Below are 57,671 nucleotides of genomic sequence, written 5' to 3' on the forward strand. Positions count from 1 at the left end.
AGGAATTGAGGGGCTCTCGCCCCCCAGATTACATCGTCAGATCAGGATGCGGTTACCACCAGATTTCCATCTGGGCGCCGAAGGAGAACTCATCGTCATCGCCGCGGCTGGTAGAGAATCGACCGTTACCGGTGGAGTCAGAGATCGCATAACGGGTGGCATCGCCGTTACCGTTCTTCGCGTAGCCCCATTTCTCATCCCACTTCGCGTAGGTTGCGAAGACACGGATGGCCGGACGAGACCAGATGCTGTCGCCAGCCTGCCACTGTTGCGCCAGGGTGATTTTGTACTGGCTGTTGCGATCGCCGGTTTCCTGGGATTTGACGTTGTCGTAGCCCACTTCCAGCAGGGTGCTCATGATTGGCGTCCATTTGTACATCGGACGTACACCCACGGTCCACCAGTCACTCCCCTGGTTATCATCCATGTCGAGTTTCTGGTACATACCGACATACATCAGGTCCCACTTGTCGGCCAGGGTGATTGCACCGTGGTCCAGGATGCGCCAGAGGCTGCCGTTGTTGTTAATCACATCGTTGGCGTAATTGGTCGTCGTGCCATCAGGATTCGTGATGGTAAAGCTGGAAGAACCATAGGAACCCTGGCTCAGACCTTTACCCTGCGTGGTCATTGAGTCCATCGCATACTGCAGCACAAACTTGTTGTAGCCTTTCAGCATGCTCTGGGTATGTTCAGCGGTGAACATCCAGCCATCTTTCGACGCGCCGTCGGCAAGATCATAGCCGTCGGTCGTGTTCGCGCGGCCATAATCCACACCCAGTTCCAGCACGCCGTCCGGGTTAGTTTCCAGGCCCGCTAAACGCACGTCAAATACGTCGTTCGCGGTATCTTTGGTACGGTCATAGATGTTCTGGCTGCTGAAGGCATAAGAACCGCCAGCTTCCTGGGAACGCGTCGCTGCCAGAGACAGTTTACCGAAGCCCAGATCGATGTTTTCAATACCGGCACCAGGACCAGAGATATCCCAGTAGTAGAAGTCGATCATGTGTACGTCATGACGCTGATAGAAGCGCTTACCGGCCCAGATGGTAGAGCCAGGCAGCCATTCAATCAGGTTTTTACCCTGCACGTTAGCTTCACGGAACGCCGGATCGGTACCTTCCCAGTCATTCTGCTGTGCCACGGAGTACGCTACGTTGGTGTCGAAATAGAAGCTCTTGTCGCCTTCTTTCCACACTTCCTGGCCCAGTTTCAGTTCGGCGTAGGTTTCACATTCGTTACCAAGACGGTATTTACTTTGTGCGCCTGTTGCCTGGAAACATTGTTGTTCACCGCCACTACCCGTCCAGCCGATACCAGAACGAGCATAACCATGGAAATCCACTGCCAGTGCCTGAGCAGACATTACGCCCGCTGCGACGGCAACTGCCAAAGGAAGTTTGCGCAGAGTAATCATTATTCTATCTCCTGAGATCATTGCTTTTCTTTGTAATTGGAATGCTTAAACGCCTGGCTCTTTGTGCAACCGACGACATGCAGTGCCATCCTCACGGAACAGATGGCAACGCTCTGGCGGCAAACCGATAGCGAATGTGGCACCCTCTTCTACCAACACCACGTCATTCTGGCGGTAGACCAGGTTCTGACGGATGGCGGGGATCTGGATATGAATCTGTGTTTCGTGACCAAGCTGTTCGACGACCTGAACTTCACCTTCCAGCGTCACATCAGCGATGTGGCTCGGCAGTAAATGCTCAGGGCGGATACCGAGGGACATATTGGCCCCCACCTGTACGTTGGCGCTGTCGACCGGCAGCCAGACTTGCTGACGGTTTGGCAGCTCCACCTGTACCTGTTCGATTGCCGTCGCGGTCACTTTTACGGGCAGGAAGTTCATCTTTGGCGAGCCAATGAAGCCCGCAACAAAGCGGTCTGCCGGGTAGTGATACAGCTCCAGCGGTTTGCCCACCTGCGCCACGCGACCGGCGTCCAGTACCACGATTTTGTCGGCCAGCGTCATCGCTTCGACCTGATCGTGGGTGACGTAAATCATCGTGCGGCCAAGACGCTTGTGCAGACGGGAGATTTCGATACGCATCTGGACGCGCAGGGCGGCATCCAGGTTTGAGAGAGGTTCATCGAGCAGGAACACGCGCGGCTCTGCCACCAGCGTACGGCCGATTGCCACACGCTGACGCTGACCGCCGGAAAGCGCTTTCGGCTTACGCTCCAGCAGGTGAGCCAGCTGTAACACTTCAGCCACCTGCGTCACGCGCTGGTTAATGACATCTTTCTTCGCGCCAGCCAGCTTCAGGCCAAAGGACATGTTTTCCGCAACGGAAAGATGGGGATAAAGTGCATAGGACTGGAACACCATGCCGACGCCACGTTCGGCAGGCGGGATGTCGTTCATGCGGGTATCACCGATCAGCAGATCGCCGCTGGTGATGGTTTCAAGACCGGCAATCATACGCAGCAGAGTAGATTTACCACAGCCGGATGGGCCAACAAACACCACGAACTCGCCTTCAGTGATGTCCAGATTGATGTCTTTAGACACCACTACGTCGCCCCAGGCTTTCGTTACATTACGCAGCTGTACGCTCGCCATGCCCTTCTCCCTTCGTTACAACCTGTCACCGACAGAAACATTCAAGATAAGTTCACTATGGGGTATCCATTACTTTCGTGAATCCTCCACCCCCCAGCTTTTTTATGGGGGAGGAGGCGGGAGGATGAGAGAGCAGGCTCTGCGACCGCGGCTGGGGGGCTGAGGCAAAATTCGTGAAGCCACCTGCAAAATTCGGTGGGTTTTTATGTGCGCCAGCACTCATAACTTAAATTTATGCAAGCGGGATCACACAAACGGGGGGTGGGGCGTAGGGGCTGGGAGGATGGAAAGAGGATGTCAAATAAGGAGACTGAGTCACGTTGAACCACCTCAGTGTATCCACGAGCACATCACCAAAAAAGGATGGCAGATATGAAGATCAAGACTGGCGCACGCGTTTTCGCATTGTCCGCCCTGGCAGCAATGATGATTTCCGCACCGGCTCTCGCCAAAATTGAAGAAGGTAAGCTGGTTATCTGGATTAACGGCGATAAAGGCTATAACGGCCTGGCCGAAGTGGGTAAGAAATTCGAAAAAGATACGGGCATCAAAGTCACCATCGAACACCCGGACAAGCTGGAAGAGAAATTCCCGCAGGTTGCGGCGACCGGCGATGGCCCGGACATCATCTTCTGGGCGCATGACCGTTTCGGCGGCTACGCACAGTCTGGTCTGCTGGCTGAAGTGACCCCAGATAAAGCTTTCCAGGACAAGCTGTTCCCGTTCACCTGGGACGCCGTTCGCTATAACGGCAAGCTGATCGCTTACCCAATCGCGGTTGAAGCGCTGTCTCTGATTTACAACAAAGACCTGGTACCAAACCCGCCGAAGACCTGGGAAGAGATCCCTGCCCTGGATAAAGAGCTGAAGGCGAAAGGTAAATCCGCCCTGATGTTCAACCTGCAAGAGCCGTACTTCACCTGGCCGCTGATTGCTGCCGACGGCGGTTACGCGTTCAAGTTTGAAAACGGCAAATATGACGTGAAAGACGTGGGCGTGGACAATGCAGGCGCGAAAGCGGGTCTGACCTTCCTGGTTGACCTCATCAAGAACAAACACATGAACGCGGATACTGACTACTCCATCGCGGAAGCGGCGTTCAACAAAGGCGAAACCGCGATGACCATCAACGGTCCGTGGGCCTGGACCAACATCGACAAGAGCAAAATCAACTACGGCGTGACGCTGCTGCCAACCTTCAACGGCAAGCCGTCTAAACCGTTCGTGGGCGTGCTGAGCGCAGGCATCAACGCCGCCAGCCCGAACAAAGAGCTGGCGAAAGAGTTCCTGGAAAACTACCTGCTGACCGATCAGGGTCTGGATGAAGTGAACAAGGACAAACCGCTGGGTGCCGTTGCGCTGAAATCCTTCCAGGATCAGCTGGCGAAAGATCCACGCATCGCGGCCACCATGGATAACGCCCAGAAAGGCGAAATCATGCCGAACATCCCACAGATGGCCGCGTTCTGGTACGCCACCCGTACTGCGGTGATCAACGCTGCAAGCGGTCGCCAGACCGTTGATGCCGCGCTGAAAGATGCTCAGGGCCGTATTACTAAGTAAGTCTGAAAAACGGCGGGTGGCGCATGCGCTTACCCGCCCTACGACTACGGCACGATCCGTAGGTCAGGTAAGCGCAGCGCCACCTGACGATAAGTTTCCACCGTTGTAGAGGAAGAACCCCATGGATGTCATTAAAAAGAAACACTGGTGGCAAAGCGACGCGCTGAAGTGGTCAGTGATAGGTCTGCTGTGTCTGCTGGTGGGTTACCTTGTTGTTTTAATGTACGTACAAGGGGAATATCTGTTTGCCATCATGACGCTGATTTTAAGCTCTGCTGGCCTGTATATTTTCGCCAACCGTAAAGCCTACGCCTGGCGCTATGTCTACCCTGGCGTGGCCGGAATGGGGCTGTTTGTCCTCTTCCCACTGATCTGTACCATCGCCATTGCGTTCACCAACTACAGCAGCACTAACCAGCTCGCGCAAGAACGCGCAACGCAGGTGCTTCTGGACCGCTCTTATCAGGCGGGTAAAACCTTTAACTTCGGCCTGTATCCTGCGGGTGACGAGTGGAAGTTAGCACTCACTGACGGAGAGAGCGGCAAAAACTATATTTCCGACGCGTTCAAATTTGGTGGCGAGCAAAAGCTGGCCTTAAAAGAGGCTGCGGCCCTGCCGGAAGGTGAACGTGCCAACCTGCGCGTCATTACCCAGAACCGTCAGGCGCTGACCCAGCTCACCGCCGTGCTGCCAGACGACAGCAAAGTGATCATGAGCTCGCTGCGCCAGTTCTCCGGCACCCAACCGCTCTATACCCTGGGGGATGACGGCACGCTGACCAACAACCAGAGCGGCGTGAAGTACCGTCCGAATAACGACATTGGTTTCTATCAGTCCATTACTGCCGACGGCAAATGGGGTGATGACAAACTCAGCCCGGGCTATACCGTCACCATCGGCTGGGACAACTTTACCCGCGTATTTACCGACGAAGGCATTCAGAAACCGTTCTTCGCCATCTTCGTCTGGACGGTGGTCTTCTCCGTACTGACCGTGATCCTGACCGTGGCCGTGGGCATGGTGCTGGCCTGTCTGGTCCAGTGGGAATCCCTGAAGGGCAAAGCGATTTACCGCGTGCTGCTGATTCTGCCGTATGCCGTACCGTCGTTTATCTCGATTCTGATTTTCAAAGGGCTGTTTAACCAGAGCTTCGGTGAAATCAACATGATGCTGAGCGCGCTGTTTGGCATCAAACCGGCCTGGTTCAGCGACCCGACCACCGCCCGCTCGATGATCATCATCGTGAACACCTGGCTGGGCTATCCGTACATGATGATCCTGTGCATGGGGCTGCTGAAGGCCATCCCGGATGACCTGTACGAAGCTTCGGCGATGGACGGCGCGGGTCCGTTCCAGAACTTCTTTAAGATTACGCTGCCGCTGCTCATCAAGCCGCTCACCCCGCTGATGATTGCCAGCTTCGCCTTTAACTTTAACAACTTCGTGCTGATTCAGCTGTTGACCAACGGCGGCCCGGACCGTCTTGGCACCACCACGCCGGCAGGCTATACCGACCTGCTCGTGAGCTACACCTACCGTATCGCCTTCGAAGGCGGCGGCGGTCAGGACTTCGGTCTGGCGGCAGCGATTGCCACCCTGATCTTCCTGCTGGTGGGCGCCCTGGCGATTGTGAACCTGAAAGCCACACGTATGAAATTTGACTAAGGAGGGCACTGAACATGGCTATGGTACAACCCAAATCTCAGAAACTGCGCCTCCTGGCGACGCACCTGGGCCTGCTGATTTTTATCGCGGCGATCATGTTCCCGCTGCTGATGGTTATCGCCATCTCCCTGCGTTCGGGTAACTTCGCCACCGGGAGCCTGATCCCGGACGAAATCTCCTGGGAGCACTGGAAGCTCGCGCTGGGCTTCAGCGTGGAACACGCGGATGGCCGCGTCACGCCGCCGCCGTTCCCGGTGCTGCTGTGGCTGTGGAACTCGGTGAAAATCGCAGGTATTACCGCCATTGGTATCGTGGCGCTGTCCACCACCTGCGCTTACGCCTTTGCCCGCATGCGTTTCCCGGGCAAAGCGACGCTGCTGAAAGGGATGCTGATTTTCCAGATGTTCCCGGCGGTGCTGTCGCTGGTAGCGTTATATGCCCTGTTTGACCGCCTGGGCCAGTACATTCCGTTTATCGGTCTGAACACCCACGGCGGCGTGATCTTCGCCTACCTTGGCGGTATCGCACTGCATGTGTGGACCATTAAAGGCTATTTCGAAACCATCGACGGCTCGCTGGAAGAAGCGGCCGCGCTGGATGGCGCGACCCCATGGCAGGCGTTCCGCCTGGTGCTGTTGCCGCTGTCGGTGCCGATTCTGGCGGTAGTGTTTATCCTGTCGTTTATCGCTGCGATCACCGAAGTACCGGTTGCCTCACTGTTACTGCGTGATGTGAACAGCTACACCCTGGCCGTAGGTATGCAGCAATACCTCAACCCGCAAAACTACCTGTGGGGCGACTTTGCCGCGGCGGCCGTACTCTCTGCCATCCCGATTACCGTGGTGTTCCTGCTGGCGCAGCGCTGGCTGGTGAACGGCCTGACGGCGGGCGGTGTGAAAGGTTAAGTTTCATTTTGTTATGCCACTGCAACCCTCAACTTTAGACGTATTGTATTGACCCAACTTGTGACTGTTGTTAGGCGGCCTCCGGGCCGCCATTTTTTTATTCGCGTTTCAGCCGCTTCGAGTTACACAGCCAGAGGGTGATCACCAGCAGCAGGATCGCCGCCGAGTAGATCAGCACATCGAGCGGGGATTTATGATCGACGATGATCAGCCGCACAATCGCGGTGATCCCAATGTAGACAAAATAACGCAGCGGGAAGTGAAAGCCGGACTGAAAATACTTCACAATCAGGGCGATAAATTCAAAGTAGAGAAAGTAGACTACCAGGCCCTCCACCAGCGCGTATTTGCTGGTTTGCTCAGGTGCGAACAGCACATCCGCCAGATGCACCGTCTCTTTACCCAGAAACACGACCAGGATCAGGCCAAGGCTCAGCAGACCGAGGCTCAGCACGGTCTGGAGTATCGTTGAGATAAACTCAACACGCGGACGAGTCAGGGATGTCATACAGCACCTCATTCTCCAGGGCGAGGTTCCTGTATAACGCAAAAATGTGACGGGGATCTATATTTTTTGTTTATGTTTTGTCCACATGAACATTCTTGCCGGGCGGCACTGCGTTTGCCCGGCCTACAAAAATATTCTTGTAGGCCCGGTAAGCGCAGCGCCACCGGGCCTACAAGCATCAGCGGAAGTTAATGTTCTTATCGCTGGTCATATCATACAGCTGGAACTTACGTCCAAGCTGCTGACCGCCGTCGCGCGTCAGCGGCGTCCAGCCCACTGCCGCACGGCTGCGGGTTGGGCCTGACGAGAACAGATCCAGCGGAATCGACACGTACACCCCTTTGGTGAAGTCCCCTTCCCCGTACTCGTCTGGCGAAACGTTGGTGATGGTGGCATAACCGCCTACCACTACGCCGCTGTCGAAGTGTTTGGAGATATCCAGCGTGCCGCCCTTATCGCCCGCCAGGTACTGCCCGACGCTGGCTTTCACCAGCACATCCTGTGCGAACGACGGCGTCCAGTAGGCGGTCAGGTGGCCGGTTTTGACGCTGTAGTCGGTGAACTTCATCATGTCCTGCGCGCTGCGCCAGTCACGCTGTTTCACGTAGTTGGCATCAATCCCAAACGCCCAGTTACTGTCGACGGGACGATAAAGCACCTCCGCCCCCGCGCCGCCGAACATGGTTTCCAGATAGCCACCGTAAACCTGGCCGTAGAAGCCGTTACCGAAGTACTGGAAGTAGTTGGCCTGCAGGTTATTCACGTAGATATCGTTCTGCACATATTCGCGAACGCGGGTACGCACGCGCGGCAGTTTTGAATCGTTCGGCGGGTTGGTGTAGTTAAATTTGTCGTAGTTGTTGGCAAGGTTGCCGAACAGACTACCGGTGGTCAACAGGTGGTCGGTCACCCACAGATCCGCCGTCGCCATCGCGCCCAGCTGATACATGTAGAAGTTTTCCGGCCCACCCACGGACTGGTTCAGCACCGGATCGATATGGAAATCGAAGCGGGATTTATCGATATACCAGCCCTGCTCGGTGCTCTCTGGCACCACCGGCTCAACGCGTTTTTGCACCAGCTCGGTTTCATGTCCCAGCGGTTCGCCTTCAAGATGACGCTTAAGGCTGGCAACATCGGTTTCAGTGGTGACCTGCGGCAGGTTGAGACGGTTCTCCGTCACGCGGATCGTGCGGATCCCCTCCGGCAGATCGTTCATGACGATCCGGTTGGCGCGCTCGATCCCTTCGCGGGAGTCGCGGTATTTTACCTGCTCGCCGGTGACGTACAGCGTATCGCCTTTGGTCTGGATCTTCGGATCCGCCAGGCCCGCGTTATATTTCAGCAGCGTCAGCTGGTTCGCTACCACGGAGTGCTGAATGATCGCATCCTGCGGCTCCGGCTGGTATTTGGGCCGCGGGTTATCATTGTAGCGCGGCCGCATGTCGTTAAAGTTGGTGCGCAGCGTAAAGCCAAACATCAGGGTATTACCGCGCTCATAGCTGAGGTTAACGTCGGCCCAGTCGGTGACGCGGTAAATGGCGCCGACGTTAAACTTGCTCTTCTGCTCAATCTTGCCGGCAAAATCTTCGCTGTAGTTATTGCCTTCGTACTCCAGCTTCAGGCGCAGCGGCTGCCATGGCGTTTGATACTCTACGCCTCCAAACAGCGAGGCCGGGCCGTGGAACATCTGGTCGCCGTTGATGGAACCCGCTTTTTTGTAGCTGTTATCGCGGTAGCAGTATTTGTCGCTGTAGGTACAGAACGGGTTGGTTACGTTGCCGCTGGTGCCGAGGTAGCCCCAGCCAAGACCCAGCGAGAAATCAAACGGTCCCCAGGCTTTGCTGGCAACGATGTATTCCGCATCAAACAGGCCGGTCCCGCCAATGTCTTTCGCCCCGACGGAGACCTGCGGCATCCAGTAGCTCTCTTCCCACAGGCGCAGCTTCACGTCGAAGGCTTTGTCTTTATAGGTCTGATCGCCGGAGAAGGCGTCCACGCTGCTGTACTGTTTTGTACGCACGTCGGTGTAACGCAGCGTGGTCTCCAGCCAGGGGAACAGCTGCACGGACGCAGAGTAGTAACGGTACTGATCGTTATCGCGATAGTTAAGGCTGATTTCCCCCTCGCGGGCCATACGCGCGGTCGGGGTTTGCAGTAAGCCCACGCCGCCAAAATCGGACTGCGACGGGCCGATGGGTGCCGGATACGTTTCTGCATGACAGGCGGCACTCACGCACAGTGCAAGCATGCTGTAGAGATAGGTTTTTTTCATTATTCCGGTATCCGCTGTATCAGGGAGCGAAGGATATCGGCATTAAGCCCGTCATACGCTTTCGTCCAGAAATGGTCGGCAAAACCGACAAAAATGATGCTGCCTGGCATAGGTTCGATATGGCGTTTATTCCAGTAAGCCACCGGCGCTTTCTGCGTATGCCCGTCCGGATAGACCACCCAGGCATAGCTGTTATCCGCACCGCTGAGTAGACTTTGCTCGTCGAGATAGCTCGCCACGTCCCGGCCCGGCGTAAACGGCTTTTTGCCAGGGCTGCTGATAAGCCCCATCACGGTGACGGTGGAAGGCTGAGCTGGCAGCCACAGGGTATAGTCCCCTTCCAGCGACGGATTGCCGTTTTCGGCGACGCGCACCTCATCCGGATCGAGATTCACCTTCTGGCGACCCGTCACCTTAACCGCCTGAAGCTGCTGACGCAGGCTAGTAATGGCCGCGGCATCGTCAGCATCTTCCTGTTGTGCCAGCCCGCTCAGTCGGGCGAGCAGCGCCTGATGTTTTTGTTCCGCTACAATCGTCGCCTGACGCTCGCTGATAACCGCCCCGGTCCACCAGCTTTTCGCCAGCCTCGGCTGCCCCACCAGATCGAGCAGATGCCCGGCATTAGTTAAGGTTTTAGGTTTTTCGCTGTCCGGGGTGTAGACCTGTACCGTTCCCGCAGACCACGCCAGCGGCGAGGCCAGGCTGGCGAGAAGCGCAACGTGAATGAACATTTTCATGATTTCGCCGCCTTGATCAGGGTGGTCTTCACCGGGAAGAAACCGGCACCGAGATACTGTAAGGACTGGCGGATTTGCCCCTCTTCGTCCACCCAGAAGCGGTTATGCCAGGTGGCCTGATCGGTTGTCACCTCTTCATCCAGCACGCGCACCTGCGTTTCGTCGCTGCCCACTTTGACGCTGTCCGTACCATCCCAGCGGAAGGTGGAGCGGGCCGTGGCGTAGCGCACCTGTTTGTGCTCGGTCCAGCCCATTGTGCGCGTCCAGCTTGCGCCATCGACGATCTGATTCGGCTTGATGAGCGGATCTTCAGCCAGGTTGTTTACCTCAAGCAGGTTGTCGCCGCCGAGCAACGTTTTCACGAAACGGGAATGCTGAGTCACGATGGTGGCCTGATCCTGAGTCACCCATTTCTGCTGCCCGTTTTCATCGAAAGCGAGCACCACAAACAGTTGCGGACCATCGTTTAGCTGCATGTACTGGCTGGCATACGGCATGTTCTGAAGTTCGTCATCGGTCAGATGCACGCCCGGCGTGCCGAACATGCTGTCCCACAGTGAGTGGCCCAGCCCTTTGGTGGTAGCTGAGCACGCCTGCAACAGCAGGCAAATCAGGATGATTGCAGGTCGCTTCACGACTCTTCTCCGAAGGGGCGAAATAACCACACCGAAGTGTGGTTATGATTAAAACACCCGGTATTACTGGGTGCTGGTCGTCGTAGTGGTCGTGGTTCCGGTATTGGAGCCATCACCGCCACCGGTTGCCGCCAGCGCGACACCCACGGCTGAACTTACGGCGCTGGTGCTGGCTGCGGTAGAACTCCCCGCAGACGCAGACGTCGCTGCCGACCCTGCTGCTTCCCCGACCTGGACCGGAGCTGCATAGACAGACGTCGCCGCAAACGCAGATATGGCAAAAATGCCATACAGTACTTTCTTCATAACAATTTCCCTTCAATGAATGAATGGAGATTTGCCCGAAAAGAAATTCAGGCGGATTCGAGTATACACAACTAAAGCAGTGGGTTTACCGTGGGGGTAAATAGGGATGAGGTTTTCAGACTAATGGTTAAAAATGAAAAGAAAAAATAATTATTGAAATAGATAACCATTCATTATCAAACAGTTATAATATAAACCCATTAAAGTATCACTCCGTATTTTCTTAAAATAACCCTCAGCAATTAACGGGGTAACCGTGTTTTTCGGATTAAACTCAGATTCAGAATTTGAGATAACTAACAGACATCAGGAATTATCCGATAAAAAAATGCCGGCATATCGCCGGCATTGTTCATGACATATTTATTACGCACGCCATGCTTTATAACGGTTAATCAGACCATTGGTGGAGCTGTCGTGGCTGTCGATTGCTTTATCGTCACCCAGCTCTGGCAGAATGCGGTTTGCCAGCTGTTTGCCCAGCTCAACGCCCCACTGGTCAAAGGTGAAGATGTTCAGAATAGCGCCCTGAGTGAAGATCTTGTGCTCGTAGAGGGCAATCAGCGCGCCCAGGCTGAACGGTGTAATTTCACGCAGCAGAATGGAGTTAGTTGGACGGTTGCCTTCGAACACTTTGAACGGCACAACGTGTTCCAGGGTTGCCGGATCTTTACCCTGGTCACGGTACTCCTGCTCAACCACCTCGCGGGATTTACCGAACGCCAGCGCTTCGGTCTGGGCGAAGAAGTTAGACAGCAGCTTCGGATGGTGGTCGGAAAGCGGGTTGTGCGTAATCGCCGGGGCGATGAAATCGCACGGTACCATTTTGGTGCCCTGATGGATCAGCTGGTAGAACGCGTGCTGACCGTTGGTGCCCGGCTCGCCCCAGATGATTGGGCCAGTCTGATAATCCACCGCGTTACCGTTACGGTCAACGTACTTGCCGTTGGATTCCATGTTGCCCTGCTGGAAGTAGGCCGCAAAGCGATGCATATACTGGTCGTACGGCAGAATCGCTTCGGTTTCAGCGCCGAAGAAGTTGTTGTACCAGATCCCGATCAGCGCCAGCAGCACCGGCAGGTTTTTCTCAGGCGCGGTGGTGGAGAAGTGTTTGTCCATCGCGTGCGCGCCGGAGAGCAGCTCAACGAAGTTGTCGAAGCCGACGGACAGGATGATGGACAGACCGATCGCAGACCACAGTGAGTAGCGGCCACCCACCCAGTCCCAGAATTCAAACATGTTCGCAGTATCAATACCGAACTCACCCACCGCTTTACCGTTGGTGGACAGCGCCGCGAAGTGTTTCGCCACGTGCTTTTCGTCGCCCGCGGTTTTCAGGAACCAGTCGCGCGCGCTGTGGGCGTTGGTCATGGTTTCCTGAGTGGTGAAGGTTTTAGACGCCACCAGGAACAGCGTGGTTTCCGGGTTCACCTTTTTCAGCACTTCAGCGATGTGAGTCCCATCGACGTTGGACACGAAGTGCATGTTGAGATGGTTTTTGTACGGGCGCAGCGCCTCGGTCACCATAAACGGGCCGAGGTCAGAGCCGCCGATACCGATGTTTACGACGTCGGTGATCGCTTTCCCGGTGTAGCCTTTCCACTGACCTGAGATGATCGCTTCAGAGAAGGTTTTCATCTTTTCCAGCACCGCGTTCACTTCCGGCATCACATCTTTGCCGTCAACGATAATTGGAGTATTGCTACGGTTGCGCAGCGCCACGTGCAGCACGGCACGGTCTTCGGTGCGGTTGATCTTCTCACCGGAGAACATGGATTTGATGGCATCTGCCAGCTCAGTCTCTTTCGCCAGATCTTGCAGCTTCGCCAGCGTCTCTTCGGTGATACGGTTCTTAGAGAAATCCACCAGCATCAGGTCATCGAAGGTGGCGGAAAACTTGCTGAAACGATCGGCATCTTTCGCGAACAGATCCGCGATAGTGACGTCTTTCATTTCATCAAAATGTTTCTGTAGTGCCTGCCATGCAGCGGTCTGCGTTGGGTTGATGTTTTTCATAGCAATACTCTTCTGATTTGAGAATTGTGACTGCGGTCGATTGTAGCGCCTGCAAATAAAAATTGTGATGGTTTTTATGCCATTGCCCTGGTCTGCATCAAACGCAGGTGAAAAGACCCGGAAAGTATAGCTGCTGTCGCGCCCTTCCGGCGTGGCGAAATGTTGGTCAAAAAGGGGTAAAAAGGAGCATAAAATATGGGCCTGTTATAAGTCCTGTTTCTGAGGGGTACCCCCCCATGAAAAATCCGCATAATCCCAGCATTGACAGGACCTCCCCCGCATTTTATTTATAGGGCCGTATTTTGCGCCTGCACCTGTTCTCGCTTCATTCTTGTGCCAAGGTCGCTCTATTCATTCCCTGACACGAGGTTGTTATGACGAGTTTTGTGGTCGCCAAGTTTGGCGGCACCAGTGTGGCAGACTACGCTGCCATGAACCGCAGCGCCGATGTGGTGCTGGCCGATCCGAATACCCGCCTGGTGGTGCTCTCCGCCTCAGCCGGCGTGACGAACCTGCTGGTTTCTTTGTCTGAAGGACTGGAAGCGACCGAGCGTTTCGTGAAGCTGGATGCACTGCGCAAAATTCAGTTCGACATCCTTGAGCGTCTGCAAAACCCGAACGTCATTCGTGAGGAAGTGGAACGCCTGCTGGAAAATATCACTACCCTGGCAGAAGCCGCTTCACTGGCAACCTCTACCGCTCTAACCGACGAACTGGTCAGCCACGGCGAACTGATGTCCACCCTGCTGTTCGTTGAGATCATGCGCGAGCGCAATATTCAGGCGCAGTGGTTCGACGTGCGTAAAGTAATGCGCACCAGCGACCGCTTTGGCCGCGCCGAGCCGGACGTTGAAGCTTTGGCAGAGCTCACTAACCAGCAGCTTGCCCCGCGTCTTGATGAAGGCATAGTGATCACCCAGGGCTTTATCGGCAGCGAAGCCAAAGGGCGCACAACCACGCTGGGCCGTGGCGGCAGCGACTATACCGCCGCCCTGCTGGGTGAAGCCCTGCATGCCACCCGCGTGGATATCTGGACGGACGTGCCGGGCATTTACACCACCGACCCGCGCGTGGTCTCTGCGGCAAAACGCATTGACGTGATCGCCTTTGAAGAAGCGGCTGAAATGGCCACCTTCGGCGCGAAAGTGCTGCATCCAGCCACGCTGCTGCCTGCCGTGCGCAGCGACATTCCGGTCTTCGTTGGCTCCAGTAAAGATCCAAAGGCGGGCGGGACGCTGGTCTGCAAGAAAACCGAGAACCCGCCGCTTTTCCGCGCGCTGGCCCTGCGTCGTAAGCAGACGCTGGTTACCCTGCACAGCCATAATATGCTGCACTCCCGCGGATTCCTGGCGGAAGTGTTTGGCATCCTGGCGCGCCACAATATCTCCGTGGACCTGATCACCACGTCAGAAGTCAGCATTGCGCTGACGCTCGACACCACCGGTTCAACCTCAACGGGTGATACCCTGCTGACGCAGTCGCTGCTGATTGAGCTTTCCGAGCTGTGCCGCGTGGAGGTGGAAGAAGATCTGGCGCTGGTTGCCATCATCGGTAATAAGCTGTCGCGCGCGTGCGGCGTGGGCAAAGAGGTGTTCGGCGTGCTCGACCCGTTCAGCATCCGCATGATTTGCTACGGCGCGTCCAGCTACAACCTCTGCTTCCTGGTCCCTGCCGATCAGGCCGAGCAGGTTGTGCAGAAACTTCATCAGAATTTATTTGAATAAAATTCGTTAGCACGATAAACATTATCCATAAGCCGGGCACAGACCCGGCTTTTTTATAACAAAACAACACGACAATACTGCAAGGAATTCACTATGCTCTCCGCTATCACCCGGCTGTTCCCGTTATGGGCGCTGCTGCTCTCCGTACTCGCGTATTACACTCCCACCACGTTCACGGGCATTGGTCCGTGGGTCACCACGCTACTGATGCTGATTATGTTCGGCATGGGCGTGCATCTAAAAATTGACGATTTCAAACGCGTGCTGTCTCGCCCGGCACCGGTTGCCGCAGGGATTTTCCTGCACTACCTGGTGATGCCGCTCGCGGCCTGGCTGCTGGCGATGGCCTTTAAGATGCCGCCCGACCTTTCCGCCGGGATGGTGCTGGTGGGGAGCGTCGCCAGCGGCACGGCATCTAACGTCATGATCTATCTGGCGAAAGGCGACGTGGCGCTCTCCGTCACTATCTCTTCCGTTTCCACGCTGGTGGGCGTGATTGCCACGCCGCTGTTAACCCGCCTGTACGTGGACGCGCATATCCAGGTGGATGTGATGGGCATGCTGCTCAGCATTCTGCAAATCGTGGTGATCCCGATTGCGCTGGGACTGGTGATCCACCATCTCTTCCCGCGGGTGGTGAAAGCGGTTGAGCCGTATCTGCCCGCGTTTTCGATGGTCTGCATACTTGCCATTATCAGCGCCGTGGTAGCCGGTTCCGCATCGCACATTGCTTCGGTGGGCTTTGTAGTGATCATCGCGGTTGTGCTGCATAACACCATTGGTCTGCTGGGCGGATACTGGGGTGGAAAGCTGTTTGGTTTCGACGAATCCACCTGCCGCACGCTGGCGATCGAAGTGGGGATGCAGAACTCTGGCCTGGCGGCGGCGCTGGGTAAAATTTACTTCTCACCGCTGGCGGCGCTACCGGGAGCGCTGTTCTCCGTCTGGCACAACCTGTCCGGTTCGCTGTTAGCAGGGTACTGGTCCGGTAAGCCGATTGATGACCAACCGAAAAAAGATGCGGTGAAACAGGGTTAATTGACCCGGCTTGCTTTACACTGAAGCCTCCCCATCAGGAGGCTTCAGCAATGGCTACACCACGTTTGACCCAGAAAGACATGACCGAAGCCGAGCAGCGCGAACTTAAAACGCTTCTCGACCGCGCCCGCATCGCGCATGGCCGCACGCTGACGAACGCCGAAACCAATCAGGTTAAAAAAGAGTACATCGATAAGCTGATGGCGCAACGTGATGCCGCGGCGAAAAAAGCCCGCAAGCTGAAAAAAGAGCAGGCGTATAAACCCGACGCAGAGGCGACTTTTTCCTGGTCCGCCAGCACATCAACCCGTGGAAGGCGCTAATCAGCGCCCTTTCTTTTTGCGCCCCGGCTGGGTAAAGCGTTTTCCGTTGCCCGGCTTGCCTCGCCCTTTCTCTTCCGCCTGCGGTGCCTTCACCACCGGACGCTTAATCGCCTGCGTTTTCGGTTTGGCTTTAGCTTTCGGCTTCGCTTCGGACGAGGAGTTCTCGATAAGTTTGAACAGCTCGATCAGCTCGTCATCCGTTAAGTCACGCCACTCGCCCAGCGGGATGCCAGACAGGCTGACGTTCATGATGCGCGTGCGTTCCAGCTTCGTCACTTCATAACCGAAGTACTCGCACATGCGGCGGATCTGGCGGTTCAGGCCCTGAACCAGCGTGATGCGGAACGCGAATGGTGCTTCTTTTTTTACTTTACACTTCTTCGTCACGGTGCCCAGAATCGGCACGCCAGCGCCCATTCCGCGGATAAACTCGTCCGTCACCAGCTTGTTCACCGTCACGATGTACTCTTTCTCGTGGTCGTTACCGGCACGCAGAATTTTGTTGACCAGATCGCCGTGGTTGGTGAGGAAAATCAGCCCCTGAGAGTCTTTATCCAGACGGCCAATCGGGAAAATGCGGCTGCTGTGGTTCACGAAATCAACAATGTTGTCCCGCTCGCCATCTTCCGTGGTGCTGACAATCCCAACCGGTTTGTTCAACGCGATAAACACCAGGTCTTCGGCATCACGCGGTTCGATGACCTGACCATTCACTTTCACCACATCGCCAGGTACCACCTGATCGCCAATGGTGGCGCGTTTGCCGTTAAGAAACACGTTACCCTGTTCAATGTAACGGTCAGCCTCGCGACGTGAGCAGATCCCGCTCTCGCTAATGTATTTGTTTAATCGGGTTGATTGAGTTGGCAGCATAGTTTCTCCTGTGAAGGGCGAAATATACCTTACCTTGCGCCTGACAAAAAAGTCCTAGTAACCGCTGATCAGAAAATCGAGTGCATCCCGCAATGAAGCACTGCTGTTAGTAAGATCGGCAACGCGTTCACCTAACTCTTTTAGCGATATGCCTGCCATCATGTGCATCATCACCACGCAGGGTTTTCCCGCGACCTCAACGGCGGGAGCGACCAGTACATGCTTCATCAGAACGACCTCTGAAAGTCACTAAAGGAGCCGTTTTCATCAACCCACTGGTTAATGGCGTCAATAGAAGCTTTATTTTCTTCAAGCCACTCTGCGCGCCGATGTTCACGAAATAGCTCCTGCAAAGCCGCCGTTAGCACGGCAGAAAGGTTAAGTTTAAGCCTTCGCGCCTCTTCAAGGATGTCCGGCGACAGGGAAACATTCACTGATTTTTTAATACTATTAGCACCGCGCATGAGAACCCCCATTGGAATGCGCATGAACTGGCGAAGTGTAGCGTAATAAATGAGCACTTCCTATTCCCTTAAAAATGTAAGGGTTGAAGAATAAATTGCTCTTTATGGGGAGTCACGCCTCACAAAACCGTTTTGCGAGGCGCTTTCAGAGATTAATACTCATCCCGCTCATCGTCTTCATCCGGCTGCTCCATCACGCTGTATGCCACCGCACAGAACAACGAGTTAAGACGCTTCATATCTCCCAGCAGCCCCAGGTGGAGCGAGCTGGTTTCGATACTCTGCACGTTCTGCTGGTGCAGACGCTCAACGTGGGCGTGCGAGTAGCGCCGGTTGAGGATGCGGAAACGGTGCTTGTTGCGGCGCAGGCGGCGCGCGCTCGGCACGTCGCTGGAGAAGAAGACCGACATCGCCAGCTTCAGGTTGCTGACCAGCTGTTCGTGCAGCGCTTCCAGCTCCTTCAGCCCTTCGACAGAAAACGCCCGACGTGCGGCCAGGGATTTGTCTGCGATTTCACTGCCCATACGCTCGACAATATCCGAAGCCTGCTCCAGGTTAAGCGACATCTCAATGATTTCCGCCCAGCGGCGCGACTCCTCTTCCGCCAGCTCGTCCTGCGGGATCCGCGCCAGATAGAGCTTGATGGCGGTATACAGCACGTTGATATCGTCCGCCAGCCTGCGCAGCTCTTTTTCTTCGCGCGGCTCGCCGTGCATCACTTTTTGCAACCCTTCCAGCATGGTTTCCATCGCGTCACCCATGCGCAGCGTTTCGCGGGCGGCATTCGCGATGGCCAGCGCGGGCGTGTCCAGCACCGAGGTGTCCAGATGCTTGGGTTTAAGGCGCGCGTCCAGCTCCGGTTCATCACGAATTAGCCGCTCGCAGAAGCGGGCCATCGGCACGGCAAACGGCACCATCGCCAGACAGCGTACCAGGTTGTAGAAGACGTGGAAGTAGATCACCAGCTCCGCTTTCGGCAGAGAGAGGTTGTCCATCAGGTTCGCCAGCGGGTGCACAAACGGCAGAATGATCAGGCTACCCACCAGCTTGAAGAGCAAACTCCCCAGTGCCACCCGGCGGGCGGCAGCATTGGCTGCGCTGTTGTTGAGCATCGCCAGCAGGCCAGAGCCAAGATTCGCACCGATGACCAGGCATAGCGCCACCGGGAAAGAGATCGCGCCCGCAGCGGTTAGCGTGGCCGTCAGCAACACGGCCGCCAGGCTGGAGTAGCTGACAATGGCAAACACCGCGCCGATCAGCGCATCCAGCATAATATCGCCGGTTAACGAGGCGAAAATGACCTGCACACCGTTGGCCTGGGTAATCGGCGTAACTGCCTGCACAATCAGCTCCAGCGCCAGCAGGATCAGCCCGAGGCCAATACCGACGCGGCCAAGCTGCCCGGCACGGCTTTGCTTACGACCGAGGAAGAAAATGACGCCGATAAAAATCAGCAGCGGCGACAGCCAGGAGAGATCGAAGGTCAGGATACGTGCCATCAGCGCGGTACCGACGTCGGCGCCCAGGACAATCACCAGCGCCGGGGCGAGCGCCACCAGATCCTGCGCCACGAACGAGGTGACGAGCATGGTGGTGGCGTTGCTGCTTTGCACCAGCGCCGTGACGCCAATACCCGCACAGAAGGCGAGCGGCTTCTTCTCAACGCTGCCGCTGAGAACGGTACGTAAACGTGCGCCAAACACGCGCATCACGCCGGTACGAACGATATGGGTGCCCCATACCAGCAGTGCGACTGCGGAGAGCAGGTGTAACAACGTCAACACAGTGGGTTTTCCTCCTTATCGTTATTCATTTTCCTTAGGTTCAGTATAAGGGTTTAAACGTAAGAAAGAGACAAGGCACCATAGCGGTGCCCTGTTTGTTGTAAGGAAAAGTGACGTTAGTCTGCGTCGTAGCCTAAATTCGGCGCCAGCCAGCGTTCCACCTCAGACACGCTCATGCCTTTTCGCAGGGCGTAGTCTTCAATCTGATCCCGCTGAAGCTGTGCCACGGCGAAATACTTGCTGTCCGGGTGGCTGAAATACCAGCCGGAAACGGACGCGCCCGGCCACATGGCGAACGACTCGGTAAGTTTCATGCCGGTATGCGCTTCCACGTCGAGCAGTTTCCAGATAGTGCCCTTCTCGGTGTGTTCCGGGCAGGCCGGATAGCCGGGTGCCGGACGAATGCCCTGGTAGTTTTCGCGGATCAGCTCCTCGTTGCTGAGATTCTCATTCGCCGCGTAGCCCCAGTGCACCTTACGTACGCGCTCGTGGAGGTACTCAGCAAAGGCTTCCGCCAGGCGATCGGCGATCGCTTTCACCATGATTTTGTTGTAATCATCGTGCTGTGCGTCGTACGCGTCCGCCAGCGCGTCTTCTTCCAGACCGCCGGTCACCGCAAAGGCGCCGATATAGTCGGCTTTACCGGAGAGTTTCGGTGCGACGAAATCCGCCAGGCAGTAGTTGGCAAAGCCCACTTTCTCGGTTTGCTGGCGCAGATGGTGGCTCACGGCCAGCACATGGGTGCGGGTTTCATCGCGGTAAATTTCGACATCGTCGCCCACGCGGTTCGCCGGGAACAGCCCCACCACGCCGCGCGGGTTGAGGGCTTTCTCTGCGCTCAGTCTGTCGAGCATATCGTTGGCATCTTTAAACAGGCGTTTCGCCTCTTCGCCTACTACCTCATCTTCAAGAATGCGCGGATATTTGCCCGCCAGCGACCAGGTCATGAAGAACGGCGTCCAGTCGATGTAGTTACGCAGCGTTTCGATGCTGGCCGTCACCTCCTGCACGCCCAGACGGTGCGCGACCGGCGGCGTATAGCTGGACCAGTCGAACGCCAGATCGTTATCGCGTGCCGCCTGAAGCGAAACCGGCGGCGTGCGCGGTTTCTTACGTCCATGCTGAATGCGGACGGTTTCATACTCTTTGCGGGTGCGGGCGACAAAGTCATCGCGCTGGGTGTCAGACAGCAGCGCGGAGACCACGCCCACGGTGCGCGAGGCGTTTTGGACATACACCGTCGGCCCACTGTAGTTCTGCTCGATTTTCACTGCGGTGTGGGCTTTCGAGGTGGTTGCCCCGCCAATCAGCAGTGGAATAGTGAAGCCCTGGCGCTCCATCTCTTTTGCCACGTTGACCATTTCGTCCAGCGACGGCGTAATCAGCCCGGAAAGACCAATCAGATCCGCATTCACTTCGCGAGCGGTCCTGAGGATTTTATCCGCCGGGACCATCACGCCAAGATCGATAATTTCGTAGTTATTGCATTGCAGTACCACGCCGACAATGTTTTTGCCAATGTCGTGCACGTCGCCCTTCACGGTGGCAATGACCATCTTACCGTTACTGGAGCCCTTCTCTTTGCTGGCTTCGATAAACGGCTCAAGATAAGCCACGGCCTGCTTCATGACGCGGGCGGATTTCACCACCTGCGGCAGGAACATTTTGCCCTCGCCGAACAGATCGCCGACCACGTTCATGCCGTCCATCAGCGGCCCTTCGATCACTTCAATCGGACGGGCTGCCTGCTGACGCGCTTCCTCGGTATCCTGCTCAATGAACTCAGTAATGCCTTTTACCAGCGAGTATTCCAGACGCTTTCTCACATCCCAGGAACGCCATTCGGCCTGTTGAACATTGGCTGATTCGTCAGCTTTACTGCCGCGGTATTTTTCCGCCAGATCCAGCATGCGTTCGGTGGCGTCGTCGCGACGGTTGAGGATCACATCTTCTACTGCGTCGCGTAGTTCTGCGGGCAGGTCGTCGTAAATCGCCAGCTGTCCGGCGTTAACGATCCCCATGTCCATCCCGTTGCGGATGGCATAGTAGAGGAACACGGCGTGGATGGCCTCACGCACCGGGTCGTTGCCGCGGAACGAGAACGAGACGTTCGACACGCCGCCGGAAATTAGCGCATGCGGTAGCTCGCGTTTGATGTCTTCACACGCGCCGATAAAGTCCTGGGCGTAGTTGTTGTGCTCTTCAATGCCGGTTGCGACAGCAAAGATGTTCGGGTCGAAAATAATGTCTTCCGGCGGGAAGCCCACCTCTTCGGTCAAAATTTTGTACGCCCGGCGGCAAATCTCAATTTTGCGCTCGCGGGTATCGGCCTGGCCCACTTCATCGAAGGCCATCACCACCACGGCGGCCCCGTAGCGACGCACCAGCTTCGCGTGGTGGATAAAGGTATCGACGCCCTCTTTCATTGAGATGGAGTTAACGATGCCTTTGCCCTGAATGCACTTCAGCCCCTTTTCGATGACGTCCCATTTGGAAGAGTCAATCATGATCGGCACGCGGGCGATGTCCGGCTCGCCGGCAATCAGGTTGAGGAAGCGCACCATCGCCGCTTCGGCGTCGAGCATCCCCTCGTCCATGTTGATATCGATAATCTGCGCGCCGCTCTCCACCTGCTGGCGGGCAACGTCCAGCGCTTCGCTGTACTTCTCTTCTTTGATCAGGCGCTTGAATTTAGCGGAACCGGTCACGTTGGTACGTTCACCCACGTTCACAAACAGGCTGTCGTCGCCGATGGTCAACGGCTCAAGGCCGGAAAGACGGCAGGCTACCGGAAGCTCGGGTAACTTGCGCGGTGCAAGCCCGGCGACGGCGCGGCTCATGGCGGCGATATGCTCCGGCGTGGTGCCGCAGCAGCCGCCGACGATGTTGAGGAAGCCAGATTCGGCCCACTCGCGGATTTGCGCCGCCATGGTGTCGGCATCCAGATCGTACTCACCGAACGCGTTCGGCAGACCGGCGTTCGGGTGGGCGGTGACGTAGCACTCTGCGATGCGCGAAAGTTCCTGCACGTACTGGCGCAGCTCGTCCGGCCCCAGCGCGCAGTTCAGGCCGAAGGAGAGCGCTTCGGCATGGCGCAGAGAGTTATAAAACGCTTCGGTTGTCTGGCCGGAAAGCGTGCGCCCCGAGGCATCGGTGATGGTGCCGGAAATCATGATCGGCAGGTCAACGCCCAGCGCCTCGAACTCCTCTTTCACCGCGTAAATTGCAGCTTTGGCGTTGAGGGTGTCGAATACGGTTTCAATCAGGATCAGGTCGGAACCGCCTTCCACCAGCGCTTTAGTGGACTCACGATACGCGGCCACCAGTTGGTCAAAGGTGATATTGCGGAAGGCTGGATCGTTCACGTCCGGAGAAATCGACGCGGTGCGGTTGGTCGGGCCCAGCACCCCGGCAACATAGCGCGGCTTGTCCGGCGTGCGGGCCGTCCACTCGTCGGCGCAGGCGCGGGCGAGTTTCGCCGCTTCAAAGTTGATCTCCGCCGACAGGGATTCCATCTGGTAATCCGCCATGGCGATGGTTGTCGAGTTGAAGGTGTTGGTTTCTACAATATCCGCACCCGCTTCGAAGTAGGCGTTGTGGATATCCCTGATGACAGAGGGTTTGCTCAACACCAGCAGGTCATTGTTTCCTTTCAGGTCACAAGGCCAGTCGGCAAAGCGCTCGCCGCGGAAATCGTCTTCACTCAGACGATAGCCCTGGATCATGGTGCCCATGCCGCCGTCCAGCACCAGAATTCGTTCATTTAACTGCGCACGCAGTTGCTCTACTTTGCTGCTCACACTTGCTCCCGACAACGTTCAACATGGCCAAAAGGCTGCGTTCCATACTGGCATAATCTCTAAGGGTCGAAAAGTCACACAGCGGTAACATGAGACATGTTCACTATCACTCCTCCGATCAGTCAGGAAAGCGGTTGCAAAACCACCAAATAAAACGAAAATGATTTCCACGATACAGAAAAAGGAGTTCGTCATGGTTACGACCGTTCCCGCTAAACGCGGCAGAAAACCTGCTGCAACCACCGCTGCACAACCTGGCGGACAGGTTCAATCCCTGACGCGCGGCCTGAAGCTGCTGGAATGGATAGCCGAATCGCATGGTAGCGTGGCCCTGACGGAGCTGGCGCAGCAGGCGGGACTGCCGAACTCCACCACTCACCGCCTGTTAACCACCATGCAGCAGTTGGGCTTCGTACGTCAGGTGGGCGAGCTGGGTCACTGGGCGGTTGGCGCGCATGCCTTTATCGTCGGCAGCAGCTTCCTGCAAAGCCGCAACCTGCTGGCGATTGTCCACCCGATTCTGCGCAAGCTGATGGAGGAGTCCGGCGAGACGGTAAACCTGGCCGTGCTGGATCAGAGCGATCATCAGGCGATTATCATCGACCAGGTGCAGTGTACGCAGCTGATGCGCATGTCCGCGCCGATAGGCGGCAAGCTGCCGATGCACGCCTCTGGCGCAGGGAAAGCGTTTCTCTCGCAGCTTAGCGAAGAGCAGGTGACGGGTCTGCTGCACCGTAAAGGTCTGCACGCCTACACCCACGCCACCCTGGTGTCGCCGGTGCATCTGAAAGAAGATCTGGCTCTGACCCGCAAGCGCGGCTATTCGTTTGATGACGAAGAACATGCCCTCGGGCTGCGCTGCCTCGCGTCCTGTATTTTCGACGAACACCGCGAGCCGTTTGCCGCCATCTCCATCTCCGGGCCGATTTCACGTATGACCGACGACCGCGTCACCGAGCTGGGTGCGCTGGTGATTAAGGCCGCGAAAGAGGTGACGCTGGCGTATGGTGGGATTCGCTAGGATTGAGAGCGGTCTGGTGCCCTCACCCCGGCCCTCTCCCACAGGGCTGAGGGTTCCCCACAAATTAATGCGAGCACTGAGCAATCCCCTCGCCCCTCCGGGGAGAGGGTTAGGGTGAGGGGAACATACGGCGGTGGTGGTCATTCCGTTCACTTTATGTTCCTTGCTACTCTGTAACGACATGACCGGTGAACGTGCCAGGGTGGCTCAGTCGCCACCACCCTGGCGACCCGGGCTCCCGGCGGTAAATCGCCGCTTCGCGGTGCCCTCGGCTTATTCCTTCCGGCTTATCGGGTACGGGCGGAGGCAACGTCCCTGTAAAGCCGCCCTCTCGGCGCATCCCTGCGCCTCGCCCCGGCCTGCAGGAAACGCCTCAGCGATTTACAGCCGGACCAGGGCATCGCTGACAGCCCTCAGTCATTTAGAAAGCAACTTTATTGCTTCTGCATAAAAAAATTACTGGGGATCCCTCAGCCCACAGGGAGAGGGAGAAAACATGATGCCCTTACCCTGCGGGAGAGGGAGAAAAGCGGATGCAAAACCGCTGCTTGCGGCGGTAAGCGTAGACATCTTCCACGTGCCCGTTTTTAATCCGCGTTTGCAGCCCGCGCCAGTAGCTGGCGCGGAACAGATCGGCATGCATCTCTTCAAATAACGGCCCGATGCGTGGGTCCGCACACAGCCAGTGGCGAAACTCCTCCGGAAACACATCGCCCGGCGAGACGCTGTACCACGGCTCGCTGGACAGTTCATCTTCCGGATAGCGCGGCGGCGGGATATCGCGGAAGTTCACCTCGGTCATGTAGCAAATTTCATCGTAATCGTAGAACACTACCCGCCCGTGACGGGTGACGCCGAAGTTTTTAAACAGCATATCCCCGGGGAAAATATTGGCAGCGGCGAGCTGGCGGATGGCGTTGCCGTACTCTTCGATGGCATCACGTAAAGCCTGGCCCTCTGACTGTTCCAGCCAGATATTTAGCGGCACCATACGGCGCTCAATGTAGAGATGGCTGATCGCAATCTTATCGCCAAGATCGGTAATTTTCGTCGGCGCTTCCTGCATGAGCAGCGTCATTAGCGCCGGATCGATCTGCTGCTTATCCAGCACAAAGTTTTCAAACTCCTGGGTATCGGCCATTCGCCCGACGCGATCGTGCTCTTTTACCAGCTGATAGCAGGCACGGACGTGGGCTGCGGTCATCTCTTTCTGCGGGGCGAATTTATCCTTAATCACCTTAAACACCCGATCAAAGCCCGGCAGCGTGAAGACCAGCATCACCATGCCGCGGATACCCGGCGCTTCGATAAACTGCTCATCAGCCGTGGTGACATAACGCAGGTATTCCCGATAACTCTCCGTTTTGGCATGCTTCTGACAGCCAATCGCCATATACAGCTCGGCGGTGGTTTTGCCCGGCAGGATCTCGCGCAGCCACTCCACCAGGGCGGCGGGGAGCGGGGCGTAGACCATGAAATAGGAGCGGGCGAAGCCAAATACGATACTCGCCTCAGCGCTGGTAGTCAGGCAGGTATCGACAAACAGTTCGCCGTCGTCGGTACGGTGAATGGGCAGCAGAAACGGCACGATGGCTGTCGGCGTAACCAGTTTACCCACCAGCCAGGCGGCCTTATTGCGGTAGAAAAGCTCGTTGGCAACCTGCAAATGGCTGCGGCTGAGCACCGCCTCGCCGAAGGTTTCACTGAGATACGCGTGGATATAGCCGATATCCCGGGGTTTATTCTGCCACGGCAGGCGCAGCGGCAAATCCGTTAAGACGCGGTTCAGGAGCTTTTCCCAGCCGCGATCGGGAAAGAAATCTTTCGCCAGCGGACGCGGAATGGTACGGAAGCGTCGCTCGGGCTGGGAGCTGAAGATAAATAACCGCTCAGGAGATAATGAGCGGTGGTCAAATAACCGGCAATAGACGGAGTTGAAAAAGCTCTCCGCAATCTCGAAGCGCGGGTAGTCGGGTAACAGATGGGTGTAATGCTCTTTCACGCGCAGTAAAAATTCCGCATCCGGGCTTTTACCGTCGGTGATACAGCGCAGTTGTTCCACCACCAGACCTACGTGGTGATCATAGAGATGGATACGCTGCTTCATGGCCTGCTGAACCGCATGCCAGTCGGCGTGCTCAAAACGCTGTTGCGCGCCGGATGTGACTTCCAGAAAGCGGCCATACTGGGCATCGAAGCCCTGCAAAATAGTTTGGGCTATCAGTAATTCCAGACCACGCGACATATATTCCCCCTCACCCCAACCCTCTCCCCGAGGGGGGAGAGGGGGAAAGATCAGAACTGTGCTTCTTCCGTTGAGCCCGTTAATGCCGTGACGGAGGAAGTCCCGCCCTGAATAATCGTGGTCACATTATCGAAGTAGCCGGTTCCCACCTCCTGCTGGTGCGAAACGAAGGTGTAACCCTCTTTGCCCGCCGCAAATTCTGGCTGCTGTACCTTCTCAACATAGTGCTTCATACCTTCGCCCTGTGCGTAGGCATGCGCCAGGTCGAACATGTTGAACCACATGCTGTGGATACCCGCCAGGGTGATGAACTGGTACTTGTAGCCCATATCCGACAGCTGCTGCTGGAAGCTGGCGATGGTCGTGTCGTCCAGATTTTTTTGCCAGTTAAAGGACGGTGAACAGTTATAGGCCAGCAGCTTGCCCGGATATTTCGCATGAATCGCATCGGCAAAGCGCTTCGCCAGCGCCAGATCCGGCGTGGAGGTTTCACACCAGACCAGGTCGGCGTAAGGGGCATACGCCAGGCCGCGGCTGATCGCCTGTTCAATACCGGCATGCGTGCGATAGAACCCTTCGCTGGTGCGTTCGCCGGTGATGAATTCGCTGTCGTACGGGTCGCAGTCAGAGGTGATCAGGTCCGCCGCGTCCGCATCGGTACGGGCAATGACCAGCGTCGGCACGCCGAGCACGTCAGCAGCCAGACGCGCGGCAACCAGCTTCTGGATCGCTTCCTGAGTTGGCACCAGCACTTTCCCGCCCATATGCCCACACTTCTTCACCGACGCCAGCTGATCTTCAAAGTGTACGGCCGCTGCACCGGCCTCAATCATCGATTTCATCAGCTCAAAGGCGTTCAACACGCCGCCGAAACCGGCTTCCGCATCGGCGACGATCGGCAGGAAATAATCAGTAAAGCGCGGATCGTGGGGCTCAATGCCCGCCGCCCACTGGATCTGATCCGCACGGCGGAAGGTATTGTTGATCCGATCTACCACTGACGGCACCGAGTTCGCCGGATAAAGAGATTGATCCGGATACATGCTGGAGGCCAGGTTAGCATCCGCCGCGACCTGCCAGCCGGAAAGATAGATAGCTTCAATGCCGGCCTTCGCCTGCTGCAATGCCTGACCGCCAGTCAGTGCGCCGAGGCTGTTGATATAACCTTTTTTAGACCCCCCGTGCAGCAGATCCCACATTTTCGCCGCGCCGTTCTGCGCCAGCGTACACTCCGGGTTAACCGAGCCGCGTAACTTCACCACTTCCTCTGCGCTGTACGGACGGCGAATGCCTTCCCAGCGCGGTTGGGTCCACTCTTTTTGTAACTCTTCGATCTGTTGGGTACGGGTTTTCATGTGCAGATGCTCCATATTGTTATGTGGTGAATTACGCCAGGAAGCGGTAGCCCGGCAGGGTCAGGAAGTCGATTAAGTCATCAGAGGTGGTGATTTGCTCCATCAGGCGCGCAGCGTCATTAAAACGCCCGCTGCTGAAGCGGTGCTCGCCCAGTTCGTCCTGGATGACCCGCATCTCTTCGGCCAGCATCTGACGGAACAGGGCTTTGGTGACCGGTTTGCCGTTGCTGAGCGTTTTTTGATGATGGATCCACTGCCAGATGGAGGTACGTGAAATTTCCGCCGTGGCGGCATCTTCCATCAGGCCGTAGATCGGCACGCAGCCGTTGCCGGAGATCCATGCCTCGATGTACTGCACGGCGACGCGAATATTGGCGCGCATGCCCTCTTCCGTACGCTCGCCCGCACACGGCGCAAGCAACTGTTCTTCTGCGATTGGCGCATCGTCTTCACGGGTGACAAACAGCTGGTTTTTGTTGTCGCCGAGTACGCGGTTGAAGACCTCCATCGCCGTGTCGGCCAGACCGGGGTGGGCAATCCACGTCCCGTCGTGGCCGTTACGGGCTTCCAGCTCTTTATCGGCTTTCACCTTGTTGAGCACCTGATTGTTACGCTCTGCGTCTTTGCTCGGGATAAACGCCGCCATGCCGCCCATCGCAAAGGCGCCGCGTTTGTGGCAGGTCTTAATCAGCAGGCGCGAGTAGGCGCTGAGGAAGGGTTTATCCATGGTCACAACCTGACGATCCGGCAATACCCGGTCGGCATGGTTTTTCAGGGTTTTGATGTAGCTGAAGATGTAATCCCAGCGGCCGCAGTTCAGGCCCACAATATGGTCACGCAGCGCATGGAGGATCTCATGCATCTGGAATACGGCTGGCAGGGTTTCAATCAGCAGCGTGGCCTTAATGGTGCCGCGCGGCAGGCTGAAGCGGTCTTCTGCGTAGCTGAAGACTTCACTCCACCACGCCGCTTCCTGCCAGGACTGGGTTTTCGGCAGATAGAAATAGGGGCCGCTGCCTTTCGCCAGCAGGTTCTTATGGTTGTGGAAGAAGTACAGCGCAAAGTCGAACAGGCTGCCCGGAATGGCTTCTCCGCGCCAGGTGACGTGTTTTTCAGGCAAATGCAGACCGCGTACGCGGCAGATCAGCACCGCCGGATTCGGTTTGAGCTGGTAAATTTTACCGGCTTCGTTGGTATAGCTGATGGTGCCGTTGACGGCGTCGCGCAGGTTGATCTGCCCGTCGATAACTTTCTGCCAGTCCGGCGCGAGGGAATCTTCGAAGTCCGCCATAAATACTTTGACGTTGGCATTCATGGCGTTAATCACCATTTTGCGCTCTACCGGGCCGGTGATCTCTACGCGACGATCCTGTAAATCTTCAGGGATTCCGCGAATTTTCCATTCACCATGACGAATGGAAGCGGTTTCCGAAATAAACCCTGGCAACTTGCCGTTATCGATCTCCTGCTGTTGATGAATGCGTGCCGCCAGCAGTTTATTACGCTGTGGCGTAAAGCGAGTCACCAGTTCAGTCAGAAACTCTACCGCTTCTGCCGTCAAAACTTGCTGTTCTTGCTCACCATTCGGCTGGGTAAAGGTCAGTTCATCGACCGTTGTTGCCTGTTGAGTCATCGTTCTGCTCCTCATCAAAGATCCAAAATCACGCCCCCGATGCGAGCGAAAGATCGTTGTGTAGTTTTCGCTCAGCAGAATTAAGACTATCTATAATTTTTCCAAAATCAAAAACAATTTCCATTTTAATTCATATCCAATAACAACTGTATGATTAATATGGGATTAAAGTTTTTCACGATGTTGAGTTGGTTTTCGGAAATAAAAAAGGCACCCGAAGGTGCCTAATGTGAATAGCTGAAACGCTTTAGGATCGTTTAATGCAGACGATTACTCCAGCGTCGGATTCATGTGGCGCAGATCGTACGGCGTAATCTGGTAGACATAATAGTTGAGCCAGTTAGTGAACAGCAGATTTCCGTGACTACGCCAGGTTGCCCGAGGCGTGTTTTGCGGATCGTTTTTCGGGAAATAGTTGTACGGGACATCCGGATTCAGACCCGCTTCAACGTCACGAAAATACTCTGACGCGAGGGTATGCGGATCGTACTCAGGATGGCCGGTAACGAACGCGATGCGTTTGTCTTTACTGGCGAACAGGTAGGCATCGCCGTCTTCCGTTTCGGCCAGGATTTCCAGGTCGGTGTAATCGCGGATCAGCTGTGCCGGAAAATCGGCGTAGCGAGAATGCGGAGCCAGGAAAGTGTCATCGAAACCACGCGTCAGCAGCGCATGCGGGTGAAGAATGTGGTGTTCGTATACGCCAGAAAGTTTGTCGCTGCGGGTTTGCTTGGGAATGCCATAGAGGATATTCAGCGCGGCCTGTACCGCCCAACAGACAAATAAGGTGGACGTGACGTGATCTTTTGCCCACTCCAGCACCTGCCTGATTTGTGGCCAGTAGGCAACGTCATTAAATTCCACCAGACCCAGCGGTGCGCCGGTGACGATCAGTCCATCGAAATTCTCATCGCGAATATCTTCAAAATTACAGTAGAAGTTATTCAGATGCTCAGCAGGCGTGTTGCGTGACTCACGGGCGTCAATGCGCAGCAGCTGGATATCAACCTGAAGCGGAGAGTTGGAGAGCAAACGCAGGAACTGGTTCTCCGTTTCGATCTTTTTTGGCATCAGATTGAGAATAAGCACCTTCAGCGGGCGAATTTCCTGACCTGTCGCACGCGAAGCCGTCATGACGAAGACATTCTCTTCACGCAAGAAATTGACGGCTGGTAGCTCGTCCTGCACCCGAATCGGCATAACCTTAAATCCTCACAGCATACGTATAAACGTTTAGACATCCAGACAGCTAACGATACCCAGAAACGGGCTTAATGTCGAGTCTGCAAGCGAAAGGTGAGAAAGTTTCAAGGAGGGAAAGCATGTAGGGCGGGTAAGGTGGGGCCACCACCCGACTTTTCAGAACGCACAAAGCAAAAAACCCCGCACCTTCCGGTACGGGGTTCTTTCTGATTGATGCCTGGCAGTTCCCTACTCTCACATGGGGAGACCCCACACTACCATCGGCGCTACGGCGTTTCACTTCTGAGTTCGGCATGGGGTCAGGTGGGACCACCGCGCTAAAGCCGCCAGGCAAATTCTGTTAATCTGTATCAGGCTGAAAATCGTGTCTGTCTCTTCGCCAAAACAGCTTCGGCGTTGTAAGGTTAAGCCTCACGGTTCATTAGTATCGGTTAGCTCAACGCATCGCTGCGCTTACACACCCGACCTATCAACGTCGTCGTCTTCAACGTTCCTTCAGGAGACTCAAGGTCTCAGGGAGAACTCATCTCGGGGCAAGTTTCGTGCTTAGATGCTTTCAGCACTTATCTTTTCCGCATTTAGCTACCGGGCAGTGCCATTGGCATGACAACCCGAACACCAGTGATGCGTCCACTCCGGTCCTCTCGTACTAGGAGCAGCCCCCCTCAATTCTCCAGCGCCCACGGCAGATAGGGACCGAACTGTCTCACGACGTTCTAAACCCAGCTCGCGTACCACTTTAAATGGCGAACAGCCATACCCTTGGGACCTACTTCAGCCCCAGGATGTGATGAGCCGACATCGAGGTGCCAAACACCGCCGTCGATATGAACTCTTGGGCGGTATCAGCCTGTTATCCCCGGAGTACCTTTTATCCGTTGAGCGATGGCCCTTCCATTCAGAACCACCGGATCACTATGACCTGCTTTCGCACCTGCTCGCGCCGTCACGCTCGCAGTCAAGCTGGCTTATGCCATTGCACTAACCTCCTGATGTCCGACCAGGATTAGCCAACCTTCGTGCTCCTCCGTTACTCTTTGGGAGGAGACCGCCCCAGTCAAACTACCCACCAGACACTGTCCGCAACCCGGATTACGGGTCTACGTTAGAACACCAGCCATTAAAGGGTGGTATTTCAAGGTTGGCTCCACGCAGACTGGCGTCCACGCTTCAAAGCCTCCCACCTATCCTACACATCAAGGACCAGTGTTCAGTGTCAAGCTATAGTAAAGGTTCACGGGGTCTTTCCGTCTTGCCGCGGGTACACTGCATCTTCACAGCGAGTTCAATTTCACTGAGTCTCGGGTGGAGACAGCCTGGCCATCATTACGCCATTCGTGCAGGTCGGAACTTACCCGACAAGGAATTTCGCTACCTTAGGACCGTTATAGTTACGGCCGCCGTTTACCGGGGCTTCGATCAAGAGCTTCGCGTTGCCGCTAACCCCATCAATTAACCTTCCGGCACCGGGCAGGCGTCACACCGTATACGTCCACTTTCGTGTTTGCACAGTGCTGTGTTTTTAATAAACAGTTGCAGCCAGCTGGTATCTTCGACTGATTTCAGCTCCGCCCGCAGGGGCTTCACCTACACATCAGCGTGCCTTCTCCCGAAGTTACGGCACCATTTTGCCTAGTTCCTTCACCCGAGTTCTCTCAAGCGCCTTGGTATTCTCTACCTGACCACCTGTGTCGGTTTGGGGTACGATTTCGTGTTACCTGATGCTTAGAGGCTTTTCCTGGAAGCAGGGCATTTATCACTTCAGCACCGTAGTGCCTCGTCATCACACCTCAGCGTTAACAAGGTACCGGATTTACCTGGAACCTCCGCCTACATGCTTAAACCGGGACAACCGTCGCCCGGCTGACATAGCCTTCTCCGTCCCCCCTTCGCAGTAACACCAAGTACAGGAATATTAACCTGTTTCCCATCGACTACGCCTTTCGGCCTCGCCTTAGGGGTCGACTCACCCTGCCCCGATTAACGTTGGACAGGAACCCTTGGTCTTCCGGCGAGCGGGCTTTTCACCCGCTTTATCGTTACTTATGTCAGCATTCGCACTTCTGATACCTCCAGCACCCCTCACAGGACACCTTCAACGGCTTACAGAACGCTCCCCTACCCAACAACACATAGTGTCGCTGCCGCAGCTTCGGTGCATGGTTTAGCCCCGTTACATCTTCCGCGCAGGCCGACTCGACCAGTGAGCTATTACGCTTTCTTTAAATGATGGCTGCTTCTAAGCCAACATCCTGGCTGTCTGTGCCTTCCCACATCGTTTCCCACTTAACCATGACTTTGGGACCTTAGCTGGCGGTCTGGGTTGTTTCCCTCTTCACGACGGACGTTAGCACCCGCCGTGTGTCTCCCGTGATAACATTCTTCGGTATTCGTAGTTTGCATCGGGTTGGTAAGCCGGGATGGCCCCCTAGCCGAAACAGTGCTCTACCCCCGAAGATGAATTCACGAGGCGCTACCTAAATAGCTTTCGGGGAGAACCAGCTATCTCCCGGTTTGATTGGCCTTTCACCCCCAGCCACAGGTCATCCGCTAATTTTTCAACATTAGTCGGTTCGGTCCTCCAGTTAGTGTTACCCAACCTTCAACCTGCCCATGGCTAGATCACCGGGTTTCGGGTCTATACCCTGCAACTTAACGCCCAGTTAAGACTCGGTTTCCCTTCGGCTCCCCTATACGGTTAACCTTGCTACAGAATATAAGTCGCTGACCCATTATACAAAAGGTACGCAGTCACCCCATAAAGAGGCTCCCACTGCTTGTACGTACACGGTTTCAGGTTCTTTTTCACTCCCCTCGCCGGGGTTCTTTTCGCCTTTCCCTCACGGTACTGGTTCACTATCGGTCAGTCAGGAGTATTTAGCCTTGGAGGATGGTCCCCCCATATTCAGACAGGATACCACGTGTCCCGCCCTACTCTTCGAGTTCACAGCAAGTGTGCTTTCGTGTACGGGACTATCACCCTGTACCGTCGGACTTTCCAGACCGTTCCACTAACACACAAGCTGATTCAGACTCCGGGCTGCTCCCCGTTCGCTCGCCGCTACTGGGGGAATCTCGGTTGATTTCTTTTCCTCGGGGTACTTAGATGTTTCAGTTCCCCCGGTTCGCCTCGTTAACCTATGTATTCAGTTAACGATAGTGCAACGGATTGCACTGGGTTTCCCCATTCGGACATCGCCGGGTCAAAGGTTCATATCACCTCGCCGGCGCTTTTCGCAGATTAGCACGTCCTTCATCGCCTCTGACTGCCAGGGCATCCACCGTGTACGCTTAGTCGCTTAACCTCACAACCCGAAGATGTTTCACTTCCGATTGCGAAAATTTGAGAGACTCGAACACACATGAGCTGTGTGTCGTTTCAATTTTCAGCTTGATCCAGATTTTTAAAGAGCAAAACTTCTTAATGCACTCGAAAGTACATTCAGAAGTTCATCATTCATCAGACAATCTGTGTGAGCACTACAAAGGCAGGTTCTTTAAGGTAAGGAGGTGATCCAACCGCAGGTTCCCCTACGGTTACCTTGTTACGACTTCACCCCAGTCATGAATCACAAAGTGGTAAGCGCCCTCCCGAAGGTTAAGCTACCTACTTCTTTTGCAACCCACTCCCATGGTGTGACGGGCGGTGTGTACAAGGCCCGGGAACGTATTCACCGTGGCATTCTGATCCACGATTACTAGCGATTCCGACTTCATGGAGTCGAGTTGCAGACTCCAATCCGGACTACGACGCACTTTATGAGGTCCGCTTGCTCTCGCGAGGTCGCTTCTCTTTGTATGCGCCATTGTAGCACGTGTGTAGCCCTACTCGTAAGGGCCATGATGACTTGACGTCATCCCCACCTTCCTCCAGTTTATCACTGGCAGTCTCCTTTGAGTTCCCGGCCGGACCGCTGGCAACAAAGGATAAGGGTTGCGCTCGTTGCGGGACTTAACCCAACATTTCACAACACGAGCTGACGACAGCCATGCAGCACCTGTCTCAGAGTTCCCGAAGGCACCAATCCATCTCTGGAAAGTTCTCTGGATGTCAAGAGTAGGTAAGGTTCTTCGCGTTGCATCGAATTAAACCACATGCTCCACCGCTTGTGCGGGCCCCCGTCAATTCATTTGAGTTTTAACCTTGCGGCCGTACTCCCCAGGCGGTCGACTTAACGCGTTAGCTCCGGAAGCCACGCCTCAAGGGCACAACCTCCAAGTCGACATCGTTTACGGCGTGGACTACCAGGGTATCTAATCCTGTTTGCTCCCCACGCTTTCGCACCTGAGCGTCAGTCTTTGTCCAGGGGGCCGCCTTCGCCACCGGTATTCCTCCAGATCTCTACGCATTTCACCGCTACACCTGGAATTCTACCCCCCTCTACAAGACTCTAGCCTGCCAGTTTCGAATGCAGTTCCCAGGTTGAGCCCGGGGATTTCACATCCGACTTGACAGACCGCCTGCGTGCGCTTTACGCCCAGTAATTCCGATTAACGCTTGCACCCTCCGTATTACCGCGGCTGCTGGCACGGAGTTAGCCGGTGCTTCTTCTGCGGGTAACGTCAATCGACAGGGTTATTAACCCTGTCGCCTTCCTCCCCGCTGAAAGTACTTTACAACCCGAAGGCCTTCTTCATACACGCGGCATGGCTGCATCAGGCTTGCGCCCATTGTGCAATATTCCCCACTGCTGCCTCCCGTAGGAGTCTGGACCGTGTCTCAGTTCCAGTGTGGCTGGTCATCCTCTCAGACCAGCTAGGGATCGTCGCCTAGGTGAGCCGTTACCCCACCTACTAGCTAATCCCATCTGGGCACATCCGATGGCAAGAGGCCCGAAGGTCCCCCTCTTTGGTCTTGCGACGTTATGCGGTATTAGCTACCGTTTCCAGTAGTTATCCCCCTCCATCAGGCAGTTTCCCAGACATTACTCACCCGTCCGCCACTCGTCAGCGAAGCAGCAAGCTGCTTCCTGTTACCGTTCGACTTGCATGTGTTAGGCCTGCCGCCAGCGTTCAATCTGAGCCATGATCAAACTCTTCAATTTAAGTTTGATGCTCGTGAATTAAACTTCGTAATGAATTACGTGTTCACTCAGAGACTTGGTATTCATTTTTCGTCCGAGGACGTTAAGAATCCATGTCACTTTGAGTGCCCACACAGATTGTCTGATAAATTGTTAAAGAGCAGTTGCGACGCGCTTCAGCGCTCTGTCGCGAGGTGGCGTATATTACGCTTTCCTCTTTCAGAGTCAACCCGTTATTTCAGGATTTTTTCTCTTCAACCGACCGGGTAGTCTGTGAAGTGATTCACATCCGCCGTGTCGATGGAGGCGCATTATAGGGAGTTCTCCGCAGGCCGCAACCGCTAAATGACAGAAAAATGACTGACTGCTGCATTCCCCAGCAAAACCCCGCCTTATACCCTTTTACGCACAGAGTTATCCACAGCGCTTCGAAAAAGTGAAAATATGCGAGCGTTGCGCAAACGTTTTCGTTAAAATGCTCGCGCTTAACAAGGAGGCCTCGTCAGGTGTGTTAGATGAGTTTTTCGCTGGAAAATTCATCTAACGCTCTCTGTAATCGTGAAATCCAGGGGATTTACCATGCAACAACGTCGTCCAGTCCGCCGCGCTCTGCTCAGTGTTTCTGATAAAGCCGGTATCATCGAATTCGCTCAGGCACTTTCCGCACGCGGTGTGGAGCTGCTTTCTACAGGCGGTACCGCTCGCCTGTTAGCAGAGAAAGGTCTGCCGGTAACCGAAGTGTCCGACTACACCGGTTTCCCGGAAATGATGGATGGACGCGTCAAAACCCTGCACCCGAAAGTGCACGGCGGCATTCTGGGTCGTCGCGGTCAGGACGACGGCATTATGGAGCAGCACAATATTGCCCCCATCGACATGGTTGTCGTAAACCTCTATCCCTTCGCCCAGACCGTCGCCCGCGAAGGCTGTTCTCTGGAAGATGCCGTAGAGAACATTGATATCGGCGGCCCGACCATGGTGCGCTCCGCAGCCAAGAACCATAAAGATGTGGCCATCGTAGTGAAGAGCAGCGACTACAGCGCCATTATTAATGAGATGGACGCCAACGAAGGGTCCCTGACGCTTGATACGCGTTTCGACCTCGCCATCAAAGCCTTCGAACACACCGCCGCGTACGACAGCATGATCGCCAACTACTTCGGTAGCCTGGTTCCTGCCTACCACGGTGAAAGCAAAGATCCATCTGGTCGCTTCCCGCGCACCCTGAACCTGAACTTCATTAAGAAGCAGGATATGCGCTACGGCGAGAACAGCCACCAGCAGGCAGCCTTCTATATAGAAGAAGAGGTGAAAGAAGCCTCTGTTGCGACTGCTCAGCAGGTACAGGGCAAAGCCCTCTCTTATAACAACATTGCCGATACCGACGCCGCGCTGGAATGCGTGAAAGAGTTCAGCGAGCCGGCCTGCGTTATCGTCAAGCACGCCAACCCATGCGGCGTCGCAGTAAGCACCTCCATTATGGATGCCTACGATCGCGCCTACAAAACCGACCCGACCTCCGCGTTCGGCGGCATTATCGCCTTCAACCGCGAGCTGGATGCGGAAACCGCGCAGGCCATCATCTCCCGTCAGTTTGTCGAAGTGATCATCGCGCCATCCGCATCCGAAGAAGCGCTGAAAATCACCGCGGCGAAACAGAACGTGCGCGTGCTGGTTTGCGGTCAGTGGGCGGAACGCGTGCCGGGCCTGGACTTCAAGCGCGTGAACGGCGGTCTGCTGGTTCAGGATCGCGATTTGGGTATGGTGATAGAAGCCGACCTGCGCGTGGTGACCAAACGTCAGCCGACCGAACAGGAGCTGCGCGACGCGCTGTTCTGCTGGAAAGTGGCGAAGTTCGTGAAGTCTAACGCCATTGTTTACGCCAAAGAGAACATGACCATCGGGATAGGCGCAGGCCAGATGAGCCGCGTTTACTCTGCGAAAATCGCGGGTATTAAAGCAGGTGACGAAGGTCTGGAAGTCAAAGGTTCCGCCATGGCCTCTGACGCCTTCTTCCCTTTCCGCGACGGTATCGATGCGGCCGCTGCTGTGGGCATCACCTGTGTGATCCAGCCTGGCGGTTCAATCCGTGATGACGAAGTGATTGCCGCTGCCGACGAACATGGCATCGCAATGATCTTTACCGACATGCGCCACTTCCGCCATTAATTTCCGGAGCAGAAAATGAAAGTATTAGTGATTGGTAATGGCGGGCGCGAGCACGCTTTGGCGTGGAAAGCAGCGCAGTCTCCGCAGGTTGAAACCGTCTTTGTGGCACCGGGTAACGCCGGTACCGCACTGGAGCCCGCGCTACAGAACGTCGCCATCGGCGTAACCGATATCCCGGCGCTGCTGAGCTTTGCCCGGAACGAGAATATCGATCTGACGATTGTGGGCCCGGAAGCGCCGCTGGTGATCGGCGTTGTAGATGCCTTCCGCGCCGCGGGCCTGAAAATTTTCGGCCCAACGGAAGGTGCCGCACAGCTGGAAGGTTCAAAAGCCTTCACCAAAGATTTCCTCGCGCGTCATAACATCCCGACGGCGGAATATCAGAACTTCACCGAGGTAGAGCCTGCTCTGGCTTACCTGCGCGAAAAAGGCGCACCGATTGTCATTAAGGCCGACGGCCTGGCCGCCGGGAAAGGCGTGATCGTGGCGATGACCCTTGAAGAAGCCGAAGCCGCCGTTCACGATATGCTGGCCGGCAACGCCTTTGGCGATGCGGGTCATCGCATCGTGATTGAAGAGTTCCTCGACGGCGAAGAGGCGAGCTTTATCGTGATGGTCGACGGCGAGCACGTTCTGCCGATGGCCACCAGCCAGGATCACAAGCGCGTAGGCAATGCCGACACGGGTCCAAACACCGGCGGGATGGGTGCTTACTCCCCTGCTCCGGTGGTCACTGACGAAGTACACCAGCGCACCATGGACCGCATCATCTGGCCAACCGTAAAAGGGATGGCGGCGGAAGGCAATACCTACACCGGTTTCCTCTACGCAGGCCTGATGATCGACAAGCAGGGTAACCCGAAGGTGATTGAATTCAACTGCCGCTTCGGCGATCCGGAAACTCAGCCGATCATGCTGCGCATGAAGTCCGATCTGGTTGATCTGTGTCTGGCGGCGTGCGAAGGCAAGCTGAATGAGAAAACTTCCGAGTGGGACGAGCGTGCCTCTTTAGGTGTGGTGATTGCTGCGGGTGGGTATCCGGGTAGCTACAACACCGGGGATGAGATCCACGGCCTGCCGCTGGAAGAGATTGACGGTGCGAAGGTGTTCCACGCCGGTACAAAGCTCTCTGACGATGACCGCGTGCTCACTAATGGTGGACGCGTGCTGTGTGCGACCGCGCTGGGTCATACCGTGGCAGAGGCGCAGAAGCGCGCCTATGCGTTGATGGCGGATATTCACTGGAACGGCAGCTTCAGCCGCCAGGATATCGGCTATCGTGCCATTGCGCGGGAGCAGGGAGAGTAATTTCACACCCTCACCCTAACCCTCTCCCTCAAGGGAGAGGGGACTTAACTCAAAAACTCTTTTCTGTCGGCTGCCAGGTGCAGAAATCTTCGTTCGCCACCAGCAACAGCTGAGAGCCTTCCGGCGCTTCCAGCCATGCCACACTCACCTCCACAGATGAATGCCGCTGACGACGCTGAATGTGTTCGGTTGCCCAGGATTCAAGCTCAGGCTTCACTGTCTGCCCTTCGCAGGTGGTCACCGTGCCGTCGGCATGCCAGCGCCCCTGGCGCAGCACCACGCGGCCCTGACGCAGCGCATCGCTGGTCTGGCGAAGTTGTTCAGCACGGTAGCGGTAGAGGGCGACCTGATCGCTGGAAAGCTGCTGTTTCAGTCCACTGACCTCATGCTGCATAAAGCTCAGCTCGCCGTGGTCGTCAAAACGCACCTTCACGTGTTCGGGAGTCTTACTGTAGATATTCAGTTCAATGAGCGACAGCGCATCGCCCTGCCAGCGGTATTCTGCGGTCGAGGTATTGCCGTTATGCCACGGACTGAACGCGGTAAGCATATGCACTTCATCGCTGGAATCTTTGCGCCAGATCCTGACCGCACCCTGGTTGTCAGCGTAGCCGCTGGCGGTAAACGGGGGGAGTGAGGAATCATGACTACAGGCAGACAGCAACAGTACGCCTGCCAGCGCGAGCGGTCCACGCCAGAATGACAAAAGGGGCGTTGCCGCCCCTTCGTTAAAACTGTTCACTGCCACGCGTCTTACTTAACTGCGTCTTTCAGTGCTTTACCAGAAACAAATGCCGGCACGTTAGCTGCGGCGATTTTGATTTCTTTACCGGTCTGCGGGTTGCGGCCAGTACGCTCAGCGCGGTGGTTCACTTTGAAGGTACCGAAACCAACCAGTTGTACAGCATCGCCTTCTTTCAGAGACTCAGTAATAGCAGCCAGGGTAGATTCCAGAGCAGCTTTAGCCTGCACTTTAGACAGATCAGCCTTGTCCGCAATTACATCAATCAGTTGAGTCTTGTTCATAAGTTATCCTTTCAATGTGTTTATCGCTTGCTAAGCATCGAGTGCGACGAAAATGCCAAAAAAGCACTCTCCTGCATACACGCACCGATAGCCACTTTTTTTCGCCCCCCAAATGTAGACCAGACGGGGGGCGAAAGGGAAGAGTCGAGGAGTGACAAAACAGGCGTTAAATCACGTTTTGTTGTCTCATTGGTTAAAAATTATACCGATATTGCTCTCGCCGGCCTCGCGCAGGTCCGCGCGCAGCCCTTTGATCAGCTCAATATCACGTTCTTCACACTCCGCCAGCAGACGGAAAATTTCCCACTGAATATCCCATTCCTGTTCAACCGCCGGGTTAGCACGCAGCTCTTCGTCGGTCATTTCACGGCCTTCCTGGGTCATTTCCAGCATCGCGACGGTGGTGATGGATGCCTTACTGACTTCAATGGCGTGCTCCAGGGTTTCACCGCTCAGACGGGAGTGGATCAGCTCGCTCAACGCCACACAGGCATCGATAGCCGGGTAGACGCCATACAGGTCGTAATCGTCCGCCGCAGGAATTGCCTCTTCCAGCTTTTCAAGCTGAGAGTCGAAGTTTACCTTTGCGTCTTTGACCGTCAGCGTCTCCCAGATCAAATCCAGAATACGTCGATAAATCTGGCCTTCGCCAAACTCCGTTTGCTTACAGAACGCGGCATAGTTGGGGTACATGCGCTCGCACAGGCAAGCCATAAACGTCACGTGCTGCCAGCTTTCCAGCTTCTCAAGGCGCAGATGAATCGGGTTTTGTAACATGATGATGTCTCGAATCGAAAATTAGCCGCAGTTTACCTGAATCACGGCTGAATTTCCTGCCAACGAATGAATGCCGGACGTGAAGAGGCAACGGCGTCAGCCCAGCGGGTAGGCTCAGGTAAGCGGTAGCCCTTCATACAGCGTTGCACCCACGCCAGGGCGCTGTCCATGCTGACCCGATGCCCGGTTGCGATAAACAGCGGATTGCAGCGCGCTTTACTGCGCCAGACCCACGCCAGCTGCTCGCCTTTATGGATAAGCGGCGCCAGCGCGCCCGGTTCGGCAGAGAGCGGCTCAAACGCGCCGCACAGGCGTTTTTTCGCCACGCCGATGGTCGGCACGTCTACCAGCAGACCAAAGTGGCTGGCAACGCCCAGGCGACGCGGATGGGAGATGCCGTGCCCATCCACAAACAGCAGATCGGGTTTTTGCGAGAGTTGCTCCCACGCGGCCAGCAGCGCGGGATATTCGCGGAAGGAGAGAAAGCCGGGGATATAGGGCATGGTGGTGGCGATACGCGCCACCTTGTACTCCACCAGCTCCAGCGACGGGTATTTCAGCACCACCATCGCCGCTCGCGTCACTTCACCGCCTTGCTCAAACCCGACATCCGCCCCGCCAATGTATCGCGGAGGGTCCGTATCCAGACGATCCTCGCGGATCACCGATGAAGCCAGTTCGATTTGCTGAGCGCGTAGCGACGCGAGATCCATAACCACTCCTTACTTGTGATACTGGGCAGAAAGCCGATGCACCGCCTCCACAAATACGCCAGCGTGTTCTGGCGGTACATCCTGATGAATACCGTGACCAAGGTTGAAGACGTGGCCTTCGCCCTGGCCGAAACCAGACAGTATAGTCGACACTTCTTCTTCGATACGGGCAGGCTGTGCATAGAGCATGGACGGGTCCATGTTGCCCTGGAGCGCCACTTTATCCCCCACGCGACGACGCGCATCGGCAATATCAGTGGTCCAGTCGAGGCCCAGCGCATCACAGCCGGTGGCCGCCATCGCTTCCAGCCACTGACCGCCGCCTTTCGTAAACAGCGTTACCGGCACGCGACGGCCTTCGTTTTCACGCAGCAGACCATCGACAATTTTGTGCATGTAGTACAGGGAGAACTGCTGATAATCACGCCCGGTCAGCACGCCGCCCCAGGTGTCGAAAATCATCACCGACTGCGCGCCCGCTTTAATCTGCGCGTTGAGATAGAGCGTGACGCTCTTCGCCAGCTTGTCGAGCAGGGCATGCAGGGCCTGCGGCTCTGCGTACATCATCTTTTTGATGACGGTAAAGGCTTTGCTGCTGCCACCTTCCACCATGTAGGTTGCCAGCGTCCACGGACTACCGGAGAAGCCAATCAGCGGCACGTCGCCTTTGAGCTCGCGGCGGATGGTGCGCACGGCGTTCATCACATAGCCCAGCTCGCCTTCCGGATCGGGGATCGGCAGCTTATCAACGTCGGCTTTGCTTTTGATCGGTGAGGTAAAACGCGGCCCCTCGCCGGTTTCGAAATAGAGCCCAAGGCCCATCGCGTCCGGAATGGTAAGAATGTCCGAAAAAAGAATGGCGGCATCGAGGGGGAAGCGGCGCAGCGGCTGGAGCGTCACCTCACAGGCCAGTTCGGCGTTTTTGCACAGCGACATAAAATCGCCCGCCTGCGCACGCGTGGCTTTGTACTCTGGCAGATAGCGTCCCGCCTGGCGCATCATCCACACCGGGGTGACATCAACGGGCTGGCGCAGCAGCGCACGCAGATAACGATCGTTCTTCAGTTCGGTCATTTTGCAGTTCCTTATTGCGTCAGTCCGTCAGTGTAACACTACTCATACTCGGCCCGACACATTGCCACGGTATCTTCTATCAGGCGACGCGCCACCGTTCCCGGCGGGGGCAGCAGCGGTAAATCGTCGTAGCGATACCAGTTCGCCTCCAGCAGCTCTTTCTGATCGATAACAATCTCGCCGCTGTCGTATTCCGCCATAAACGCGGTCATCAGGGACATCGGGAACGGCCACGGCTGCGACGTCACATAGCGCAGGTTTTTCACCTTAATGCCGCTCTCCTCCATCACCTCGCGCGCCACCGCCTGTTCCAGCGTTTCGCCGACTTCCACGAACCCGGCGAGGACGGTGTGAATGCCGTTGCGATGGCGGGTATGCTGCGCCAGCAGGATGGAATCATCACGGCGGATGGCGACAATGATGCACGGTGCGATTTGCGGGTAGTAACGTTCACGGCAGTGGCCGCAGAGCAGCGCCCATTCGGTTTTGCTCGGGTGCATGGTGTGGCCGCAGTAACCGCAGTATTTGTGCGAGCGGTAAAACTCCGCCAGCTGTACGCCGCGCCCCGCCAGCTGGAACAGGCCGACGTCCAGATCCAGCACCTGACGTACGGATCCCATATCCTGACGGCGCGCCTGTTGGATCAACCACACGGGATCGCCCTGCCACTCGCCGATCTTCAGCGCGGACTGGCCCACCAGATCGAACGTTTCCGCGGCACCGTAGGGCAACTCTCCTGAGGGCAGCCATAATTTTTGTTCGTGGCTGACGATCCACCAACCCAGATCTGATTTTTCAATAATACGATCCATATCTATTGCACTACCTTCGCTTCACTGACATGTTGTTAGCATTGTGGTTACATTTTGGATAAGCAGATCCCATTTTAAACCTTATGGAGTCGACCATGTTAAACCAGCTGGAAAGCCTGACTGAGCGCGTTGGAGGAAGTAACACCCTGGTGGATCGCTGGCTACATGTGCGCAAGCATCTCCTTGTGGCGTATTACAATCTGGTTGGTCTTAAGCCTGGCAAAGAATCCTTTATGCGACTCAATGAAAAAGCGCTGGACGACTTTTGTCAGAGCCTGGTCGACTACCTCTCCGACGGCCATTTCAACCTTTATGAACGCATTATCCGCGAAATGGAAGGGACAACGCCGTATTTAGCGGCCAGTAAACTCTGTCCGTTGCTTGAAGCCAACACCCAGCAGATCATGGACTACTACGATTCCACGCTTGAGAACGCTATCGATCACGATAACTATCTTGAGTTTCAGCAGGCGCTTTCCGACCTTGGCGAAGCACTGGAAGAGCGATTCACGCTGGAAGACAAGCTCATCGCCCTCGTGCTGGACAACAACCTGACTATCAGCACCAGCGATAACGTTGCGCGCCCTGCTTGAGTTCTTAATCGTTAACGAGTAATTTACAACCATTCGCCCCTCTGCGGAGGGGGATTTTTCTTGTCGGAGTGCCCAGTGTGAAAGCACGGGCTGAGACCGTTAATTCGGGATCCGCGGAACCTGATCAGGTTAATACCTGCGAAGGGAACAAGAGTCACACTGCTGTTGTATCGCCCTCGGGCGATCTTCTCTTGCTTCATCCGTCGTCTGACAAGCCATGTCCTTCACATCTGGAATGAGCTATGTCTACAACAAAACTGACCCGCCGCGAACAGCGCGAACACGCACAACGCTTCATCGACACCCTGGAAGGCACCGCTTTCCCGAACTCAACGCGCATCTACATCACCGGTTCACAGGCCGATATCCGCGTGCCGATGCGCGAAATCCAGCTCAGCCCGACGCATATCGGCGGCAGCAAAGAGCACCCGCAGTTTGAAGACAACGAAGCCGTGCCGGTGTATGACACCTCCGGCCCGTACGGCGATCCTGATGTTGCTATCAACGTGCAGCAGGGTCTGGCAAAGCTTCGCCAGCCGTGGATTGATGCCCGTAACGACTGCGAAGAACTGAGCGTGCGCAGCTCGGCGTACACCAACGCGCGCCTGGCCGACGACGGTCTGGACGAGCTGCGCTTTACCGGCCTGCTGACGCCGAAACGCGCTAAAGCGGGCAAATGCGTAACCCAGTTGCACTACGCGCGACAGGGTATCGTCACGCCGGAGATGGAGTTCATCGCCATCCGCGAAAACATGGGCCGCGAGCGCATTCGCAGCGAAGTGCTGCGCCACCAGCATCCGGGTGAAGGGTTTGGCGCTCGCCTGCCGGAGAACATCACGCCGGAATTCGTGCGTGATGAAGTAGCCGCCGGGCGCGCGATTATTCCCGCCAACATCAACCACCCGGAATCCGAGCCGATGATTATCGGCCGCAACTTCCTGGTGAAGGTCAACGCCAACATCGGCAACTCTGCCGTCACCTCTTCCATCGAAGAAGAGGTGGAAAAGCTGGTCTGGTCAACGCGCTGGGGCGCGGACACGGTGATGGACCTCTCCACCGGCCGTTACATTCACGAAACCCGCGAATGGATCCTGCGTAACAGCCCGGTGCCGATTGGCACCGTCCCGATTTATCAGGCGCTGGAGAAGGTAAACGGTATCGCCGAAAACCTCACCTGGGAAGCGTTCCGCGACACGCTGCTGGAGCAGGCGGAACAGGGCGTGGACTACTTCACCATTCACGCGGGCGTGCTGCTGCGCTACGTGCCGATGACCGCGAAGCGTCTGACCGGTATCGTCTCACGCGGCGGTTCGATTATGGCGAAATGGTGCCTTTCCCATCATCAGGAAAACTTCCTCTACGAGCACTTCCGCGAAATCTGCGAGATCTGCGCCGCTTATGACGTTTCTCTGTCGCTGGGCGACGGCCTGCGTCCTGGCTCCATCCGTGACGCGAACGACGAGGCGCAGTTTGCCGAGCTGCACACGCTGGGCGAGCTGACCAAAATCGCCTGGGAGTACGATGTGCAGGTGATGATTGAAGGCCCGGGCCATGTACCGATGCAGATGATCCGCCGCAACATGACCGAGGAGCTGGAGCACTGCCACGAAGCACCGTTCTACACCCTGGGGCCGTTGACCACCGATATTGCGCCGGGCTATGACCACTTCACTTCCGGGATCGGCGCGGCGATGATCGGCTGGTTCGGCTGCGCCATGCTCTGCTACGTGACGCCGAAAGAGCACCTCGGGCTGCCAAACAAAGAGGACGTGAAGCAGGGACTGATTACCTACAAGATTGCCGCCCACGCGGCGGATCTGGCGAAAGGCCATCCGGGCGCGCAAATTCGCGACAACGCCATGTCCAAAGCGCGCTTTGAATTCCGCTGGGAAGACCAGTTCAACCTGGCGCTGGATCCGTTCACCGCCCGCGCCTACCACGACGAAACCCTGCCGCAGGAATCGGGCAAAGTCGCGCACTTCTGCTCCATGTGTGGGCCGAAGTTCTGCTCGATGAAAATCAGCCAGGAGGTGCGCGACTACGCCGCCGCGCAGACCATTGAAGTCCGCATGGCAGACATGTCCGAAACCTTCCGCGCCAAAGGCGGCGAAATCTACCTCAAAAAGGAGGAGGCGTAATGTACCAGCCCGATTTCCCACCTGTCCCCTTCCGCTTAGGGCTTTACCCGGTGGTGGACAGCGTGGCGTGGATAGAGCGCTTGCTGGAGGCAGGCGTTCGCACCCTCCAGCTGCGCATCAAGGATAAACGCGACGAAGAGGTGGAGGCCGACGTGGCCGCCGCTATCGCGCTGGGACGTCGCTACCACGCCCGCCTGTTTATCAACGACTACTGGCGGCTGGCGGTTAAACACCAGGCGTATGGCGTGCATCTGGGACAGGAAGATCTGGAAACGACCGATCTCAACGCAATCCGTAACGCCGGTCTGCGGCTGGGCGTTTCCACCCACGATGATATGGAGATCGACGTGGCGCTGGCGGCCCGCCCCTCCTACATCGCCCTCGGCCACGTTTTCCCGACGCAAACCAAACAGATGCCGTCTGCCCCACAGGGTTTGGCTCAGCTGGCAGCCCACGTTAAGCGCCTTGCCGATTACCCCACCGTCGCCATCGGCGGGATCAGCCTTGAACGTGCGCCCGCCGTGCTGGAAACCGGCGTCGGCAGTATCGCCGTCGTCAGCGCTATCACCCAGGCCGCAGACTGGCAGGCCGCCACCGCACGGCTTTTACAACTGGCAGGAGCAGGCGATGAAAGATCGTGATTTTATGCGCTACAGCCGCCAGATCCTGCTGGAGGATATCGCCATTGACGGGCAGCAAAAGCTGCTCGCCAGCCGGGTACTGATTGTCGGTTTGGGTGGCTTGGGCGCGCCCGCCGCGCTGTATCTGGCCGGGGCGGGCGCGGGAACGCTGGTACTGGCCGATGACGATGAGGTACACCTCAGCAACCTGCAACGGCAAATCCTCTTCACGACAGAAGATGTTAACCAGCCTAAAGCACAGGTTACGCGCAAGCGGCTGAACCAGCTTAACCCCGATATTGAACTGGTGGCGCTCCAGACGCGGCTGAGCGGAGAAGATCTGCAACGCGAAGTTGCCCTTGCCGACGTGGTGCTGGACTGCACGGACAATATGGCAACGCGTCAGGCCATTAATGCGGCCTGTGTTGCACAGAACACGCCGCTGATCACCGCCAGCGCGGTCGGTTTCGGCGGGCAGATAATGGTGCTTACGCCGCCGTGGGCGCAGGGCTGCTACCGCTGCCTGTGGCCGGACGAGGCTGAACCGGAGCGTAACTGCCGCACGGCTGGCATTCTTGGGCCGGTGGTGGGCGTGATGGGTACCCTTCAGGCGCTGGAAGCCATCAAGTTGCTCAGCGGCATGGAAACAGAGCGCAACACGCTCCGGCTGTTCGACGCCCGTTCCAGCGGCTGGCGCCATCTGGCGTTAAACCGCGCCAACCGCTGCCCGGTATGCGGAGGCCGCGATGCGCATTCTGTTTAACGATGAGCCGATGACGTGTGACGACGATCTCACCGTTGCCGCCCTGCTCGACACGCTGCGCCAGCTGAAGCCGGGAACGGCACTGGCGCTCAATCAACAGATCCTGCCGCGCGAGCGGTGGGAACATCAGCAGGTCATTGAAGGCGACCAGATCCTGCTGTTTCAGGTTATCGCTGGGGGCTGAGATGTTACGTATTGCCGACAAAGTCTTTGATTCACATCTGTTTACCGGAACCGGAAAATTCGCCTCCCCGCAGCTAATGGTGGATGCTATTCGTGAAAGCGGCAGCCAGCTGGTGACGCTGGCGATGAAGCGCGTGGATCTGCGTCAGCACAACGATGCCATACTTGCGCCGTTACTGGAGGCAGGCGTGACGCTCTTACCCAATACCTCCGGTGCGAAAACGGCCGAGGAAGCAATTTTCGCTGCGCATCTGGCCCGGGAAGCGCTCGGCACCTGCTGGCTGAAGCTGGAAATTCATCCGGACGCCCGCTGGCTGTTGCCCGATCCGATCGAAACCCTGAAAGCGGCAGAGACGCTGGTGCAGCAGGGATTCACCGTTCTGCCCTACTGTGGTGCCGATCCCGTGCTGTGTAAGCGTCTGGAAGAGGCCGGCTGCGCGGCCGTGATGCCGTTAGGGGCGCCCATTGGCTCCAACCAGGGACTGGAGACCCGCGCGATGCTGGAGATCATCATCGAGCAGGCGACCGTGCCCGTGGTGGTGGATGCGGGCATCGGCGTACCCAGTCATGCCGCGCAGGCGCTGGAGATGGGGGCCGATGCGGTGCTGGTCAATACCGCGATTGCGGTGGCCGACGACCCGGTGATGATGGCGCGTGCGTTCCGCCTTGCCGTGGAGTCCGGTCTGCTGGCACGACAGTCCGGCCCCGGCTCGCGCAGCTTTCAGGCGCAGGCCACCAGCCCGCTGACCGGTTTTCTGGAGGCACTCTGATGGCTACCTTTACCGATCGCTGGCGTCAGCTTAACTGGGACGATATTGCCTTACGCATCAACAGTAAAACCTCTGCGGACGTAGAGCGGGCATTAACAGCCCGGCATGTGACCCGCGAGGATTTGATGGCCCTGCTTTCTCCGGCAGCCAGCGCATACCTTGAACCGATGGCGCAGCGCGCGCAACGCCTTACCCGCCAGCGCTTTGGCAACACGGTGAGCTTTTACGTGCCGCTTTATCTCTCTAATCTGTGCGCCAACGACTGCACCTACTGTGGCTTCTCAATGAGCAACCGCATTAAGCGTAAAACGCTGGATGAGCATGAGATCGCCCGCGAGTGTGCGGCTATTCGTGAGATGGGTTTTGAACATCTCTTACTGGTGACGGGTGAACATCAGGGCAAAGTGGGGATGGACTATTTTCGCCAGCATCTTCCGGCCATCCGCCGCGAATTTGCCTCATTGCAAATGGAAGTGCAGCCTCTGTCGCAAGAGGAATATGCGGAACTGAAAACCCTTGGGCTGGACGGCGTCATGGTCTATCAGGAAACCTACCACGAGGCGACCTATGCCCGGCATCACCTGAAAGGGAAGAAGCAGGATTTCATCTTCCGGCTGGAAACGCCGGACAGGCTGGGGCGCGCCGGTATCGATAAAATTGGGCTGGGCGCGCTTATCGGTCTGTCCGACAGCTGGCGGGTTGACTGCTATATGGTGGCAGAGCATCTGCTGTGGCTACAGCAGTACTACTGGCAAAGCCGCTATTCCATCTCATTCCCACGGCTGCGTCCGTGTACGGGAGGCATTGAACCCGCCTCGCTGATGGATGAGCGCCAGCTGGTGCAAACCCTGTGCGCATTTCGCCTGTTCGCGCCGGAAGTGGAATTGTCGCTCTCCACGCGTGAATCCCCCGCGTTTCGCGACCGCGCGATCCCTCTGGCGATCAACAACGTCAGCGCCTTTTCCAAAACGCAGCCGGGCGGTTACGCAGACGATCGCCCGGAACTGGAACAGTTTGCACCGCACGACGGACGACGGCCCGACGCGGTGGCGGAAGCCCTGACTGCACAGGGGCTACAGCCCGTGTGGAAAGACTGGGACAGCTGGCTGGGAAGAGCTTCGCATTTGCGCTGAAACCGCCTGCAACAACGCGGAAAGGTTACGAGACGGCTCGTAAGATCAACGCCGGGCGATTGAGGAGATCTGCCCGGTTTTATTAGGATTAACCACGTCAGCAACGGACGCTGACCAGGGTGAAAATGCTTCTTCCTCGTTTCGCCCTGCCCTCCGCCCCTTAAACAAAATTTCAATTGATAAAATAAATACGTCGTTTCTTATCTACTCTTAAGATAAATCAACCCGTCGGAAATCGCTTTCTGTATAATTTACTACCAGCAATCTGACAGCGACTATGCTGAGGATATCGACAGACGCAACGCGTCTACCATCTGGATTGATGCACAACTCATGGCACTCCACAGTAAAAAGCTCTCTTTCACCCGACCAATTATGGTCAGCTTCGCGGGGATTCTGTTCAGTTTCGCGATAATCGCGATTCTGGTCATCCTTTCACAACGGAAGGATTTTATTGAGGATTATCATAAAATTAATGGTAACTTCACCCATAATCTGGCGGTGAACTATACCGAATCCATTCTGCGAGAAAACGACTATATTCTTGGTCGCGCTGCGATGTACTACGCCCGTGAAGACAGAGTGAATCAGACGATAAATATCGATCCGACACAGGGTTTGCAGATGTTAATGCATTTGCAGAATCTGATGCCGACGGTGTCGTCTATCTCTCTTGCGGACACCGAAGGGCACCATCTGCGCGCGCCGGAAGTACTGCCAACGGAGAAGAGTAGGTCGTTCGACGCACGAACACGCCCATGGTTTATCGGGCAAGCGGAAGCCAGCAACTTTCCTCACTACACCCGCCCCTATCTGGACTATTTCACCCAACATCCTACGGTCACCCTCTATAAACCGGTCATTTCACCGGAAGGCCGTCTGAAGGGCACGCTCGCTTTCCATCTTGATTTACCCTCCATGGGGTATACCCTGCGCCAGATGGTGGCACCGGTTCAGGGTGAGTTTTTTGTCGTGGAACGTGACGGCGCCGTTGTGCTGCATCCGGACACGGGGGCGCTCTTTAAGCAGTACGTAAGCGAAGCGCTGATGGACAAAATGACCAGCGGCGAAGGGCATCTTTTCGACCCCAAAAGTAAAACCTGGTATTACTTCTACTCTTTCACCAATCCGGACTGGTTTGTGATTTATCGGGTCTCCGATGCCACGCTTTCCGTCATCACCCGGCATGAAACCACCGTCGTCGGCTGGGGATTTGCGCTGGCGGCAATCATCATCATTCTGTTCGGGCTCTACCTGCGCCATGCCTCGCGTTCTGTGCTGATGAACATTATCAACGCCATCAAAACCGGAGACGTCAATCAGGCGCCACGTCTTGAGGCGATGCTCAGCCATACCATTCGAACCAATAAGGAACGTGAGATGGCCTATGTCCGTCAGGCCACCCATGATGCGCTGACAGGCTGCAAGAACCGCCGTGCTTTCGACAACGATGTGGATGAGCTGCTGACCGCTCATCAACCCTTCGTTCTGGCGCTGGTCGATATCGATAACTTCAAATCTATTAACGACACCTGGGGCCACCTGAGCGGGGATATTGTTCTGCGCAGCGTGGCGCGCGAAGGTATTCAGATCATGCAGCCGCACCACGTTTCCGTTTACCGCTACGGTGGGGAAGAGTTCGGGGTGATTTTCCCGGCCGAGCTGATGAACTCCGCGCACGCGCTACTGGAAGCCTGGCGCACCGCCGTGGAAAAACGGACCTGGCGGGAAGAGAACCTGCGAGTAACCTTCAGCGCGGGGGTGGGAGAGTGGCACTTCGAACCGCTGGAACAATTTATCGGCAGCGTAGATGAAGCGCTGTATACCGCTAAACAACAGGGTAAAAACCGCATCGTAAGCACGGCCAGCCGATAATACCCTTCCTGAAATTCCGCCCGTTAAGACGGGCAGAATGCTTTCATGTATAAAATTGTAACCGGTTTCAGAAAAATGCCGATTTCTTTGTGATGCCTGACACACAATCGCGGTAAAGCGGTTGTTGAAGCGGTCTGCGCGGGATAATTATCAATAAACACATGTAGATCGAGGCTGACTATGAAGAACATCGTTTTATGCTGTGCAGCGGGAATGTCAACCAGCATGCTGGTTCAACGTATGAAAGATGCCGCGCAGAAAAAAGGAGTCGAAGTAACCATTAAAGCCGTTCCGGTCGCGGAGTTTAAAGATAACATCGCGACGGCTGATATCGTATTACTGGGGCCACAGGTTAAATACGAACAGGCAAAACTCCAGGCGCAGGCCGATCCGCTCGGAAAAAAGGTCGCGGTTATCGACATGATGGATTACGGCATGATGAAAGGTGATGCCGTACTGGAAAAAGCGCTCAAGCTGCTGGAGTCATAATGGAAGACTTAGAAACGACAATCATGGAGCTACTGGTCAATGCAGGTGCGGCGCGCAGTGCGGCCCTGACAGCGTTGCAGATGGCGCGAAAAGGTGACTTTGACGAAGCCGAGAAAGCGATGGAAGAGTCGCGTGAATATGTGAAACATGCGCATACTATCCAGACGCAGCTCATCGGTCTTGACGAAGGGACCGGGAAACTTCCGGTTAACCTGATCACCGTTCACTCTCAGGATCACCTGATGAACGCGATGGTCATTCAGGATCTGGCGGGCGATATGATTGAGCTTTATCGACGCATCCCGTTAGTGAATTGAAGACATACAGACGTAAAAAAACCCGCCGAGGCGGGTTTTTTATTGTCGGGTGACGCTGCGCTTACCCGACCTGTGATTCATATGCCCGGTAATTTTACCTACCGGGCATCAACGATTACTCGTTGTCGGAACCGCCCAGACCTGCGTTCAGCAGTTCTGCAAGGCTCGCGGATGCATCTTCGGCAGTCACCTGCGGTGCAGCTGGCAGTTCACCCGCTGCACGACGACGCATACGATCCTGGTGGTACGCATAACCGGTACCGGCCGGAATCAGACGACCCACGATAACGTTCTCTTTCAGACCGCGCAGTTCATCACGTTTACCTGCAACAGCCGCTTCGGTCAGGACACGAGTGGTTTCCTGGAACGATGCAGCAGAGATGAAGGACTCGGTTGCCAGAGACGCTTTGGTGATACCCAGCAGATCGCGTGCAAAGGTCGCACCGATTTTGCCGTTCGCTTCCAGATCGCGGTTAGCGATCTTAACGCGTGAGTATTCAACCTGCTCGCCTTCCAGGAAGTCGGAGCTGCCCGCGTTTTCGATGGTTGCTTTACGCAGCATCTGACGAACGATAACTTCGATGTGCTTATCGTTAATCTTAACGCCCTGCAGACGGTATACGTCCTGTACTTCGTTAACAATGTAACGAGTAACAGCATGCACACCACGCAGACGCAGGATGTCGTGCGGCGCTTCTGGACCATCGGAGACCACGTCACCACGTTCCACGCGTTCACCTTCGAACACGTTGAGCTGACGCCACTTAGGAATCATCTCTTCGTACGGCTCGCTGCCATCTACTGGCGTGATAACCAGACGGCGCTTACCTTTGGTCTCTTTACCGAAGGAGATGATACCGCTGATTTCAGCCAGGATAGCAGGCTCTTTCGGACGACGTGCTTCGAACAGGTCCGCAACGCGTGGCAGACCACCGGTGATGTCCTTGGTACCGCCGGATTCCTGAGGAATACGCGCCAGGGTGTCACCAGAGCTGATCTGTACGCCATCTTCCAGCTGTACAATCGCTTTACCCGGCAGGAAGTACTGCGCAGGCATATCGGTGCCAGGGATCAGAACGTCGTTACCCTGAGCATCAACGATTTTCAGTGCAGGACGCAGATCTTTACCACCGGTAGTACGTTCAGCAGAATCCAGAACCACCAGAGAAGACAGACCGGTCAGCTCGTCGGTCTGACGAGTAATGGTCTGGCCGTCGATCATGTCAGTGAAGCGGATGAAACCACTTACTTCGGTGATAACCGGCATGGTGTGTGGATCCCAGTTTGCTACGGTTTCGCCGCCGGCAACCTGCTCGCCATCACCTTTCGCCATAACCGCACCGTAAGGCACTTTATAGCTCTCTTTGGTACGACCGAATTCGTCGATCAACTTCAGCTCGGTGTTACGAGAAGTCACAACCAGCTTGCCTGCGGAGTTAACAACAGACTTCGCGTTGCTGAGCTTGATGCTACCTTTGTTTTTCACCTGGATGCTGGATTCAGCAGCCGCACGAGATGCCGCACCACCGATGTGGAACGTACGCATCGTCAGCTGTGTACCCGGCTCACCGATGGACTGTGCCGCGATAACGCCGATAGCCTCACCTTTGTTGATGATGTGGCCACGCGCCAGGTCACGACCATAGCAGTGCGCACACACACCAAAGTCGGTGTCACAGGATACAACGGAACGCACTTTCACAGAGTCAACAGAGTTCGCTTCCAGCAGGTCACACCACTGTTCGTGCAGCAGAGTGTTGCGTGGAACCAGAATGTCTGCGGTGCCCGGCTTCAGGATGTCTTCCGCGGTCACACGACCCAGTACGCGATCGCGCAGCGGCTCTTTAACATCACCACCCTCGATAACCGGGGTCATGGTGATACCTTCGAGGGTGCCACAATCGTCTTCGGTGACGACCAGATCCTGCGCAACGTCAACCAGACGACGCGTCAGATAACCGGAGTTCGCCGTTTTCAGTGCGGTATCCGCCAGACCTTTACGCGCACCGTGCGTGGAGATGAAGTACTGGAGTACGTTCAGACCTTCACGGAAGTTCGCGGTGATTGGCGTTTCGATGATGGAGCCATCTGGCTTCGCCATCAGACCACGCATACCTGCCAGCTGACGAATCTGTGCCGCAGAACCACGCGCACCGGAGTCGGCCATCATGTAGATGCTGTTGAAGGAGACCTGCTGCTCTTCTACGCCGTCACGGTTAATCACGGTTTCGGTTTGCAGGTTATCCATCATCGCTTTGGATACACGATCGTTCGCCGCAGCCCAGATATCGATAACTTTGTTGTAACGTTCGCCTGCGGTTACCAGACCAGACTGGAACTGCTCCTGGATCTCAGCAACTTCAGCTTCCGCTTCAGAGATGATCTCGTGTTTCTTCTCTGGGATGACCATGTCATCGATACCAACAGATGCACCTGAACGCGCTGCATAAGCAAAGCCGGTATACATTGTCTGGTCAGCGAAGATAACGGTCGGCTTCAGGCCCAGAATGCGGTAACAGGTGTTCAGCATTTTGGAGATCGCTTTCTTGCCCAGCGCCTGGTTGACGATGGAGAAAGGCAGACCTTTCGGTACGATCATCCACAGAATCGCACGGCCAACGGTCGTGTCTTTCAGGCTGGTAATCGCCACGAATTCGCCGTTTTCATCTTTTTCGTATTCGGTGATACGCACTTTAACGCGCGCATGCAGAGAGGCCAGGCCAGCGCGATAAATACGCTCAGCTTCTTTCGGGCCAGTCAGCACCATGCCTTCGCCTTTGGCGTTAACACAGTCACGGGTCATATAGTACAGACCCAATACAACGTCCTGAGAAGGAACGATGATAGGTTCACCGTTCGCTGGAGACAGGATGTTGTTGGTAGACATCATCAGCGCACGCGCTTCGAGCTGGGCTTCCAGCGTCAGCGGTACGTGAACAGCCATCTGATCACCATCGAAGTCGGCGTTATAGGCCGCACAAACCAGCGGGTGCAGCTGGATCGCTTTACCTTCGATCAGGACTGGCTCAAATGCCTGGATACCCAAACGGTGCAGAGTTGGTGCACGGTTCAGCAGTACCGGGTGTTCGCGGATTACTTCGTCCAGGATATCCCAAACGACAGCTTCTTCACGCTCAACCATTTTCTTAGCGGCTTTGATGGTGGTGGCCAGGCCACGCAGTTCCAGCTTGCCGTAGATGAACGGTTTGAACAGCTCCAGAGCCATTTTCTTCGGCAGACCGCACTGATGCAGACGCAGGTATGGACCTACGGTGATTACAGAACGACCGGAGTAGTCAACACGCTTACCGAGCAGGTTCTGACGGAAACGACCCTGCTTACCTTTGATCATGTCGGCCAAAGATTTCAGAGGACGTTTGTTAGAACCGGTGATCGCACGACCGCGACGACCGTTATCCAGCAGGGCATCTACCGCTTCCTGCAGCATACGTTTTTCGTTGCGTACGATGATGTCCGGCGCAGCCAGATCCAGCAGACGTTTCAGACGGTTGTTACGGTTGATCACGCGACGGTACAGATCGTTCAGATCCGACGTTGCGAAACGACCACCATCCAGCGGAACCAGCGGACGCAGATCTGGCGGCAGAACCGGCAGAACGGTCAGGATCATCCACTCTGGTTTGTTACCAGACTGTACGAACGCTTCCAGCAGTTTGATACGCTTGGTCAGCTTTTTACGCTTGGTTTCGGAGTTGGTTTCGTTCAGCTCTTCGCGCAGAGTTTCACACTCTTGCTCCAGATCCATGCTCTTCAGCAGGGCCTGGATAGCTTCCGCACCCATCTTCGCGTCGAATTCGTCACCGAACTCTTCCAGCGCGTCCAGATACTGTTCTTCGGTCAGGATCTGGTTACGTTCCAGATTCGTCATCCCGCCTTCGATCACAACATAAGATTCGAAGTACAGAACACGTTCGATATCGCGCAGCGGCATATCCAGCAGCAGGCCGATACGGGACGGCAGAGATTTCAGGAACCAGATGTGAGCAGTTGGAGACGCCAGCTCAATGTGGCCCATACGCTCACGGCGTACTTTGGTCTGGGTCACTTCAACGCCGCACTTCTCACAGATCACACCACGGTGTTTCAGGCGCTTGTACTTACCGCACAGGCACTCGTAGTCTTTTACTGGCCCGAAAATACGCGCACAGAAAAGGCCGTCACGCTCAGGTTTGAACGTACGGTAGTTGATGGTTTCCGGCTTTTTAACTTCACCAAAAGACCATGAACGGATCATGTCTGGCGAAGCCAGAGCAATTTTGATCGCATCAAACTCTTCGGTTTTAGTCTGCGCTTTCAGAAACTTTAATAAATCTTTCACGGATTTGCTCCCGTCGGAGTTAGCACAATCTGGTGTCGGGGGTTAACCCGACACCAGTGACCTGTTTGAGCGAGAATTACTCGTCTTCCAGTTCGATGTTGATACCCAGCGAACGAATCTCTTTCAACAGTACGTTGAAGGATTCTGGCATGCCCGGCTCCATCTGATGGTTGCCGTCTACGATGTTCTTATACATCTTAGTACGACCATTCACGTCATCAGACTTAACGGTGAGCATTTCCTGCAGGGTGTATGCTGCGCCGTATGCTTCCAGCGCCCACACTTCCATCTCCCCGAAGCGCTGACCACCGAACTGAGCCTTACCACCCAGCGGCTGCTGAGTAACCAGGCTGTAAGAACCGGTAGAACGAGCGTGCATCTTGTCGTCGACCAGGTGGTTCAGTTTCAGCATGTACATGTAACCTACGGTTACCGGACGCTCGAACTGTTCACCGGTACGGCCGTCAAACAGCGTAATCTGACCAGACGTTGGCAGACCACCCAGTTGCAGCAGTTCTTTAATTTCAGCTTCTTTTGCACCGTCGAATACCGGCGTTGCAATTGGCATACCCTTACGCAGGTTTTCCGCCAGACGCAGAACTTCATCATCGCTGAAGGTGTTCAGGTCGACTTTCTGACGCACGTCAGTACCCAGATCGTAGGCACGCTGGATGAACTCGCGCAGTTTCGCGACTTCTTCCTGCTGCTTCAGCATGGCGTTAATCTTGTCGCCGATACCTTTCGCAGCCATACCCAGGTGGGTTTCCAGGATCTGACCGATGTTCATACGAGACGGTACACCCAGTGGGTTCAGTACGATATCTACCGGCGTACCGTTAGCATCGTGCGGCATATCTTCGATCGGGTTGATCTTAGAGATAACACCCTTGTTACCGTGACGA

At 56.0% G+C, this 57,671-nt stretch carries 44 protein-coding genes, 3 rRNA genes and 1 riboswitch (1 of these 48 only partly in view); of the genes, 19 read left to right on the plus strand and 28 right to left on the minus strand.

The annotated features are described in order from the left end of the window. Positions 1-52: 52 nt before the first annotated feature. Both AC4OVS_RS20620 and malK read right to left on the minus strand, forming a co-directional pair. Positions 53-1,420 (minus strand): maltoporin, encoded by a 1,368-nt coding sequence (locus tag AC4OVS_RS20620; protein WP_032621777.1) that lies wholly within the window; start codon positions 1,418-1,420, stop codon positions 53-55. A gap of 42 nt (positions 1,421-1,462) precedes the next feature. After that, positions 1,463-2,572: a maltose/maltodextrin ABC transporter ATP-binding protein MalK gene (gene malK / locus AC4OVS_RS20625; protein ID WP_023331782.1), complete on the minus strand. Its 1,110-nt coding sequence runs from the start codon at positions 2,570-2,572 to the stop codon at positions 1,463-1,465. A 372-nt stretch (positions 2,573-2,944) separates the two neighbouring features. On the opposite strand from malK, the gene malE reads away from it, so the two are divergent. The 3 genes from malE (at position 2,945) to malG (ending at position 6,706) form a co-directional block, all read left to right on the plus strand. Continuing rightward, entirely contained in the window at positions 2,945-4,135 is a 1,191-nt protein-coding gene (gene malE, locus AC4OVS_RS20630; RefSeq protein ID WP_089598604.1) for a maltose/maltodextrin ABC transporter substrate-binding protein MalE, read from the plus strand. Positions 4,136-4,256: 121 nt separating this feature from the next. Beyond that, complete coding sequence (gene malF / locus AC4OVS_RS20635; protein WP_491922680.1) at positions 4,257-5,801, plus strand: maltose ABC transporter permease MalF; 1,545 nt, start codon at positions 4,257-4,259, stop codon at positions 5,799-5,801. Positions 5,802-5,815: 14 nt separating this feature from the next. Then, entirely contained in the window at positions 5,816-6,706 is an 891-nt protein-coding gene (gene malG / locus AC4OVS_RS20640; RefSeq protein ID WP_008500077.1) for a maltose ABC transporter permease MalG, read from the plus strand. Positions 6,707-6,803: 97 nt separating this feature from the next. Here malG and psiE read toward each other — a convergent pair whose 3' ends face one another. The 6 genes from psiE to pgi form a co-directional block, all read right to left on the minus strand. Further along, positions 6,804-7,214: a phosphate-starvation-inducible protein PsiE gene (gene psiE, locus AC4OVS_RS20645; RefSeq protein WP_063150917.1), complete on the minus strand. Its 411-nt coding sequence runs from the start codon at positions 7,212-7,214 to the stop codon at positions 6,804-6,806. 178 nt (positions 7,215-7,392) lie between these two features. Then, positions 7,393-9,489: a YjbH domain-containing protein gene (locus tag AC4OVS_RS20650; protein ID WP_023299084.1), complete on the minus strand. Its 2,097-nt coding sequence runs from the start codon at positions 9,487-9,489 to the stop codon at positions 7,393-7,395. Beyond that, positions 9,489-10,226 carry a capsule biosynthesis GfcC family protein gene (locus AC4OVS_RS20655; RefSeq protein ID WP_479438358.1) on the minus strand — a complete coding sequence of 246 codons (738 nt, stop codon included), beginning with the start codon at positions 10,224-10,226 and terminating at the stop codon, positions 9,489-9,491. The genes AC4OVS_RS20650 and AC4OVS_RS20655 overlap by 1 nt, the downstream gene beginning before the upstream one ends. Continuing rightward, positions 10,223-10,861, minus strand: a complete 639-nt coding sequence (locus AC4OVS_RS20660; protein WP_271075329.1) for a YjbF family lipoprotein — start codon at positions 10,859-10,861, stop codon at positions 10,223-10,225. The genes AC4OVS_RS20655 and AC4OVS_RS20660 overlap by 4 nt, the downstream gene beginning before the upstream one ends. 63 nt (positions 10,862-10,924) lie before the next feature. Then, complete coding sequence (gene yjbE, locus AC4OVS_RS20665) at positions 10,925-11,167, minus strand: exopolysaccharide production protein YjbE (RefSeq protein WP_491922681.1); 243 nt, start codon at positions 11,165-11,167, stop codon at positions 10,925-10,927. 366 nt (positions 11,168-11,533) lie between these two features. After that, positions 11,534-13,183 (minus strand): glucose-6-phosphate isomerase, encoded by a 1,650-nt coding sequence (gene pgi, locus AC4OVS_RS20670; RefSeq protein WP_022646728.1) that lies wholly within the window; start codon positions 13,181-13,183, stop codon positions 11,534-11,536. Between the two features lie 374 nt (positions 13,184-13,557). On the opposite strand from pgi, the gene lysC reads away from it, so the two are divergent. The 3 genes from lysC (at position 13,558) to AC4OVS_RS20685 (ending at position 16,268) form a co-directional block, all read left to right on the plus strand. Then, on the plus strand, positions 13,558-14,907 hold the full coding sequence (gene lysC, locus AC4OVS_RS20675) for a lysine-sensitive aspartokinase 3 (protein ID WP_022646727.1): 1,350 nt from the start codon (positions 13,558-13,560) through the stop codon (positions 14,905-14,907). Between the two features lie 93 nt (positions 14,908-15,000). Beyond that, positions 15,001-15,945 (plus strand): ketopantoate/pantoate/pantothenate transporter PanS, encoded by a 945-nt coding sequence (panS, locus tag AC4OVS_RS20680; protein WP_047745949.1) that lies wholly within the window; start codon positions 15,001-15,003, stop codon positions 15,943-15,945. Positions 15,946-15,995: 50 nt separating this feature from the next. Beyond that, the gene (locus AC4OVS_RS20685) at positions 15,996-16,268 is read left to right on the plus strand and encodes a YjbD family protein (RefSeq protein ID WP_017382612.1); all 273 of its coding nucleotides are present in this window, start codon (positions 15,996-15,998) and stop codon (positions 16,266-16,268) included. Here the strand turns inward: AC4OVS_RS20685 and rluF are convergent, their stop codons facing one another. The 5 genes from rluF to metH form a co-directional block, all read right to left on the minus strand. Beyond that, a complete protein-coding gene (gene rluF / locus AC4OVS_RS20690; protein WP_038415064.1) occupies positions 16,269-17,141 on the minus strand; it encodes a 23S rRNA pseudouridine(2604) synthase RluF in 873 nt (290 codons plus the stop codon). A 54-nt stretch (positions 17,142-17,195) separates the two neighbouring features. After that, a complete protein-coding gene (locus tag AC4OVS_RS20695; RefSeq protein WP_022646724.1) occupies positions 17,196-17,369 on the minus strand; it encodes a CcdB family protein in 174 nt (57 codons plus the stop codon). Further along, positions 17,369-17,662 (minus strand): type II toxin-antitoxin system CcdA family antitoxin, encoded by a 294-nt coding sequence (locus tag AC4OVS_RS20700; protein ID WP_045309060.1) that lies wholly within the window; start codon positions 17,660-17,662, stop codon positions 17,369-17,371. Before AC4OVS_RS20700 ends, AC4OVS_RS20695 begins: the two co-directional genes overlap by 1 nt. Before the next feature lie 95 nt (positions 17,663-17,757). Continuing rightward, positions 17,758-19,389 (minus strand): Na/Pi cotransporter family protein, encoded by a 1,632-nt coding sequence (locus AC4OVS_RS20705; RefSeq protein WP_108368018.1) that lies wholly within the window; start codon positions 19,387-19,389, stop codon positions 17,758-17,760. Between the two features lie 116 nt (positions 19,390-19,505). Beyond that, positions 19,506-23,189, minus strand: a complete 3,684-nt coding sequence (gene metH / locus AC4OVS_RS20710; RefSeq protein ID WP_023299082.1) for a methionine synthase — start codon at positions 23,187-23,189, stop codon at positions 19,506-19,508. A gap of 193 nt (positions 23,190-23,382) precedes the next feature. Here metH and iclR point away from each other — a divergent pair, with 193 nt between their 5' ends. Further along, positions 23,383-24,210 (plus strand): glyoxylate bypass operon transcriptional repressor IclR, encoded by an 828-nt coding sequence (gene iclR, locus AC4OVS_RS20715; RefSeq protein WP_022646720.1) that lies wholly within the window; start codon positions 23,383-23,385, stop codon positions 24,208-24,210. Positions 24,211-24,715: 505 nt separating this feature from the next. Here iclR and aceK read toward each other — a convergent pair. The 7 genes from aceK to AC4OVS_RS20750 all read right to left on the minus strand — a co-directional run bounded on the left by aceK (position 24,716) and on the right by AC4OVS_RS20750 (position 35,691). Continuing rightward, on the minus strand, positions 24,716-26,455 hold the full coding sequence (gene aceK, locus AC4OVS_RS20720) for a bifunctional isocitrate dehydrogenase kinase/phosphatase (RefSeq protein ID WP_063150928.1): 1,740 nt from the start codon (positions 26,453-26,455) through the stop codon (positions 24,716-24,718). Positions 26,456-26,505: 50 nt separating this feature from the next. Continuing rightward, positions 26,506-27,810, minus strand: a complete 1,305-nt coding sequence (aceA, locus tag AC4OVS_RS20725) for an isocitrate lyase (protein WP_023299080.1) — start codon at positions 27,808-27,810, stop codon at positions 26,506-26,508. Positions 27,811-27,841: 31 nt separating this feature from the next. Continuing rightward, the gene (aceB, locus tag AC4OVS_RS20730) at positions 27,842-29,443 is read right to left on the minus strand and encodes a malate synthase A (RefSeq protein WP_023299079.1); all 1,602 of its coding nucleotides are present in this window, start codon (positions 29,441-29,443) and stop codon (positions 27,842-27,844) included. A 270-nt stretch (positions 29,444-29,713) separates the two neighbouring features. After that, a complete protein-coding gene (metA, locus tag AC4OVS_RS20735) occupies positions 29,714-30,643 on the minus strand; it encodes a homoserine O-acetyltransferase MetA (protein WP_022646716.1) in 930 nt (309 codons plus the stop codon). Between the two features lie 218 nt (positions 30,644-30,861). After that, a 5S ribosomal RNA gene (gene rrf / locus AC4OVS_RS20740) occupies positions 30,862-30,977 on the minus strand. 69 nt (positions 30,978-31,046) lie between these two features. Beyond that, a 23S ribosomal RNA gene (locus AC4OVS_RS20745) occupies positions 31,047-33,951 on the minus strand. A gap of 198 nt (positions 33,952-34,149) precedes the next feature. Beyond that, a 16S ribosomal RNA gene (locus AC4OVS_RS20750) occupies positions 34,150-35,691 on the minus strand. Together the 16S, 23S and 5S rRNA genes form the textbook arrangement of a ribosomal RNA operon. A gap of 558 nt (positions 35,692-36,249) precedes the next feature. On the opposite strand from AC4OVS_RS20750, the gene purH reads away from it, so the two are divergent. Both purH and purD read left to right on the plus strand, forming a co-directional pair. Then, positions 36,250-37,839 (plus strand): bifunctional phosphoribosylaminoimidazolecarboxamide formyltransferase/IMP cyclohydrolase, encoded by a 1,590-nt coding sequence (gene purH, locus AC4OVS_RS20755; protein ID WP_491922682.1) that lies wholly within the window; start codon positions 36,250-36,252, stop codon positions 37,837-37,839. 15 nt (positions 37,840-37,854) lie between these two features. Beyond that, the gene (purD, locus tag AC4OVS_RS20760; protein WP_063138231.1) at positions 37,855-39,147 is read left to right on the plus strand and encodes a phosphoribosylamine--glycine ligase; all 1,293 of its coding nucleotides are present in this window, start codon (positions 37,855-37,857) and stop codon (positions 39,145-39,147) included. A 49-nt stretch (positions 39,148-39,196) separates the two neighbouring features. Here purD and AC4OVS_RS20765 read toward each other — a convergent pair whose 3' ends face one another. The 6 genes from AC4OVS_RS20765 to nudC all read right to left on the minus strand — a co-directional run bounded on the left by AC4OVS_RS20765 (position 39,197) and on the right by nudC (position 43,549). Beyond that, positions 39,197-39,889, minus strand: coding sequence for a DUF1481 domain-containing protein (locus AC4OVS_RS20765; RefSeq protein ID WP_022646713.1), 693 nt, complete (start codon positions 39,887-39,889; stop codon positions 39,197-39,199). A gap of 11 nt (positions 39,890-39,900) precedes the next feature. Then, a complete protein-coding gene (gene hupA, locus AC4OVS_RS20770; RefSeq protein WP_002445246.1) occupies positions 39,901-40,173 on the minus strand; it encodes a nucleoid-associated protein HU-alpha in 273 nt (90 codons plus the stop codon). Positions 40,174-40,359: 186 nt separating this feature from the next. After that, positions 40,360-40,950 (minus strand): YjaG family protein, encoded by a 591-nt coding sequence (locus AC4OVS_RS20775; protein ID WP_022646712.1) that lies wholly within the window; start codon positions 40,948-40,950, stop codon positions 40,360-40,362. 41 nt (positions 40,951-40,991) lie between these two features. Beyond that, entirely contained in the window at positions 40,992-41,663 is a 672-nt protein-coding gene (gene nfi, locus AC4OVS_RS20780) for a deoxyribonuclease V (RefSeq protein ID WP_003862312.1), read from the minus strand. A gap of 9 nt (positions 41,664-41,672) precedes the next feature. Then, positions 41,673-42,737 (minus strand): uroporphyrinogen decarboxylase, encoded by a 1,065-nt coding sequence (hemE, locus tag AC4OVS_RS20785; protein ID WP_023299076.1) that lies wholly within the window; start codon positions 42,735-42,737, stop codon positions 41,673-41,675. A gap of 38 nt (positions 42,738-42,775) precedes the next feature. Continuing rightward, positions 42,776-43,549 (minus strand): NAD(+) diphosphatase, encoded by a 774-nt coding sequence (gene nudC / locus AC4OVS_RS20790; protein ID WP_022646710.1) that lies wholly within the window; start codon positions 43,547-43,549, stop codon positions 42,776-42,778. Positions 43,550-43,644: 95 nt separating this feature from the next. Between nudC and AC4OVS_RS20795 the strand changes: the two genes are divergently transcribed. From AC4OVS_RS20795 to AC4OVS_RS20840, 10 genes are all read left to right on the plus strand, one after another. Then, positions 43,645-44,142: an Rsd/AlgQ family anti-sigma factor gene (locus tag AC4OVS_RS20795; RefSeq protein WP_023299075.1), complete on the plus strand. Its 498-nt coding sequence runs from the start codon at positions 43,645-43,647 to the stop codon at positions 44,140-44,142. 54 nt (positions 44,143-44,196) lie between these two features. Then, positions 44,197-44,306: riboswitch (TPP riboswitch) on the plus strand. 78 nt (positions 44,307-44,384) lie between these two features. Next, positions 44,385-46,280 carry a phosphomethylpyrimidine synthase ThiC gene (gene thiC, locus AC4OVS_RS20800; protein ID WP_491922683.1) on the plus strand — a complete coding sequence of 632 codons (1,896 nt, stop codon included), beginning with the start codon at positions 44,385-44,387 and terminating at the stop codon, positions 46,278-46,280. After that, on the plus strand, positions 46,280-46,921 hold the full coding sequence (gene thiE, locus AC4OVS_RS20805; RefSeq protein ID WP_481241920.1) for a thiamine phosphate synthase: 642 nt from the start codon (positions 46,280-46,282) through the stop codon (positions 46,919-46,921). Before thiC ends, thiE begins: the two co-directional genes overlap by 1 nt. Beyond that, positions 46,908-47,663, plus strand: a complete 756-nt coding sequence (gene thiF / locus AC4OVS_RS20810; RefSeq protein WP_023305245.1) for a thiazole biosynthesis adenylyltransferase ThiF — start codon at positions 46,908-46,910, stop codon at positions 47,661-47,663. The genes thiE and thiF overlap by 14 nt, the downstream gene beginning before the upstream one ends. Beyond that, positions 47,647-47,847 (plus strand): sulfur carrier protein ThiS, encoded by a 201-nt coding sequence (thiS, locus tag AC4OVS_RS20815; RefSeq protein WP_032626499.1) that lies wholly within the window; start codon positions 47,647-47,649, stop codon positions 47,845-47,847. Before thiF ends, thiS begins: the two co-directional genes overlap by 17 nt. A gap of 1 nt (position 47,848) precedes the next feature. Further along, entirely contained in the window at positions 47,849-48,616 is a 768-nt protein-coding gene (gene thiG, locus AC4OVS_RS20820) for a thiazole synthase (protein ID WP_022646705.1), read from the plus strand. Beyond that, positions 48,616-49,749, plus strand: coding sequence for a 2-iminoacetate synthase ThiH (thiH, locus tag AC4OVS_RS20825; RefSeq protein ID WP_022646704.1), 1,134 nt, complete (start codon positions 48,616-48,618; stop codon positions 49,747-49,749). Before thiG ends, thiH begins: the two co-directional genes overlap by 1 nt. 333 nt (positions 49,750-50,082) lie before the next feature. Further along, positions 50,083-51,624 (plus strand): sensor domain-containing diguanylate cyclase, encoded by a 1,542-nt coding sequence (locus tag AC4OVS_RS20830; RefSeq protein WP_491922684.1) that lies wholly within the window; start codon positions 50,083-50,085, stop codon positions 51,622-51,624. Positions 51,625-51,804: 180 nt separating this feature from the next. Further along, positions 51,805-52,113 carry a PTS sugar transporter subunit IIB gene (locus tag AC4OVS_RS20835; RefSeq protein ID WP_010425948.1) on the plus strand — a complete coding sequence of 103 codons (309 nt, stop codon included), beginning with the start codon at positions 51,805-51,807 and terminating at the stop codon, positions 52,111-52,113. Next, positions 52,113-52,430 (plus strand): PTS lactose/cellobiose transporter subunit IIA, encoded by a 318-nt coding sequence (locus AC4OVS_RS20840; RefSeq protein WP_003862327.1) that lies wholly within the window; start codon positions 52,113-52,115, stop codon positions 52,428-52,430. Before AC4OVS_RS20835 ends, AC4OVS_RS20840 begins: the two co-directional genes overlap by 1 nt. Positions 52,431-52,545: 115 nt before the next feature. Here the strand turns inward: AC4OVS_RS20840 and rpoC are convergent, their stop codons facing one another. After that, positions 52,546-56,769, minus strand: coding sequence for a DNA-directed RNA polymerase subunit beta' (gene rpoC, locus AC4OVS_RS20845; RefSeq protein WP_023299069.1), 4,224 nt, complete (start codon positions 56,767-56,769; stop codon positions 52,546-52,548). A 76-nt stretch (positions 56,770-56,845) separates the two neighbouring features. Further along, positions 56,846-57,671, minus strand: the end of a protein-coding gene (gene rpoB, locus AC4OVS_RS20850; RefSeq protein WP_023299068.1) for a DNA-directed RNA polymerase subunit beta. Its footprint extends 3,203 nt past the window's final position; 826 of the gene's 4,029 nt are visible here — the last part of the coding sequence; its start codon lies off the right edge, out of view — the gene reads right to left on this strand; it ends in the stop codon at positions 56,846-56,848.

Source organism: Enterobacter sp. 4974935 (assembly GCF_058661735.1).

Bases quoted from the DNA above. Each gene is read 5' to 3' on its own strand.
- malK (WP_023331782.1), bottom strand. From the start codon at position 2,572: ATGGCGAGCGTACAGCTGCGTAATGTAACGAAAGCCTGGGGCGACGTA.
- malE (WP_089598604.1), top strand. From the start codon at position 2,945: ATGAAGATCAAGACTGGCGCACGCGTTTTCGCATTGTCCGCCCTGGCA.
- malF (WP_491922680.1), top strand. From the start codon at position 4,257: ATGGATGTCATTAAAAAGAAACACTGGTGGCAAAGCGACGCGCTGAAG.
- malG (WP_008500077.1), top strand. From the start codon at position 5,816: ATGGCTATGGTACAACCCAAATCTCAGAAACTGCGCCTCCTGGCGACG.
- psiE (WP_063150917.1), bottom strand. From the start codon at position 7,214: ATGACATCCCTGACTCGTCCGCGTGTTGAGTTTATCTCAACGATACTC.
- AC4OVS_RS20650 (WP_023299084.1), bottom strand. From the start codon at position 9,489: ATGAAAAAAACCTATCTCTACAGCATGCTTGCACTGTGCGTGAGTGCC.
- AC4OVS_RS20655 (WP_479438358.1), bottom strand. From the start codon at position 10,226: ATGAAAATGTTCATTCACGTTGCGCTTCTCGCCAGCCTGGCCTCGCCG.
- yjbE (WP_491922681.1), bottom strand. From the start codon at position 11,167: ATGAAGAAAGTACTGTATGGCATTTTTGCCATATCTGCGTTTGCGGCG.
- pgi (WP_022646728.1), bottom strand. From the start codon at position 13,183: ATGAAAAACATCAACCCAACGCAGACCGCTGCATGGCAGGCACTACAG.
- lysC (WP_022646727.1), top strand. From the start codon at position 13,558: ATGACGAGTTTTGTGGTCGCCAAGTTTGGCGGCACCAGTGTGGCAGAC.
- panS (WP_047745949.1), top strand. From the start codon at position 15,001: ATGCTCTCCGCTATCACCCGGCTGTTCCCGTTATGGGCGCTGCTGCTC.
- AC4OVS_RS20685 (WP_017382612.1), top strand. From the start codon at position 15,996: ATGGCTACACCACGTTTGACCCAGAAAGACATGACCGAAGCCGAGCAG.
- rluF (WP_038415064.1), bottom strand. From the start codon at position 17,141: ATGCTGCCAACTCAATCAACCCGATTAAACAAATACATTAGCGAGAGC.
- AC4OVS_RS20695 (WP_022646724.1), bottom strand. From the start codon at position 17,369: ATGAAGCATGTACTGGTCGCTCCCGCCGTTGAGGTCGCGGGAAAACCC.
- iclR (WP_022646720.1), top strand. From the start codon at position 23,383: ATGGTTACGACCGTTCCCGCTAAACGCGGCAGAAAACCTGCTGCAACC.
- aceK (WP_063150928.1), bottom strand. From the start codon at position 26,455: ATGTCGCGTGGTCTGGAATTACTGATAGCCCAAACTATTTTGCAGGGC.
- aceA (WP_023299080.1), bottom strand. From the start codon at position 27,810: ATGAAAACCCGTACCCAACAGATCGAAGAGTTACAAAAAGAGTGGACC.
- aceB (WP_023299079.1), bottom strand. From the start codon at position 29,443: ATGACTCAACAGGCAACAACGGTCGATGAACTGACCTTTACCCAGCCG.
- metA (WP_022646716.1), bottom strand. From the start codon at position 30,643: ATGCCGATTCGGGTGCAGGACGAGCTACCAGCCGTCAATTTCTTGCGT.
- purH (WP_491922682.1), top strand. From the start codon at position 36,250: ATGCAACAACGTCGTCCAGTCCGCCGCGCTCTGCTCAGTGTTTCTGAT.
- purD (WP_063138231.1), top strand. From the start codon at position 37,855: ATGAAAGTATTAGTGATTGGTAATGGCGGGCGCGAGCACGCTTTGGCG.
- hupA (WP_002445246.1), bottom strand. From the start codon at position 40,173: ATGAACAAGACTCAACTGATTGATGTAATTGCGGACAAGGCTGATCTG.
- AC4OVS_RS20775 (WP_022646712.1), bottom strand. From the start codon at position 40,950: ATGTTACAAAACCCGATTCATCTGCGCCTTGAGAAGCTGGAAAGCTGG.
- nfi (WP_003862312.1), bottom strand. From the start codon at position 41,663: ATGGATCTCGCGTCGCTACGCGCTCAGCAAATCGAACTGGCTTCATCG.
- hemE (WP_023299076.1), bottom strand. From the start codon at position 42,737: ATGACCGAACTGAAGAACGATCGTTATCTGCGTGCGCTGCTGCGCCAG.
- nudC (WP_022646710.1), bottom strand. From the start codon at position 43,549: ATGGATCGTATTATTGAAAAATCAGATCTGGGTTGGTGGATCGTCAGC.
- AC4OVS_RS20795 (WP_023299075.1), top strand. From the start codon at position 43,645: ATGTTAAACCAGCTGGAAAGCCTGACTGAGCGCGTTGGAGGAAGTAAC.
- thiC (WP_491922683.1), top strand. From the start codon at position 44,385: ATGTCTACAACAAAACTGACCCGCCGCGAACAGCGCGAACACGCACAA.
- thiE (WP_481241920.1), top strand. From the start codon at position 46,280: ATGTACCAGCCCGATTTCCCACCTGTCCCCTTCCGCTTAGGGCTTTAC.
- thiF (WP_023305245.1), top strand. From the start codon at position 46,908: ATGAAAGATCGTGATTTTATGCGCTACAGCCGCCAGATCCTGCTGGAG.
- thiS (WP_032626499.1), top strand. From the start codon at position 47,647: ATGCGCATTCTGTTTAACGATGAGCCGATGACGTGTGACGACGATCTC.
- thiG (WP_022646705.1), top strand. From the start codon at position 47,849: ATGTTACGTATTGCCGACAAAGTCTTTGATTCACATCTGTTTACCGGA.
- thiH (WP_022646704.1), top strand. From the start codon at position 48,616: ATGGCTACCTTTACCGATCGCTGGCGTCAGCTTAACTGGGACGATATT.
- AC4OVS_RS20830 (WP_491922684.1), top strand. From the start codon at position 50,083: ATGGCACTCCACAGTAAAAAGCTCTCTTTCACCCGACCAATTATGGTC.
- AC4OVS_RS20835 (WP_010425948.1), top strand. From the start codon at position 51,805: ATGAAGAACATCGTTTTATGCTGTGCAGCGGGAATGTCAACCAGCATG.
- AC4OVS_RS20840 (WP_003862327.1), top strand. From the start codon at position 52,113: ATGGAAGACTTAGAAACGACAATCATGGAGCTACTGGTCAATGCAGGT.